The 56,714-nt window shown below is 71.1% G+C and carries 53 protein-coding genes and 1 tRNA gene (2 of these 54 running past the window's edge); 26 read left to right on the top strand and 28 right to left on the bottom strand.

All coding sequences use genetic code 11. From position 1 onward, the window contains the following. Positions 1-464: the start of an SUKH-4 family immunity protein gene (locus IF28_RS37605; protein ID WP_078620961.1), read on the bottom strand. Its footprint begins 2,026 nt before the window's first position; only the first 464 of its 2,490 coding nucleotides appear in the window; its start codon is at positions 462-464; its stop codon lies off the left edge, out of view. Positions 465-473: 9 nt separating this feature from the next. Beyond that, positions 474-1,457 carry an SMI1/KNR4 family protein gene (locus IF28_RS0108770; RefSeq protein WP_030216277.1) on the bottom strand — a complete coding sequence of 328 codons (984 nt, stop codon included), beginning with the start codon at positions 1,455-1,457 and terminating at the stop codon, positions 474-476. Between the two features lie 343 nt (positions 1,458-1,800). Between IF28_RS0108770 and IF28_RS0108765 the strand changes: the two genes are divergently transcribed. Then, on the top strand, positions 1,801-2,325 hold the full coding sequence (locus IF28_RS0108765) for a YwqJ-related putative deaminase (protein ID WP_030216276.1): 525 nt from the start codon (positions 1,801-1,803) through the stop codon (positions 2,323-2,325). Positions 2,326-2,367: 42 nt separating this feature from the next. Continuing rightward, positions 2,368-2,862, top strand: a complete 495-nt coding sequence (locus IF28_RS0108760; RefSeq protein ID WP_030216275.1) for an SUKH-3 domain-containing protein — start codon at positions 2,368-2,370, stop codon at positions 2,860-2,862. A gap of 16 nt (positions 2,863-2,878) precedes the next feature. On the opposite strand, the gene IF28_RS0108755 is transcribed toward IF28_RS0108760, so the two are convergent. Continuing rightward, positions 2,879-4,183, bottom strand: a complete 1,305-nt coding sequence (locus IF28_RS0108755) for a sensor histidine kinase (RefSeq protein ID WP_030216274.1) — start codon at positions 4,181-4,183, stop codon at positions 2,879-2,881. Positions 4,184-4,344: 161 nt separating this feature from the next. Between IF28_RS0108755 and IF28_RS39410 the strand changes: the two genes are divergently transcribed. The 7 genes from IF28_RS39410 (at position 4,345) to IF28_RS0108720 (ending at position 10,041) form a co-directional block, all read left to right on the top strand. Then, complete coding sequence (locus IF28_RS39410; RefSeq protein ID WP_030216273.1) at positions 4,345-5,223, top strand: hypothetical protein; 879 nt, start codon at positions 4,345-4,347, stop codon at positions 5,221-5,223. Positions 5,224-5,234: 11 nt separating this feature from the next. After that, positions 5,235-5,305 (top strand) — tRNA-Gln (locus IF28_RS0108745). Between the two features lie 133 nt (positions 5,306-5,438). Continuing rightward, the gene (gene glmU / locus IF28_RS0108740) at positions 5,439-6,884 is read left to right on the top strand and encodes a bifunctional UDP-N-acetylglucosamine diphosphorylase/glucosamine-1-phosphate N-acetyltransferase GlmU (protein WP_078620959.1); all 1,446 of its coding nucleotides are present in this window, start codon (positions 5,439-5,441) and stop codon (positions 6,882-6,884) included. A gap of 88 nt (positions 6,885-6,972) precedes the next feature. After that, a complete protein-coding gene (locus IF28_RS0108735) occupies positions 6,973-7,953 on the top strand; it encodes a ribose-phosphate diphosphokinase (RefSeq protein WP_030216271.1) in 981 nt (326 codons plus the stop codon). A gap of 223 nt (positions 7,954-8,176) precedes the next feature. Beyond that, positions 8,177-8,761 (top strand): 50S ribosomal protein L25/general stress protein Ctc, encoded by a 585-nt coding sequence (locus tag IF28_RS0108730; RefSeq protein WP_030216270.1) that lies wholly within the window; start codon positions 8,177-8,179, stop codon positions 8,759-8,761. Positions 8,762-8,861: 100 nt separating this feature from the next. Then, positions 8,862-9,476 (top strand): aminoacyl-tRNA hydrolase, encoded by a 615-nt coding sequence (gene pth, locus IF28_RS0108725; RefSeq protein ID WP_030216269.1) that lies wholly within the window; start codon positions 8,862-8,864, stop codon positions 9,474-9,476. Between the two features lie 79 nt (positions 9,477-9,555). Next, on the top strand, positions 9,556-10,041 hold the full coding sequence (locus tag IF28_RS0108720) for a hypothetical protein (protein ID WP_030216268.1): 486 nt from the start codon (positions 9,556-9,558) through the stop codon (positions 10,039-10,041). Positions 10,042-10,115: 74 nt separating this feature from the next. Here the strand turns inward: IF28_RS0108720 and ppc are convergent, their stop codons facing one another. Beyond that, positions 10,116-12,857, bottom strand: a complete 2,742-nt coding sequence (gene ppc, locus IF28_RS0108715) for a phosphoenolpyruvate carboxylase (protein WP_030216266.1) — start codon at positions 12,855-12,857, stop codon at positions 10,116-10,118. 291 nt (positions 12,858-13,148) lie between these two features. Between ppc and IF28_RS0108710 the strand changes: the two genes are divergently transcribed. Together IF28_RS0108710 and IF28_RS0108705 are read left to right on the top strand one after the other, a co-directional pair. Beyond that, complete coding sequence (locus tag IF28_RS0108710) at positions 13,149-14,162, top strand: acyl-CoA desaturase (protein ID WP_030216265.1); 1,014 nt, start codon at positions 13,149-13,151, stop codon at positions 14,160-14,162. Continuing rightward, a complete protein-coding gene (locus tag IF28_RS0108705) occupies positions 14,159-14,836 on the top strand; it encodes a TetR/AcrR family transcriptional regulator (RefSeq protein WP_030216263.1) in 678 nt (225 codons plus the stop codon). The genes IF28_RS0108710 and IF28_RS0108705 overlap by 4 nt, the downstream gene beginning before the upstream one ends. Here the strand turns inward: IF28_RS0108705 and IF28_RS0108700 are convergent. After that, positions 14,833-15,192 (bottom strand): VOC family protein, encoded by a 360-nt coding sequence (locus IF28_RS0108700; protein WP_030216261.1) that lies wholly within the window; start codon positions 15,190-15,192, stop codon positions 14,833-14,835. The genes IF28_RS0108705 and IF28_RS0108700 overlap by 4 nt on opposite strands. Beyond that, positions 15,192-15,995 (bottom strand): trans-aconitate 2-methyltransferase, encoded by an 804-nt coding sequence (locus tag IF28_RS0108695; RefSeq protein ID WP_030216260.1) that lies wholly within the window; start codon positions 15,993-15,995, stop codon positions 15,192-15,194. Before IF28_RS0108695 ends, IF28_RS0108700 begins: the two co-directional genes overlap by 1 nt. 117 nt (positions 15,996-16,112) lie before the next feature. On the opposite strand from IF28_RS0108695, the gene tamR reads away from it, so the two are divergent. Beyond that, entirely contained in the window at positions 16,113-16,610 is a 498-nt protein-coding gene (tamR, locus tag IF28_RS0108690) for a MarR family transcriptional regulator TamR (RefSeq protein ID WP_030216259.1), read from the top strand. Here tamR and IF28_RS0108685 read toward each other — a convergent pair. Then, a complete protein-coding gene (locus IF28_RS0108685; RefSeq protein ID WP_030216258.1) occupies positions 16,569-17,336 on the bottom strand; it encodes a response regulator transcription factor in 768 nt (255 codons plus the stop codon). The genes tamR and IF28_RS0108685 overlap by 42 nt on opposite strands. 277 nt (positions 17,337-17,613) lie before the next feature. On the opposite strand from IF28_RS0108685, the gene IF28_RS0108680 reads away from it, so the two are divergent. Continuing rightward, positions 17,614-18,069, top strand: coding sequence for a GNAT family N-acetyltransferase (locus IF28_RS0108680; RefSeq protein WP_030216255.1), 456 nt, complete (start codon positions 17,614-17,616; stop codon positions 18,067-18,069). Positions 18,070-18,072: 3 nt separating this feature from the next. Here the strand turns inward: IF28_RS0108680 and galK are convergent, their stop codons facing one another. Genes galK through galT form a run of 3 tightly spaced genes read right to left on the bottom strand, consistent with a single transcriptional unit; the run spans position 18,073 to position 21,291 of the window. Next, positions 18,073-19,233: a galactokinase gene (galK, locus tag IF28_RS0108675; RefSeq protein WP_030216254.1), complete on the bottom strand. Its 1,161-nt coding sequence runs from the start codon at positions 19,231-19,233 to the stop codon at positions 18,073-18,075. Between the two features lie 28 nt (positions 19,234-19,261). Continuing rightward, positions 19,262-20,233, bottom strand: a complete 972-nt coding sequence (gene galE / locus IF28_RS0108670) for a UDP-glucose 4-epimerase GalE (protein WP_030216253.1) — start codon at positions 20,231-20,233, stop codon at positions 19,262-19,264. Then, a complete protein-coding gene (galT, locus tag IF28_RS0108665; protein WP_030216252.1) occupies positions 20,230-21,291 on the bottom strand; it encodes a galactose-1-phosphate uridylyltransferase in 1,062 nt (353 codons plus the stop codon). The genes galE and galT overlap by 4 nt, the downstream gene beginning before the upstream one ends. A 177-nt stretch (positions 21,292-21,468) precedes the next feature. Here galT and IF28_RS0108660 point away from each other — a divergent pair, with 177 nt between their 5' ends. Beyond that, positions 21,469-23,148: a sodium:solute symporter family protein gene (locus IF28_RS0108660; RefSeq protein ID WP_030216250.1), complete on the top strand. Its 1,680-nt coding sequence runs from the start codon at positions 21,469-21,471 to the stop codon at positions 23,146-23,148. A 21-nt stretch (positions 23,149-23,169) separates the two neighbouring features. After that, positions 23,170-23,481, top strand: a complete 312-nt coding sequence (locus tag IF28_RS0108655; protein WP_030216249.1) for a hypothetical protein — start codon at positions 23,170-23,172, stop codon at positions 23,479-23,481. A 210-nt stretch (positions 23,482-23,691) separates the two neighbouring features. Here IF28_RS0108655 and IF28_RS0108650 read toward each other — a convergent pair whose 3' ends face one another. The 4 genes from IF28_RS0108650 to IF28_RS0108635 form a co-directional block, all read right to left on the bottom strand. After that, positions 23,692-24,369, bottom strand: coding sequence for a helix-turn-helix transcriptional regulator (locus tag IF28_RS0108650; RefSeq protein WP_030216248.1), 678 nt, complete (start codon positions 24,367-24,369; stop codon positions 23,692-23,694). A gap of 206 nt (positions 24,370-24,575) precedes the next feature. Then, positions 24,576-26,429 carry a PQQ-binding-like beta-propeller repeat protein gene (locus IF28_RS0108645; protein ID WP_078620957.1) on the bottom strand — a complete coding sequence of 618 codons (1,854 nt, stop codon included), beginning with the start codon at positions 26,427-26,429 and terminating at the stop codon, positions 24,576-24,578. Between the two features lie 81 nt (positions 26,430-26,510). Then, positions 26,511-28,229, bottom strand: a complete 1,719-nt coding sequence (locus tag IF28_RS0108640) for a PQQ-binding-like beta-propeller repeat protein (protein ID WP_030216246.1) — start codon at positions 28,227-28,229, stop codon at positions 26,511-26,513. A gap of 233 nt (positions 28,230-28,462) precedes the next feature. Next, a complete protein-coding gene (locus IF28_RS0108635) occupies positions 28,463-30,277 on the bottom strand; it encodes an ABC-F family ATP-binding cassette domain-containing protein (RefSeq protein ID WP_030216245.1) in 1,815 nt (604 codons plus the stop codon). A 144-nt stretch (positions 30,278-30,421) separates the two neighbouring features. Here IF28_RS0108635 and IF28_RS0108630 point away from each other — a divergent pair, with 144 nt between their 5' ends. After that, positions 30,422-31,027, top strand: a complete 606-nt coding sequence (locus tag IF28_RS0108630) for a Uma2 family endonuclease (RefSeq protein ID WP_030216244.1) — start codon at positions 30,422-30,424, stop codon at positions 31,025-31,027. 11 nt (positions 31,028-31,038) lie between these two features. On the opposite strand, the gene IF28_RS0108625 is transcribed toward IF28_RS0108630, so the two are convergent. The 5 genes from IF28_RS0108625 to rsmI form a co-directional block, all read right to left on the bottom strand. Next, positions 31,039-31,932, bottom strand: a complete 894-nt coding sequence (locus tag IF28_RS0108625) for a 4-(cytidine 5'-diphospho)-2-C-methyl-D-erythritol kinase (RefSeq protein WP_030216243.1) — start codon at positions 31,930-31,932, stop codon at positions 31,039-31,041. After that, positions 31,929-32,810: a 16S rRNA (adenine(1518)-N(6)/adenine(1519)-N(6))-dimethyltransferase RsmA gene (gene rsmA / locus IF28_RS0108620; protein WP_030216242.1), complete on the bottom strand. Its 882-nt coding sequence runs from the start codon at positions 32,808-32,810 to the stop codon at positions 31,929-31,931. Before rsmA ends, IF28_RS0108625 begins: the two co-directional genes overlap by 4 nt. Positions 32,811-32,844: 34 nt before the next feature. Then, positions 32,845-33,735 carry a TatD family hydrolase gene (locus IF28_RS0108615; protein WP_030216240.1) on the bottom strand — a complete coding sequence of 297 codons (891 nt, stop codon included), beginning with the start codon at positions 33,733-33,735 and terminating at the stop codon, positions 32,845-32,847. Positions 33,736-33,745: 10 nt separating this feature from the next. Beyond that, a complete protein-coding gene (locus IF28_RS0108610; RefSeq protein WP_030216238.1) occupies positions 33,746-34,099 on the bottom strand; it encodes a hypothetical protein in 354 nt (117 codons plus the stop codon). Between the two features lie 251 nt (positions 34,100-34,350). Continuing rightward, positions 34,351-35,211: a 16S rRNA (cytidine(1402)-2'-O)-methyltransferase gene (rsmI, locus tag IF28_RS0108605; RefSeq protein WP_030216236.1), complete on the bottom strand. Its 861-nt coding sequence runs from the start codon at positions 35,209-35,211 to the stop codon at positions 34,351-34,353. 85 nt (positions 35,212-35,296) lie between these two features. On the opposite strand from rsmI, the gene IF28_RS0108600 reads away from it, so the two are divergent. From IF28_RS0108600 to IF28_RS0108590, 3 genes are all read left to right on the top strand, one after another. Beyond that, positions 35,297-37,063, top strand: a complete 1,767-nt coding sequence (locus IF28_RS0108600; RefSeq protein ID WP_030216234.1) for a dolichyl-phosphate-mannose--protein mannosyltransferase — start codon at positions 35,297-35,299, stop codon at positions 37,061-37,063. A gap of 149 nt (positions 37,064-37,212) precedes the next feature. Continuing rightward, positions 37,213-38,850, top strand: coding sequence for a penicillin-binding transpeptidase domain-containing protein (locus IF28_RS0108595; RefSeq protein WP_030216232.1), 1,638 nt, complete (start codon positions 37,213-37,215; stop codon positions 38,848-38,850). Positions 38,851-38,951: 101 nt separating this feature from the next. Then, entirely contained in the window at positions 38,952-40,613 is a 1,662-nt protein-coding gene (locus IF28_RS0108590; RefSeq protein WP_030216230.1) for a penicillin-binding transpeptidase domain-containing protein, read from the top strand. Between the two features lie 4 nt (positions 40,614-40,617). Here the strand turns inward: IF28_RS0108590 and IF28_RS0108585 are convergent, their stop codons facing one another. Beyond that, positions 40,618-40,971, bottom strand: a complete 354-nt coding sequence (locus tag IF28_RS0108585) for an SsgA family sporulation/cell division regulator (RefSeq protein WP_030216229.1) — start codon at positions 40,969-40,971, stop codon at positions 40,618-40,620. A 189-nt stretch (positions 40,972-41,160) separates the two neighbouring features. Between IF28_RS0108585 and IF28_RS0108580 the strand changes: the two genes are divergently transcribed. The 4 genes from IF28_RS0108580 (at position 41,161) to IF28_RS0108565 (ending at position 45,090) form a co-directional block, all read left to right on the top strand. Beyond that, positions 41,161-42,228, top strand: coding sequence for an energy-coupling factor ABC transporter permease (locus IF28_RS0108580; RefSeq protein ID WP_030216227.1), 1,068 nt, complete (start codon positions 41,161-41,163; stop codon positions 42,226-42,228). A gap of 1 nt (position 42,229) precedes the next feature. Then, positions 42,230-42,991, top strand: coding sequence for a cobalt ECF transporter T component CbiQ (gene cbiQ, locus IF28_RS0108575; RefSeq protein WP_030216226.1), 762 nt, complete (start codon positions 42,230-42,232; stop codon positions 42,989-42,991). After that, the gene (locus IF28_RS0108570) at positions 42,979-43,740 is read left to right on the top strand and encodes an energy-coupling factor ABC transporter ATP-binding protein (protein WP_037892849.1); all 762 of its coding nucleotides are present in this window, start codon (positions 42,979-42,981) and stop codon (positions 43,738-43,740) included. Before cbiQ ends, IF28_RS0108570 begins: the two co-directional genes overlap by 13 nt. Before the next feature lie 120 nt (positions 43,741-43,860). After that, the gene (locus IF28_RS0108565) at positions 43,861-45,090 is read left to right on the top strand and encodes a serine hydrolase domain-containing protein (RefSeq protein WP_051713680.1); all 1,230 of its coding nucleotides are present in this window, start codon (positions 43,861-43,863) and stop codon (positions 45,088-45,090) included. Positions 45,091-45,105: 15 nt separating this feature from the next. Here IF28_RS0108565 and IF28_RS0108560 read toward each other — a convergent pair whose 3' ends face one another. Further along, the gene (locus IF28_RS0108560) at positions 45,106-45,381 is read right to left on the bottom strand and encodes a DUF1876 domain-containing protein (protein ID WP_030216222.1); all 276 of its coding nucleotides are present in this window, start codon (positions 45,379-45,381) and stop codon (positions 45,106-45,108) included. Between the two features lie 81 nt (positions 45,382-45,462). Continuing rightward, positions 45,463-46,308 carry a DMT family transporter gene (locus tag IF28_RS0108555; protein WP_030216220.1) on the bottom strand — a complete coding sequence of 282 codons (846 nt, stop codon included), beginning with the start codon at positions 46,306-46,308 and terminating at the stop codon, positions 45,463-45,465. Between the two features lie 84 nt (positions 46,309-46,392). On the opposite strand from IF28_RS0108555, the gene IF28_RS0108550 reads away from it, so the two are divergent. Then, positions 46,393-46,659, top strand: coding sequence for a type II toxin-antitoxin system Phd/YefM family antitoxin (locus tag IF28_RS0108550; RefSeq protein ID WP_030216216.1), 267 nt, complete (start codon positions 46,393-46,395; stop codon positions 46,657-46,659). Then, a complete protein-coding gene (locus IF28_RS0108545) occupies positions 46,652-46,918 on the top strand; it encodes a type II toxin-antitoxin system RelE family toxin (RefSeq protein ID WP_030216215.1) in 267 nt (88 codons plus the stop codon). The genes IF28_RS0108550 and IF28_RS0108545 overlap by 8 nt, the downstream gene beginning before the upstream one ends. A gap of 86 nt (positions 46,919-47,004) precedes the next feature. Here IF28_RS0108545 and IF28_RS0108540 read toward each other — a convergent pair whose 3' ends face one another. Together IF28_RS0108540 and IF28_RS0108535 are read right to left on the bottom strand one after the other, a co-directional pair. Then, positions 47,005-49,212 carry an MMPL family transporter gene (locus IF28_RS0108540; RefSeq protein ID WP_030216214.1) on the bottom strand — a complete coding sequence of 736 codons (2,208 nt, stop codon included), beginning with the start codon at positions 49,210-49,212 and terminating at the stop codon, positions 47,005-47,007. Between the two features lie 114 nt (positions 49,213-49,326). After that, entirely contained in the window at positions 49,327-49,926 is a 600-nt protein-coding gene (locus tag IF28_RS0108535) for a TetR/AcrR family transcriptional regulator (protein WP_030216212.1), read from the bottom strand. A gap of 171 nt (positions 49,927-50,097) precedes the next feature. Here IF28_RS0108535 and IF28_RS0108530 point away from each other — a divergent pair, with 171 nt between their 5' ends. Continuing rightward, positions 50,098-53,352: a S41 family peptidase gene (locus IF28_RS0108530; protein ID WP_030216211.1), complete on the top strand. Its 3,255-nt coding sequence runs from the start codon at positions 50,098-50,100 to the stop codon at positions 53,350-53,352. Between the two features lie 79 nt (positions 53,353-53,431). Here the strand turns inward: IF28_RS0108530 and IF28_RS39405 are convergent, their stop codons facing one another. The 4 genes from IF28_RS39405 to IF28_RS0108510 all read right to left on the bottom strand — a co-directional run. After that, the gene (locus IF28_RS39405) at positions 53,432-53,608 is read right to left on the bottom strand and encodes a hypothetical protein (protein WP_199808968.1); all 177 of its coding nucleotides are present in this window, start codon (positions 53,606-53,608) and stop codon (positions 53,432-53,434) included. 78 nt (positions 53,609-53,686) lie between these two features. Beyond that, a complete protein-coding gene (locus tag IF28_RS0108520; protein WP_030216209.1) occupies positions 53,687-54,571 on the bottom strand; it encodes an SDR family oxidoreductase in 885 nt (294 codons plus the stop codon). After that, positions 54,568-55,497 (bottom strand): alpha/beta fold hydrolase, encoded by a 930-nt coding sequence (locus IF28_RS0108515; RefSeq protein WP_030216207.1) that lies wholly within the window; start codon positions 55,495-55,497, stop codon positions 54,568-54,570. The genes IF28_RS0108520 and IF28_RS0108515 overlap by 4 nt, the downstream gene beginning before the upstream one ends. Beyond that, positions 55,494-56,714: the 3' portion of a flavin-containing monooxygenase gene (locus IF28_RS0108510; RefSeq protein ID WP_030216205.1), read on the bottom strand. 336 nt of this gene lie beyond the right edge of the window; 1,221 of the gene's 1,557 nt are visible here — the last part of the coding sequence; its start codon lies off the right edge, out of view; it ends in the stop codon at positions 55,494-55,496. Before IF28_RS0108510 ends, IF28_RS0108515 begins: the two co-directional genes overlap by 4 nt.

The following is a 56,714-nucleotide window of genomic DNA, read 5'->3' as shown; positions in this document are numbered from 1 at the left end:
GCGGGCGGGGCCGAAGCCGCACCGTCCGCGCCCGGACCGGAGGTCTCGGACGGCACACCCGCCCCCGACGTCTCACCCCGCCGATCCGGGATCCCCAGCCGGTCCGCGGCCTCCTGCAGCCACTCCGGCGGGCTCAACAGGAACGACGTCTGATTCAGATCCACCCGCGCCGCGGGCGCCGCCGCCGGCTCGGGCGCCGTGTCGGCACGGCCGTACTCCTCCTCGTACCGGCGGATCACCTCACCCACCGGCAGCCCCGGCCACAGCGTCGCCTCACCACTGTCGCGGGCGATCACCAGCCGCTGCGCGCCACCGTCCGAACGCGGACCGTCCGCACGGTCCTCCGCCCACACCACGAACCCGAGGCCGAACTCCCGTACCCGCACCTCACGGTGCTGGTACGACGGAACGTCCCCGTTGACCCACTCCTCAGCGCGCTCCTGCGCCTGTGCGAACGTCACCATCGCCGAAGCTCACTCCCCGGAAGAAACCGGAACGGCACGCGCGAACCCACCGTCCACCATCAGATTCGCCACCGTCTCCAGCTCCGGCGGAGACCCCGCCAGCCGGGACAGGAACACATCGAAGTCGTCGCCGCACGACAGCAGCAGCCGCTCCACCCGCTCGGCCGGCGGCCACGACGGATCCACGTCCCGCGCGTCGTCGTACCCGCAGAACCACACCGAACCCTGCCGCTCGCCGCGCACCTTCACCGCCAGCAGACCGCCCTGCACGAACGACACGCACAGATAGTCCTTGGTCAGATGGTCCCGCAGGCACTTGTTGACGTACACGAGGTCATTGACCGCCGCCTCGTCCCGCACCGTGAAGAACGGCTGGTCCACCAGCAGACCCAGCTCCGCGTCCAGCGCCGTCCCCACCGGGGCGCAGCCGCCCGCGGCCTTCAGGAACGAGCGGTACGCGCCGGGCAGCCGGTAGCCGAGATCCTCCTCGACACCCAGCACCTGCGCCTCCGTCACCGCCGCGCCCGACTTCGGCAGCCCGAAATGCGCCGGCCGCGTCTCCTGCAACGGCCGCGTGCCCCGCTTGTCGTGGTCCACCACCGAGGTCGCCACACCGCCGTGATGCCGCAGCAGCGCCTTCACCTCGACCGGCACCAGTTCCAGCCGCCGCGACCCCACCACGTGGTGCCACGTCCAGCCGTGCGGCGTCGCCACCGCCGGCACCGTGTCCCACAGTTCGTGGCCACTGGCCGACAGCGCCGCGTTCGCCGACACATAGTCCGTCAGCCGCAGCTCGTCGACACCGAAACCCTCCGGCGGCTCCGCGACCTCGGCCGCCGCACGCGCGTAGGGCGAGAAATCGGGATAGCCGCGCTCGTCCACCCGTACCCCTCTCGGGTGACGGGCCGCCCGCACCGGATCCGGGAAGTGCACGACCTGCCCGGCGTAGGCCGCGTTCGGCGGCGCGGCTTGCCCGAGCCGACCTGTCGTCATGGCGGTTGCCCCCTGCGGCACTCTGTACGTCCCCCACCGCCCGCCTTCGGACGGTTACGGAACGTGTTCGACTGTCACGTCTGTCTCGACTTCTTGACGCCCCGGCCCCCGCGGCGCCCGCGCGCACAGGCACGCGGATCACCGCACGGATCGCGGTGCCGACAGCCTATGCGGTACGACCCCACCGGTCACCGGCACCGGTCATCCACCCCTCCGGTTCCGTGACCAGCCGTCACCCTCCCGTGACAGCCCGCCCAAACCCGGGCGTGTCGCCCCGCCCCAGCTACCACATCAGCCGCGCGATTTGGCACTCTGTGACCTCCGGGGGGATGCTCGGGAGGGGATGACGATCATGAACGCGACGCAGACAGGGCCGCACAACGGCCCCTCAGGCGACCCCCGCGTCGGCTGGAGCGCCACCGACGCCGAGGGCCACGCCCCCGCCCTCCACCACCGCCGCGACGGCATCCTCCCCACCATCGCCGCCGCCCTCTCCGTCCGCGGCGCCACCCTCACCTGCACCGCCGCCCGCGGCGACACACCCCCCGCCCTCCACCCGCTCGTCCAGGACTTCCTCGACACCCTGACCAGCGACCAGCGCGACCGCTTCACCGGCCGCTGCGCCGAAACGATCCTCATCTCCCGGCACCTCACCACCGCCGACGAGGCCCGCAGCAAACGCGCCGCCCGCAAGCCCATGACCAACGGCGAAGCACGCAAAGCCCTCAAGCAGGCCAAACTCACCACCCGCCGCATCCGCGAGGACGGCGACCCCCTCCACGGCGCCTACGCCGCCCCCTGCCGCGCCTGCACCGCCCTCACCGCCCACTTCGGCGTCCGTACGGTCGACCCCGCCACCGACGGCTGACCCCCGGCCCCGCCCCCCACGACCTCGACGAACGAAGAGCAGATGCACACCGACCGCACCTCCTCCACCCGCTTCGCCGTCCCCGTGGACGCCGCCCTGCGCACCGCCGGCTGGCAACCAGGACGCTGGGACATCAAGCAGGCGGAGATCTGGGCCGACACCCTGCGCGACCACACCTCACCCGCAGGCCACCGCCACTCGGTCTTCCCCGCCGCCGTCGAAGCCTGGGCCGAGTTCGGCGGACTCCGCATCCACCCGAAGGGCCCCGGACGGCAGATCGCCCCCGCCACCCTCGACCTCGACCCCCTCCACGGCCTCCACATGGCCCGCACCCTCGCCGACCTCGGCCGCGCCCTCGACACCGACGTCTGCCCCCTCGGCGCCGAAACCGACACCCGCGCACTCCTCGCCATCGACGCCCAGGGCCGCGCCTACGCCCTCGACCACACCGGCGACTGGTACCTCGGCCCCGACATCGACCACGCCCTCGCCACCCTCGTCTCCGGCATCCGGCCCGCACGCCTCACCGCCGGCTGACCGCGCGAACAGCGGGCTACGACGCCGGAATCACCGCCGACACGCGAAAGCCCCCGGCGTCCGTCGGCCCCGACACGAACACCCCGCCCAGCGCCGACACCCGCTCCTTCATCCCCACCAGCCCGTTCCCCCCGGACGGCAGCCCCGCCGACGACCCCGCCTCCGGCGCCGGCTCGTTCTCCACCTGCATCGCGATCTCCGACACCCGATGCGCCAGACGCACATACGTCTTCGCACCCGCCGCGTGCTTGTGCACGTTCGTCAGCGCCTCCTGCACCACCCGGAACGCCGTCGACTCCACCACCCGCGCATACGACCGCGACTCCCCCTCCACCGACAGATCGACGACCATCCCCGCGGCCGCCGACTGCCCCACCAGCTCCTCGATCTCCGCCAGAGACGGCCCCTCCGCCTCCTCCACCGCCCGCGACGCCGCTGCCGCCGCCGCGGCCCCCACCGCCGCCAGCGGCACCGACGCCCGCTCCCGCCGCACCGCCCCGTCCCCACCGGAACGCAGCACCCCGAGCATCTCCCGCAGCTCCGTCAACGCCTGCCGCCCCATGTCCCCCACCAGAGCGGCGTTCTTCACGGCCTTCTCGGGGTCCTTCCGCGCCACCGCCTGCAACGCCGCCGCGTGCACCACCATCAGACTCACCCGGTGCGCCACCACGTCGTGCATCTCACGCGCGATCCGCGTCCGCTCCTCGCCCCGCGCCCACTCCGCACGCTCCTCGGCCCGCTCCGCGAGCAGCTGAAGCTCCCGCTCCAGACTGTCCGCACGCTCCCGCAGACTCTCCATCAACCGCCGCCGCGCCCCCACGTACAGGCCCAGCAGCAACGGCGGCGCCGTCACCCCGATCGCCATCGTGATCGACGCGAACGGCACGATCCAGTCCCCGACGTCCAGTTCCCCGCGCGCCAGGTTCTGCCGCATCCGCACGAACATCACGATCAGCACACCCACCGACTGCATGCCGGCCAGCGACGCGATGATCCGCCGCGGCACCTCGGACGCCGCCAGCGAATACAGCCCGACGATCCCCATCAGGAAACCCATCGCCGCCGGCGTGACCGCGATCGCGACCAGCACCACCGCGATCGGCCACTGCCGCCGCACCAGCAGCACGGACCCGGCCAGCACCCCGAAGACGACGCCGACAGCCTCCGGGACTCCCGCCTCCCGCGCGAACTCGACCCCCTCGAACCCGCACTCCAGCGCGGACACCACCGCCAGCCCCGCATCGAACACGGCGCTGCGCCGCCGCTCCCACCACCACGGCCCTCCCCGGGCCGCCACCAGCTCTTCCCCCGTCGCGGTCATGCGTCCAGCCTACGGGCGCACGCCACCCCTTATCCGGCAACTTCGCACGACCGCACCACACCACACAGCACAACCGTTCAACAGCGATACCCCCCAAAATCCCTCGAACTACTGAATCGGTCACCGTTCGAGTGTGGAACATGCCATTCCGCCCGGACGGTATGCAGGTGACACACGCACCAGGCAAGTACGCCGACTTCGAAGGCCTGCGGGATCAGGCGGTCGCCCTGCGACGAGCGGGCTACAGCCTTCGGGCGATCCGCGACGAACTGAAGATCTACAACAACGACATCCTCAACCAGTTGGTGAAGGGAGAGCCACCGCCGGCCTGGACGAAGCGCCCGCGAGCCAAGGACGACCTCAAGGCCAAGGCCCGGGAACTACGCCTCCAGGGGTGGACCTACGACCAGATCGAGGCCGAACTGGGCTGCTCCCGGAGCTCGGTGTCTCTGTGGGTGCGGGATCTACCGAAGCCGGAGCGCAAGCGCACTCCCGAGGAAGCCGCAGCCATCGCCCGCCGGGGCTGGGAAGCGAAGCTGCGCGTCCGAGAGGAAGAGCGGCAGCGCACCAAGGAAGAGGCCAAGCAGGCCATCGGAAACCTGTCGGCCCGCGAGCTCTTCCTGGTGGGCGTGGGCTTGTACTGGGCGGAAGGCAGCAAGGACAAGCCGTACGACCGCCGCGAGAACGTCACCTTCGTCAACAGTGACCCAGACATGATCCGGGTTTACCTGGCCTGGCTCGACCTGCTCGGGGTGGAGCGGAAGCGCCTCCGCTTCACCGTCATGATCCACGAAAGCGCGGACGTGGCGGGCGCCGAGCGCTACTGGGCCGAACTCGTCGAGGCAGATCAATCCGCCTTCAACAAAACGGCCCTGAAGACGCACAACCCCAAGACAGTCCGAAAGAATGTTGGCGCGTCCTACCGGGGCTGCCTGGTCATCAAAGTCCTGAAGAGTGCCGAGTTGTACCGTCGCATCGAAGGCTCGTGGTACGGCATAGTGGAGGCATCGCGCGAAGCCGATCAAGCAAATCGGACATAGTGCGTACATATTCCCGGATCGTCTAAGGGTAGGACAAACGGTTTTGGTCCGTTGAATGAGGGTTCGAATCCTTCTCCGGGAGCTCACAGCACACATCACGTGCGTTCGGGTCCTGACCGGTCACCACGGTCAGGACCCGGTCTCATATCCGCCCTGAACCGCCCCGGTATCCTGCGGATGTCACCCCCACCCCCATCACAGCCGAAGGGCATCCCGTGAGCACCAGCCGCCCGGCAGCCGTCGTCGTTCTCGCAGCGGGTGAGGGCACCCGTATGAAGTCGGCCACACCGAAGGTCCTGCACGACATCTGTGGCCGTTCCCTGGTGGGTCATGTGCTCGCCGCGGCCGGTGAGCTCCAGCCGGAGCGGCTGGTCGTCGTCGTGGGGCACGCGCGCGAGAAAGTGACCGAGCATCTCGCGGGGGTCGCCCCCGAGGTGCGGACCGCCGTGCAGGCGGAGCAGAACGGCACGGGGCATGCCGTACGGATGGGCCTGGAGGAGCTGGGCGGCCGCGTCGAGGGGACCGTCGTCGTCGTGTGCGGTGACACCCCGCTGCTGACGGGCGAGACGCTGCGGCGGCTGTCGGCCACGCACTCCGCCGACGGCAACGCGGTGACGGTGCTGACGGCCGAGGTGCCGGACGCGACCGGGTACGGGCGGATCGTGCGGGACGACAGCGGTGCGGTCACGGCGATCGTGGAGCACAAGGACGCGTCCGAGACGCAGCGGGCGATCCGGGAGATCAACTCGGGTGTGTTCGCGTTCGACGGGGCGTTGCTGGCGGACGCGCTCAAGAAGGTGCGGACGGACAACAGTCAGGGCGAGGAGTATCTGACGGACGTGCTCGGGATCCTGCGTGAGGCGGGGCACCGGGTGGGTGCGTCGGTGGCGGGGGATCACCGTGAGATCGCGGGGATCAACAACCGGGTGCAGCTCTCCGAGGCGCGGCGGATCCTGAACGACCGGCTGCTGACGGCGGCCATGCTGTCCGGGGTGACCGTGATCGACCCGGCGACCACGTGGGTCGACGTCACCGTGACGTTCGAGCAGGACGCCGTCGTTCATCCGGGGACGCAGCTGCACGGGGCGACGCATCTCGGTGAGGGGTGCGAGGTCGGGCCCAACTCGCGGCTGACGGACACCCTGGTGGGTGCGGGGGCGCGGGTGGACAACACGGTCGCGGTGGGTTCCGAGGTGGGCCCCGAGGCGAGTGTGGGGCCGTACGCGTATCTGCGTCCGGGTTCGCGGCTGGCGCGCAAGGCGAAGATCGGGACGTACGTCGAGACGAAGAACGCGTCGATCGGTGAGGGGACGAAGGTTCCGCATCTGTCGTATGTGGGGGACGCGACGATCGGCGAGTTCTCGAACATCGGTGCGGCGAGCGTGTTCGTCAATTACGACGGGCAGGACAAACATCACACGACGGTCGGGTCGCACTGCAAGACGGGTTCGGACAACATGTTTGTGGCGCCTGTCACCATCGGGGACGGTGCCTACACGGCCGCCGGATCGGTGATCACGAAGGACGTGCCGGCGGGATCGCTGGCCGTGGCCCGCGGCCAGCAGCGGAATATCGAGGGCTGGGTGGCGCGCAAGCGTCCGGGGAGTGCCGCCGCGAAGGCGGCGGAGGCGGCGGCCCGGGAGCCGGCCGGCGAAGGCTGACCGGATTCCGCCCTCTCGAACAGGGCGTACCGTGATAAGTGCACTTCCGCACCGCCATCAGTTGCGACACCTCCGAGGAGATTGTGCTGTGACCGGGATCAAGACGACCGGCGAGAAGAAGATGATGTTCTTCTCCGGCCGCGCCCACCCAGAGCTTGCCGAGGAGGTCGCCCAACAGCTGGATGTGGGGGTCGTCCCGACGAAGGCCTTCGATTTCGCCAACGGTGAGATCTATGTGCGGTATCAGGAGTCGGCCCGTGGGGCCGACTGTTTCCTGATCCAGAGCCACACCGCTCCGATCAACAAGTGGATCATGGAGCAACTGATCATGATCGACGCGCTGAAGCGCGCGTCGGCCCGGTCGATCACGGTCATCGTGCCGTTCTACGGTTACGCGCGGCAGGACAAGAAGCACCGGGGGCGTGAACCGATCTCGGCGCGTCTGATCGCGGACCTGATGAAGACGGCCGGCGCCGACCGGCTGCTGGCGGTGGATCTGCACACGGACCAGATCCAGGGCTTCTTCGACGGGCCCGTCGACCACCTCTTCGCGCTGCCGCTGCTCGCGGACTACGTGGGCGCGAAGGTGGACCGTTCGAAGCTGACGGTGGTGTCCCCGGACGCGGGCCGTGTGCGGGTGGCGGACCGCTGGTGCGACCGGCTGGGCGCGCCGCTGGCGATCGTGCACAAGCGGCGCGACAAGGACGTGGCGAACCAGGTCACGGTGCACGAGGTCGTCGGTGATGTGAAGGGCCGTATCTGCGTCCTGGTCGACGACATGATCGACACGGGTGGCACGATCTGCGCCGCCGCGGACGCGCTGTTCGCGCACGGTGCGGAGGACGTCATCGTGACGGCGACGCACGGTGTGCTGTCGGGTCCGGCGGCGGACCGGCTGAAGAACTCGCGGGTGAGTGAGTTCGTGTTCACGAACACGCTGCCGACGCCGAGTGAGCTGAGCGAGTCCCTGGACAAGATCAAGGTGCTGTCGATCGCGCCGACGATCGCGCGTGCCGCGCGTGAGGTGTTCCGGGACGGCTCGGTGACGAGCCTCTTCGACGAGCAGTAGGCGACGGGCGGCGGGCCTCGTGCAGTAAGGGTTCTGCACCGGGTCCGACGGTGATCGTTTTGGGTACGGCCTCCTGGTCCGGGTAAACTGACGCAGTTGCTCGGCGAGGGAGGCCGTTCCGCTTTCACGAAGGCGGATACGGCGGTCCGTTATCGACGCGCTCTTCGTAGCAGGCCGTTCGTGGCCGGGTGACCACGTCCGTTTCTGACTTCGAGGAGTGAGTATGTCCGAGGTGAAGATCTCCGCCGCGACGCGCACCGAGTTCGGCAAGGGTGCCGCGCGCCGTATCCGTCGTGACAGCAACGTTCCCGGTGTGGTGTACGAGCACGGTCTCGAGCCGCTGCACGTGACGCTGCCGGGCCACGAGCTGCTGATGGCGCTGCGTACGCCGAACGTGCTGATCGAGCTGCTCATCGACGGCAAGGAGACCCAGCTGGCGATCCCGAAGGCCGTCCAGCGCGACCCGCTGAAGGGCTTCCTGGAGCACGTGGACCTGCTGAAGGTCAAGCGCGGCGAGACCGTCCAGGTCGAGATCCCGGTGCAGACCGAGGGCGAGCTGGCCCCGGGCGGTTACCTGCTGGAGCACGTGCTGTCCGCGCTGCCGGTCGAGGCCGAGGCCACGAACATCCCGGAGGGCGTGACCGTCTCCGTCGCGGGTCTGGAGGCCGGTGCCGCCATCCTCGCGAAGGACATCACGCTGCCGAAGGGCACCAAGCTGGCCGTCGAGGACGACGCGGTCGTCATCCAGGTGCTGTCCGCGCAGGCGGAGGAGGCCCCCGAGGGTGAGGACGAGGCCGCCGAGGCCTGATCCTCGTTCCGAGGCGTCCTTCGTGTCGGCCGCTGTTCCCGTACGGGGCAGCGGCCGACGTGTATGAAGGCGCGTACACAGGCGCGCGGGAAAAGGAGACATGGACGTGACGACGGATGCGGCGGCCGGTGCGGCGGGTCCCTGGCTGATCGTGGGGCTGGGGAATCCGGGGCCGGAGTACGCGATGAACCGCCACAACGTGGGGTTCATGGTGGCGGATCTGCTGGCGGAGCGGATCGGGGGCCGGTTCAAGCGGGCGGGCCGGGCGCAGGCGCAGGTCGTGGAGGGGCGGATCGGTCCGCCGGGGCCGGCCAATCGGCGGGTGATCCTGGCGAAGCCGATGTCGTACATGAATCTGTCGGGTGGTCCGGTGAACGCGCTGCGGGAGTTCTACAAGGTGCCTGCGGCGAACGTGGTGGCGGTCCATGACGAGCTGGACATCGACTACGGGACGCTGCGGCTGAAGCTGGGCGGCGGGGACAACGGTCACAACGGGCTGAAGTCGCTGACGCAGGCGTTCGGGCGGGAGTACCACCGGGCGCGGTTCGGGATCGGGCGGCCGCCGGGGCGGATGCAGGTGGCGGACTTCGTGCTGAAGGACTTCTCGTCGGCGGAGCGCAAGGAACTGGACTACCTCGTGGACCGGGCGGCGGACGCGGTGGAGTGTCTGGTGATCGAGGGGCTGGAGCGGGCGCAGGGGACGTACAACTCGTGACGGGGTGACGGGCGGGCTTGTCCGGTGTCGCGCCCACCGGAGTTGACCGACCGCGAGGTCATGGCCAAGGATCTCGGCCATGTCTCGCGCTGCCCGCTCCTCCCGTGGCTCCTCCGCCCTGCGGTTCGGCAGGTTCGCGTCGATGGGCACGGTCGCCGTGCTGATCCTGATCGCGGGTGTGTGGGCGTCGTGGGGTACGGCGCAGCACGCGATGCTGACGAAGGGGCGCGAGCGCGGCACGGTGGCGGTGACGGCGTGCGGCGCGACGACGTGCACGGGGCCGTACACACCGCTGTCGCCTGGGTCGCAGCCGCGTCCGGAGGTCGAGCTGGAGAACTCGGTGGCCGTGGAGAAGGGCGGCACCTACACGGTGGTGCTGAAGCCGGGCGGTACGGACGCGGTCCGTTCGGGTCCCGCCGGAATTCTGTACGCGTGGGTTCCGCTGGGCGGCGCGCTGCTGCTGGCGTCGGTCGTGGTGGCCGGGGGGCTGCTGCGGACCCGGATGGCGTGGGTGATGGCGGTGGCGGGTGCGGCGCTGCTGACGGCGGCTTTCGTGGCCGCATGAGCGGCCGTACGAGATGACGAAGGGTGCCCCCGGCCGTACGAGGCCGGGGGCACCCTTCGTCGTCGGCGGCGGCGTCAGCCGGTGTTCCGCAGACCGGCCGCGACTCCGTTGACGGTGAGCAGCAGGGCGCGGGCGAGCAGCGGGTCGGGCTGCTCCTCGGCCTCGGCGGCGTCGCGCTGGCGCTTGAGGAGGGCCACCTGGAGGTAGGAGATCGGGTCCAGGTAGGCGTCACGGATGGTGAACGTCTGCTTCAGCACCGGGTCGGCGTCGAGGAGTTCACTCTCGCCGGTGACGCGCAGCACCTCGGCGACGGTGAGCTCGTGCTCGGCCTTGATGGCGTCGAAGACGTGCTTGAGGTGGTCGGGGACGAGGGTGTCGACGTAGTGCTGGGCGATGCGCAGGTCCGTCTTGGCGAGGGTCATCTCGACGTTGGAGACGAAGTTGCGGAAGAAGTGCCACTGCTGGTGCATCTCGTCGAGCACGGTGTCGAGGCCGGCCTCGCGCAGCGCCTTGAGGCCGGAGCCGACGCCGTACCAGCCGGGGACGATCTGCCGGGACTGGGTCCAGCCGAACACCCACGGGATGGCGCGCAGTCCGTCGAGCGAGACGCCGGAGCCGGGGCGGCGGGAGGGCCGCGAGCCCAGGTGCAGGTCGGCGAGCTGGTCGACGGGGGTGGAGGCCAGGAAGTACGTCGGCAGGTCCGGGTCCTCGACGAGCTTCCGGTAGGCCGTGTGGGCGGCGTCGGAGACGACGTCCATGGCGGCGTCCCAGCGGGCGAGGGCCTCGACGGACTGGCGGGGCGCCGTGTGCAGGGCGGACGCCTGGAGGGTAGCGGCGACGGACAGTTCGAGGTTCTCGCGGGCGAGCGCCGGGATGAGGTACTTGTCGGAGATGACCTCGCCCTGCTCGGTGACCTTGATCTCGCCTTCGAGGGTGCCCCAGGGCTGGGCCAGGATGGCGTCGTGGGTGGGGCCGCCGCCGCGGCCGACGGTGCCGCCGCGGCCGTGGAAGAGCCGCAGCCGTACGCCGTAGCGGTGGGCGACGTCGCGCAGCCGCCGCTGGGCGCGGTGGATCTCCCACTGGCTGGTGGTGATGCCGCCGAACTTGGAGGAGTCGGAGTAGCCGAGCATGACCTCCTGGACGTCGCCGCGCAGGGCGACGAGGCGCCGGTAGGAGGGGTCGGCGAGCATGTCCTCGAGGATGGTGTCGGCGGCCTTGAGCTCGTCCGTCGTCTCCAGGAGGGGCACGATGCCGATCTTCGCCCAGCCTGCGTGCAGATCGACGAGTCCGGCCTCACGGGCGAGGACGGTGGCGGCGAAGACGTCGTCGGCGCCCTGGCACATGGAGATGATGTACGACTCGATCACCTCGGGTCCGAAGACCTCCAGGGCCCGCTTGACGGTCTGGAACACACCGAGGGTCTTCTCCCCGGCGGCGTCCACGGGCGCCGGGGTGGGGGCGAGCGGACGGCGTGACCTGAGCTCCTTGGCGAGCAGCTTGGCCCGGTACTCGCGCGGCATGTCCGCGTAGCGCCAGGACTCCTCGCCGAGCCGGTCGAACAGCTGGCCGAGGGCGTGGTGGTGGGCGTCGGCGTGTTCGCGTACGTCCATGGTGGCGAGCTGGAGGCCGAAGGCGGCGAGCGTGCGGATCGTACGGGCGAGGCGGCCGTCGGCGAAGAGGCCGCCGCGGTGTTCGCGCAGGGAGGCCTGGACGATCCGCAGGTCGTCGAGGAGCTGGGCGGTGCCGAGGTAGTCGCGGCCGCTCTCGTGGGCGGTGCCCTTGGCGAGGCGGAGCTTGGTGTTCTCCAGCTTCTGCCGGATGCAGGTGGCCTTGAGCCGGTAGGGCTCCTCGGCGTTGAGGCGCTTGTAGCGGGGGCTGATCTCGGGGAGGGCCTCGATGTCGGCCCGCAGGGAGGTGAGCAGTTCGTCGGTGGCGCCCGCGTAGCGGATGGAGTTGGAGAGGAAGCCGCGCAGTTCGTCGATCATCTCCAGGGCGTCGTTGATGCCGTGCTCGTGCTGGAGGATGAGGACGTCCCAGGTCACCTGGGGTGTGACGTTGGGGTTGCCGTCGCGGTCGCCGCCGATCCAGGTGCCGAAGGTGAGGGGGCGGGTGTCGTCGGGGAGGTGGACGCCGACGCGCTCCAGTTCCGCGGTGAGGTCCTCCAGTACGTCGCCGACGGCGCCGGCGTGGAGTTCGTCGAGGTAGTAGATGGCGTTGCGGGCCTCGTCGGCGGGCTCGGGGCGGACCACGCGCAGTTCGTCGGTCTGCCAGACGAGGTCGATGTTCTCGGCGAGCCGGGTGTCGAGGCGGCGCCGGTCGGAGGCGATGACCGGGGTGTCGAGGAGGGCTGCGATCCGGCGGAGCTTGTTGAGGACGGAGCGGCGGGCGGCCTCGGTGGGGTGCGCGGTGAACACGGGCCGGATGTTGAGGTTCCGGACGGTCTCGCGCAGATGCTCGGGGTCGGCGTCCTTGAGGCGGTCGGCGGTGCGGGAGAGCAGTCCGCCCTCGGCTGCGCGGCGGGCGCCCAGCTCACGGCCGCGGTGCACCTGCTCGGTGACGTTGGCGAGGTGGAAGTAGGTGGAGAAGGCGCGGACCAGCTTGGCCGCGGTCTCCAGTTCGGTGCCCCGCAGCAGCTCGGCGGCGGCCTCGCCGTCCTCTCGGGTGAGTCGGCGGACCTTCTCGACGAGGTCGAGCAGTTCCGGGCCCTCCTGCCGTACCAGGGTCTCGCCCAGGAGGTCACCCAGTCGGCGGATGTCGGCACGCAGCTCGCTGCTCGTGGTCGCCGTGGATACGGCCTGGTCGTCGGCACTGCTCACAGGTGCGGCTCCTTGCGGTGTTGAAGCTCGTCTGGGAGGGAACCCGGACGGCTGTCCGCGCGGCGTGCGCCGCTTACGGGCCGGACGTCCGGGAAGAAATCAGAGCGGACCGCGCTGTCCGACCGACTTCAAGGATAGGTGTCGACCCGGACGCGCTGGCTCACGGGCTCTTGCCGCCGGGCGACGCACTGTCATACTTACGTTGCCGTAGGTTACGGAAGCGTAGGTATACAGTGCGTTTCCGGCGGCCCGGCACCCACCCTCATTCCACATACCCCACAGGGGACACGCATGACCTCACGCTCCGATGTGCTCGATGAAGCCCCGAAGCAGCCCCGGTCCGACGACACCGCGTCCTCCGCCACGCTGGGCGGCGAGCGCAAGCGCTCCATCGAGCAGATCACGCTGCTCCTCTTCATCATCGTCCCGTTCCTGGCGCTGGTGGCGGCGGTGCCACTGGTCTGGGGGTGGGGGGTGAGCTGGCTGGACCTGGGGCTGCTGGTGTTCTTCTACTACCTCGGCTGCCACGGCATCACGATCGGCTTCCACCGCCACTTCACGCACGGCTCGTTCAAGGCGAAGCGGCCGCTGAAGATCGCGCTGGCGGTCGCCGGGTCGATGGCGGTCGAGGGGCCGCTGGTGCGGTGGGTGGCGGACCACCGCAAGCACCACAAGTTCTCCGACGCGGACGGCGACCCGCATTCGCCGTGGCGGTACGGGGAGACGGTCCCGGCGCTCATGAAGGGCCTGTGGTGGGCGCACATCGGCTGGATGTTCGACGAGGAGCAGACCTCACAGGAGAAGTACGCGCCGGATCTGATCAAGGACGGGGCGCTGCGGGCGATCTCCCGGCAGTTCGTCCTGTGGACGGCGCTGTCGCTGGCGCTGCCCGCGCTGATCGGCGGTCTGGTGACCCTGTCCTGGTGGGGCGCGTTCACCGGGTTCTTCTGGGGGTCCCTCGTCCGGGTGGCGCTGCTGCACCATGTGACGTGGTCGATCAACTCGATCTGTCACGCGGTCGGCAAGCGTCCGTTCAAGTCGCGGGACCGTTCGGGCAATGTGTGGTGGCTGGCGGTCCTGTCGTGCGGTGAGTCCTGGCACAACCTGCACCACGCCGACCCGACGTCCGCGCGGCACGGTGTGGAGCGCTGGCAGCTGGACTCCTCGGCCCGGCTGATCCGCTGGTTCGAGCAGCTGGGCTGGGCGTACGACGTGCGGTGGCCGTCACGCTCGCGTATCGATTCGCGCCGTAACACCTCGGAAGGCGGCGCCCGGCGCGGGAAGGAACGCGTCGAGGCGGCATGATGGTTGCCGTGGCGACCGACTCCAGCAGCACCCCGAGCAACGAGAAACCGCGGCGCACCCGCCGTACCCGGATGACCGGTGCGGAGCGCCGGCAGCAGTTGCTGGAGATCGGCCGCACGCTGTTCGCGGCGAAGGGTTTCGAGGCCACGTCGGTGGAGGAGATCGCGGCGAAGGCGGGGGTCTCCAAGCCGGTGGTGTACGAGCACTTCGGCGGCAAGGAGGGCCTGTACGCGGTGGTGGTGGACCGTGAGATGCGGCGCCTCCTGGACATGGTGACGAGTTCGCTGACGGCCGGTCACCCGCGTGAGCTGTGCGAGCAGGCGGCGTTCGCGCTGCTCGACTACATCGAGGAGTACACGGACGGTTTCCGCATCCTGGTCCGTGACTCCCCGATCCCCCAGTCGACGGGCTCCTTCGCGTCGCTGATCTCGGACATCGCCACCCAGGTGGAGGACATCCTGGGCCGCGAGTTCAAGTCCCGCGGCTTCGACCCGAAGCTGGCCCCGCTGTACGCGCAGGCCCTCGTCGGCATGGTGGCCCTGACGGGTCAGTGGTGGCTGGACGTCCGCCGCCCGAAGAAGGCGGAGGTGGCCGCCCACCTGGTCAACCTGGCCTGGCACGGCCTGGACGGCCTGGAACCGAAGCCGCGGCTGATAGGCCACCGCAAGTCCTAGCGGGGCTCCAGGAACTCCAGTCGGTTGCCCGCCGGGTCCTCTGAGTAGAAGCGTTTGCGATCCGGGAGGGCCGTGTCCCAGGCGACCGGGGCGCCCAGAGCGGTCAGGCGGGCCGCGTAGGCCTCGATGCCGGTGACCAGCAGGCCCGGATGGGCCTTTCCCGCGGGGCGGAAGTCCGCCTCGATGCCGAGGTGGAGGCGGACGGTCCCGGCCTCGAACCAGCAGCCGCCGCGTGCCGCGAGGGCCGGGGGCTTCGGCACCTCGGCCATGCCGAGGACGTCCACGTAGTACGCGCGCAGCCGCTCCTCGGAGCCGGGTGGCGCGGCGAGCTGCACATGGTCGACGGCGGTGAGCATCACTGCTCCCGGACGGCGACGGCGAAGACGCGGCGGAAGGGGAACGGGGTGCCGTGGGGGCCGGTCGGATAGGCCGCTCGCAGGGCGGACCGGTACCCGTCGACGAACGCGTCGCGGGCCTCGGGATCGTCCGCCAGGGCCGTCAGGACGGGGCGCAGGCCGGTGCCCTTGACCCAGTCGAGGACCGGGTCCACCCCCGTGAGCAGGTGGACGTACGTCGTCTCCCACGCGTCGACCGTGCAGCCGAGGGCGGTCAAGCGCTCCAGATAGGCCTCCGGCCGGAGCACGGCGTCGTCGTGGCGCAGGACCCCGTCCAGCCGGGACCGCCAGCGCGGGGAGCCGGCGAGTTCGCGCATCAGTACGTGACTGGGGGCGCCGAAGTTCCCGGGCACCTGGAAGGCGAACGTACCGCCGGGCGCGAGCCCGTCCACCCAGTCACGGAACCGCTCCACGTGCCCCGGTACCCATTGCAGCGTGGCGTTGCTGACGATCAGGCCGTACGCCCCGTCCGGCGCCCAGGTGCGGACGTCGGCGTGGGCGAAGTCGAGCCCGCCGCCCCCGTGGTCGGCGCGGGCCCGGTCGAGCATCTCGGGCGAGTTGTCGTAGCCGGTGACGCGGGCGGCGGGCCAGCGCTCGGCGAGCAGGGCCGTGACGTTGCCGGCGCCGCAGCCGAGGTCGGCGATCCGGGGCGGGTCCCCCGGGAGGTCCGGTACGCGGGCGAGCAGGTCGGTGAAGGGCCGGGTGCGGTGCCCGGCGTGACGCAGGTACTGGGCGGGATCCCACGCGGGGGTCGCGGTGGACATGGGGCCTCCCCGATGGCGGACGGTGGACGGGTACCCACCCTCACCTCCATTCATCTCGACGTCAAGAGACTCGACATCAAGAGACTTCACATCGACACAACCACTACACTGATCGTCATGGAGGACGAGGTCGATCGGCTGGTCGCAGCATGGCGCCGGGAGCGCCCGGACCTCGACGTGGAACCGCTCGAGGTGCTCAGCCGGGTGAGCAGACTGGCCCGGCACCTGGACCGCGCACGCCGGCTCGCCTTCGCGGAGCACGGCCTGGAGTCCTGGGAGTTCGACGTCCTGACCGCGCTGCGCCGCGCGGGCACCCCGTACCAGCTCTCGCCGGGGCAGCTGCTCACGCAGACGCTGGTCACCTCGGGCACGATGACCAACCGCATCGACCGCCTCACCAAGAAGGGCCTCGTGGAGCGGCTGCCCGACCCCAGTGACCGGCGCGGTGTGCTGGTCCGGCTCACGGACGAGGGCCGCGACCGCGCCGACCAGGCACTGGCCGGGCTGCTGGCGCAGGAGCGGGCGATCCTCGCGGAACTCACCCGCGCCCAGCGTGGCGAACTGGCCGGACTGCTACGCCAGTTGACCGCCCCGTTCGACAACATCCCCGGTTAGGTCGACGGGTCCGACACCCGCCCGCCGGGCGAGGGCCACCGCGGCGAGCGTGGAGTGCACGCCCAGCTTCCCGAGAACGTTCTGCATATGGGTCCGCACGGTGTGCGGGGACAGATACAGGCGCTCGGCGACCGCCTTGCGCCCCAGTCCCGCGACCATGCACCGCAGCACCTCCCGCTCGCGCGGGGTCAGCGACTCCACGAGCCGCTCGCTCTCGGTGCGGTGCCGCCGGGCGGCGGTCAGCTCCCGCAGCACACCCGTCAGCAGCGCGGGCGGCAGATGCGTCTCGTCCCGCAGCACTCCCCGGATGACGGTGAGCAGCCGGCTCAGCGAGCAGTCCTTGGCCACCCACCCGGAGGCACCGGCCCCCAGGGCGAGCGCGGCCCGGCCGGGGTCGTCCTTCTCGGCGAGCACCACGATCCGTACCTGCGGCTGTACCGAACGGACGCCGGTGACCAGCGATATCCCGTCGACGAGCCCGTCCTCGTCACCGGCCTGCACGGGCACGGCCGGACGGCCGCCCGGCACCTTGCCGCCCAGGTCGGCGTCGACGAGCAGCACGTCGAAGCGGCGTCCCTCGACGGCCGCCCGCTCCAGACAGCGCAGCGCGGCCGGGCCGCTGCCCGCCGCGGACACGTCGACGTCGGGCTCCGCCGCCAGGGCCGCGGCCAGCGACTCGGCGAAGATGCGATGGTCGTCGACGACCAGGACTCGAATGCGAACCACGAAACCCCCTTCCCCAAGCTCCTCACAGAGCAGGGGATTACCCCATCGTCACAAGACGACACCGGCGCGGGTACGACGCCGAGGCCCCCGGTCACTTCTGTGACCGGATGTGGGACGGGCCGTCGCCGCCGCGCGACCACCGCCACCCCACCTCGGACGTCGTACCCGACTGACTCGCCCCCTGAACGGCGCCGGCCCCCACCGGCGCTGTCCAACAGGTTACGGGCGGGGGCGGGCAGCGGAAGGTTATTTGCAGAACTTGCGGCCTTCCGCGTTTATGGTGTGCCGCATGTTTCGTCTTGAGACAGAAGTCGACAACGCCCGACGTGATCTGCTCCGCAGGCGGCTGAGGGACACGAACACGGCGGCCTCGCCGGTCCTGCGCGCGCTGCGCGGAACACCGCCGGCGCGCGAATCGCCTTTGCACGTGTGGGTGTCGGATGCGAACGGCGAACTGGCCGGCGGCCTGGTCGGCCACACCTGGACCACCTGGCTGCACGTCACCTATCTCTGGGTCGACGACCGCCACCGGGGCGCGGGCCTCGGCTCCCGCCTCCTCGCGAAGGCGGAGCACCTGGCCGCCACCGAACGCGCCTGCGCGGCCTCCCGCGTGGAGACATGGGACTTCCAGGCCCCGGACTTCTACCGCCGCCGGGGCTACGAGGTGGTGTGCGTGATCCCCGACTACCCGCCGGGGATCACGGAGTACACCCTGGTCAAGCGGCTGGGCTGAGTCTCAGCGCACCCGGCGGGCCCCCGCGGAGGGCACCGCCCCGAAGACGCGGGGAGCGGTCAGCCCGGCCGCCGCGAAGGCCTCTTCGACGGCCTTGGTGACGGCGGGGACGTCCGCCTCCTCCGTCAGGACGATGGCCGAGCCGCCGAAGCCGCCGCCGGTCATCCGGGCACCGAGGGCGCCGGCGGCGACGGCGGTCTCCACCACGAGGTCGAGTTCGGGGCAGGAGACCCGGAAGTCGTCGCGCAGCGAGGCATGCCCCTCCACCAGCACCGGCCCGATGGCACGGGTGTCGCCGGACTCCAGCAGGGAGACGACCCGTTCGACGCGCTGGTCCTCCGTGACCACGTGCCGGACCAGACGGCGGATCTCCTCCTCGTCGCCCAGCCGCTCCAGCGCCGCGTCGAGTCCGTCGTACGGGACGTCCCGCAGCGCGTCCACGCCCAGCAGGGACGCGCCCTTCTCGCAGCCCGCGCGGCGCTTGCCGTACTCGCCCTCGCTGTGGCTGTGCTTGACCTGGGTGTCGACGACGAGCAGACGCATGCCCTCGGCGGCCAGGTCGAAGGGGATCTGGCGCTGGGAGAGGTCGCGGGTGTCGAGGAACAGGGCGTGGCCGGCCTCGCAGCAGGCGGACGCCGTCTGGTCCATGATGCCGACGGGGGCGCCGACGTAGACGTTCTCCGCGCGCTGGCACAGCCGGGCCAGCTGCCAGCCGCGCAGTCCGAGGCCGAACAGGTCGTTCAGGGCGAGCGCGACCACGACCTCCAGGGCGGCCGACGAGGACAGGCCCGCGCCCGCCGGTACGGAGGAGGCGAGATGGATGTCGGCGCCGGTCACCGCGTGCCCGGCCTCGCGCAGCGCCCACACCACACCGGCCGGGTAGGCGGTCCACCGCTTGTCGGACTCGGGGGTCAGGGCGTCCACGGCCAGTTCCACGACCGGGCCCTCCACGTCGGCGGAGTGCAGCCGCAGAACGCCGTCGTCGCGCCGGGTGAGAGCCGCGACGGCGGTGTGCGGCAGCGCGAACGGCATGACGAAGCCGTCGTTGTAGTCGGTGTGCTCACCGATGAGGTTGACCCGGCCCGGTGCCGCCCACACCCCGTCCGGCGCGGCCCCGTACAACTCCTCGAACCGCTCGGCGACGGCCTCGCTGGACTCGCTCATCCCCTGACCCCTGACCCTTCCTGACGTTCTAGTTGGCCTGCTCGGCGCGCTGCTGCGCGAACTCCCACGCGTCCGCGACGATCCCCGCGAGGTCGGCGCGCGACGGGTTCCAGCCCAGCTTCTCGCGGGCGGCGGCGGCCGACGCCACCAGGACCGCCGGATCGCCGCCCCGGCGGGGGGCGACGACCTCGGGGATCGGGTGGCCGGTGACCCGGCGGACCGTCTCGACGACCTCGCGGACGGAGAAGCCCTCGCCGTTGCCGAGGTTGCAGATCAGGTGCTCGCCGGGCACGGCGGCCTTCAGCGCGAGCAGATGGGCGTCGGCCAGGTCGGCGACGTGGATGTAGTCGCGTACGCAGGTGCCGTCGGGCGTCGGGTAGTCGTCGCCGTAGACGGAGATCGCCTCGCGCCGCCCCTGGGCGACCTGGAGGACGAGGGGGATGAGGTGCGACTCGGGGTCGTGACGCTCGCCGTGGTGCCCGTAGGCGCCGGCCACGTTGAAGTAGCGCAGGGAGACCGCGCCGAGGCCGTGGGCGGTCGCCTCGCCGGTGATCATGTGGTCGACGGCGAGCTTGGAGGCGCCGTACGGGCTGGTGGGCCGGGTGGGCGCGGTCTCCATGATCGGGACCTGCTCGGGTTCGCCGTACGTCGCCGCCGTGGAGGAGAACACGAGGCGGCGCACTCCGGCCTCGCGCATCGCTCCGAGCAGCGCCATGGTGCCGCCGACGTTGTTGTCCCAGTACTTCTCGGGCCTCGTCACCGACTCGCCGACCTGCGAGAAGGCGGCGAAGTGGAGCACGCCGTCGTAGGAGGCGTCCAGCCACTTGGCGGCGTCGCGGATGTCGCCCTCGATGAACCGCGCGTCCGCGGGCACGCCCGCGCGGAAGCCGGTGGAGAGGTTGTCGAGGACGACGACCTCGTGGCCGGCCTCGATCAGGTGCTGGGCGACGACACTGCCGACATATCCCGCACCCCCGGTGACCAGGTACTTCCCGCTCATGAACTCGCTACCTCCCGCAGTCGCCCGGCCGCGCGCTCCGGCGGCACGTCGTTGATGAACACGTTCATACCGGACTCGGAGCCCGCGAGGAACTTCAGCTTGCCGGGCGTACGGCGGATGGTGAAAAGCTCCAGATGGAGCGCGAAGTCGTCACGCGTGACGCCGTCGAACTCCTCCAGCGTGCCGAACGGGGCCTGGTGCCAGGCCGCGATGTACGGCGTCGCGGGCTCACCCTCCCCGAAGATCCGGTCGAAGCGCCTCAAGAGTTCCAGATACATCCGGGGAAACTCCGTGCGCGCCGCCTCGTCCAGCCCGAGCAGGTCGGGCACCCGGCGCCTCGGGTACAGGTGGACCTCGTACGGCCAGTGCGCCGCGTACGGCACGAAGGCCACCCAGTGTTCACCCTCAAGGACGATCCGCTCGTCGGCCAGTTCCCGCTCCAGCACGGCGTCGAACAGGTTCTCCCCGCCCGTCGCCTCCTTGTGTGCGGCCACTTGGCGCAGCATCAGGGCGGTGCGGGGGGTGGTGAAGGGGTAGGCGTAGATCTGCCCGTGCGGGTGCTGGAGGGTGACGCCGATCTCGGCCCCCCGGTTCTCGAAGCAGAAGACCTGTTCGACGGAGGGCAGATGCGACAGCTCGGAGGTGCGGTCGGTCCAGGCGTCGAGCACCAGTCGTGCCTGGCGCTCGGTCAGGCCGGCGAAGGAGGAGCGGTGGTCGGAGGTGAAGCAGACGACCTCGCAGCGGCCCGAGTCCCCCGCGAGCGACGGGAACCGGTTCTCGAAGACGACCACGTCGTACGACGAGTCGGGGATCTCGCTGAGCCGCTCGCCCTCGGACGGGCAGAGCGGGCACTCGTCGGCCGGCGGATGGTACGTACGCCCCTGCCGGTGGGAGGCGATCGCGACGGAGTCACCGAGCAGCACGTCGTGGCGGACCTCGGACGTGGTGACCGTGGCGTCCAGCGGACGGCGGTCGACGGCGTCGCGGACGGTGTCGTCGGCGAGGTCGTAGTAGATGAGCTCGCGACCGTCGGCCAGTCGGGTCGACGTCTTCTTCACTGCCGCTCTCCTCTGCACCCACCAATCACTCAACACAATCGAACATAACACATCACAACCCACCAGCACCCCCACCCTGATCACGATCAAACAAAGAACATCACCAGATGTGTTCACTTACTGAACACGGAGGAATGGGTTCCGCACCGGATCAGTTCGCTACCGAAGCGAGTGTGTATGCAAACCCCCACATATCTGGCGGCGGAGCTTCGACTCCCCACCAACTGGCTGGACTACACGATCCTCGGGATCTACTTCGTCGTCGTGCTGGGCATCGGCCTCGCCGCCCGCCGCTCGGTGAAGACGAGCCTCGACTTCTTCCTCTCCGGCCGCTCCCTGCCCGCCTGGGTCACCGGCCTCGCCTTCATCGCGGCCAACCTCGGTGCCACCGAGATCCTCGGCATGGCGGCCAACAGCGCGCAGTACGGCGTCTACACGACCCACTGGTACTGGATCGGCGCCATCCCCGCGATGGTCTTCCTGGGCCTGGTGATGATGCCGTTCTACTACGGCAGCAAGGTCCGCTCGGTCCCCGAGTTCCTGCTGCTGCGCTTCGACAGGGCGGCCCATCTGCTCAGCTCGATCCTCTTCGCGGCCGCCGCGATCCTCATCGCCGGCGTCAACCTGTACGCCCTCGCGATCGTCGTCGAGGCGCTTCTGGGCTGGCCGCAGTGGGTGGCGATCGTCGTCGCCGGCGCCTTCGTCCTGGCGTACATCACGCTCGGCGGCCTGTCCTCGGCGATCTACAACGAGGTGCTGCAGTTCTTCGTCATCCTCGCCGCGCTCATCCCCATCACCGTGATCGGCCTGAAGAGCGTCGGCGGCTGGGACGGGCTGTCCGACACCCTCTCCCAGTCGCACGGCGACGACTTCATGACCGCCTGGGGCGGCACCGGCATCGGCAGCGACAACCCGCTCGGCGCCAACTGGCTGACCATCGTCCTCGGCCTCGGCTTCGTCCTCTCCTTCGGCTACTGGACGACGAACTTCGCCGAGGTGCAGCGCGCCCTGTCCGCCAAGAACCTCTCGGCAGCCCAGCGCACCCCGCTCATCGCCGCGTTCCCGAAGATCTTCATCGTGTTCCTGGTGATGATCCCGGGCCTGGTCGCCGCCGTGCTGGTGCCCGCGATCGGCACGGCCGACTCCGACCTCCAGTACAACGACGCGATCCCGTACCTGATGCAGCAGTTCCTGCCCAACGGTGTGCTCGGCATCGCCGTGACCGGACTGCTGGCCGCGTTCATGGCGGGCATGGCGGCCAACGTGTCGTCCTTCAACACCGTCTTCACCACCGACATCTGGGCGAAGTACGTGGTCAGGCACCGCGAGGACGAGTACTACATCCGCTTCGGCCGGCTGATCACCGCGATCGGTGTCCTCGCCTCCATCGGTACGGCGTTCCTGGCCAGCTCCTTCTCCAACATCATGAGCTACCTCCAGACGCTGTTCTCCTTCTTCAACGTGCCGATGTTCGTGGTCTTCATCATCGGCATGTTCTGGAAGCGGGCGTCCATGAAGTCCGGCTTCTGGGGCCTGATCGCCGGCACCACCGCCGCGATGATCAACTACTTCGTCATCTACAAGCAGGGCATCATCGGCATCCCCTCCGACCAGGGCGCCAACTTCGTCTCCGCGATCGCGGGCTTCGTCGCCGGTGGGGTGGTCATGGTCGCGGTGTCCCTGTTCACCGCGCCCAAGCCCGCGCGGGAACTCCAGGGCCTGGTCTACGGGACGCGCTCCCCCGGTATGGCGGAGCCGCCCGCGAAGGGCGACGACGCGTGGTACCGGAAGCCGGCACTGCTGGGCTGGGGTGCGGTGATCCTGGCTGCCGCCTGCTACATCCCGTTCTCGTTCTGAACGCGGGAGGATTGAGGGACCATGTCCGAGCACTTTTCCGAGCGTGATCTTCAGCAGGAGGTCTCCGAGCTGGAGACCAGGTCAGCGACGGCCGCGCGGCTGTTCGACATCCGGCGGATCATCGGCGGGCTGTTCGTTCTGTACGGCGTGATCGTCACGATCGCCGGTGTCGTCGCGTCCGACGCGGACATCGACAAGGCGGAGGGGGTCAACATCAACCTCTGGACGGGGCTGGGGATGCTGATCCTGGGCCTGCTGTTCCTCCTCTGGCTGAAGCTCCGCCCGACGGCTCCGCCGCCGCCGGCTGCGGTTCCGGGGGACCGGGAGGAGTAGCCGGGGTGCCGGGTCGACGCGGGCCTGCGGCCCGGCCCCTGCGGGGCGCCCGTGCCGCTGTGGACCGGGGGGTGTTCGCGCGGCCCGGCGCTCACGGGGTGCCGTCGCGCCCACCCGTGCCGCCCCAGCGGCACGACTGCCCGCGGAGGACGGAGGGTGGAGGGGGTGGAGGGGGCGGCGCGGGTGGGCGTGCCGCGGGCGCCGTAGGCGTTACGTGCCGTGCAGGGGGCCCGCCCGGTCCAGCAGGCCCGTCCGGGCGGCCAGGGCCGCCGCTTCCAGACGGGAGCCGACGCCCAGTTTCATCAGGACCCGTTGCACATGCGTCCGCGCCGTCGACGGCGCGATGCCCATGCCCGCCGCGATCAGCCGCGTGTCCTCCCCCTCGGCCACCCGCACCAGCACCTCCACCTCCCGGGGCGTCAGCATCCGCAACAACCGCGCGCCCTCGTCATCCGGCTGCGCCGTAGGATGCAGCAGCTCCCCGAACGCCCCCTGCAGCAACCCCGGCGCGACGGCCGCCTCCCCCGCCCGCGCCTTCATGATCGCCCGCTCGACCCCCTCGATGCGCTCGTCGTGCCGCACGTACCCCGACGCCCCCGCCGCGAACGCCGCCGCGATCCCGCGGGGCGACGGCACGGGCCCCAGCACCACGACCGCCACCTGCGGCCGCTCCCGCTTGATCTTCACCACGGGATCGAACACCCCCGCCTCCGCCGGCGCCGCCGTCCCCAGCAGACACACCTCCGGCGCCCGGCTGATCACCAGATCCGCCGCCCCGGACGCCGGCGCCGCGGCCGCCAGCACCCGGTGCCCCCGCAGCTTCAACGCCGAGGCCAGCGCCTCGGCGAGCAGTCGGTGGTCGTCGACCACCATCAGCCGCACACCCATCGAACAACCAACCCCCCATAACAACGCACCCCCGGATGCCCCCGGAAGCTACACGCTTGTTCGACATCGCGCTCCCCCTACCGGCGAGAATCGCCCCGGAACCCCGAAATTCTCGCATTCGGCGGCGATGGGCCGAACACCGGCGAAAAGCCCGCGGCCCCGTCCCTGACCAGGGACGGGGCCGCGAATGGAAGCAATCCGAACGATCAACTCGTACCGAAAGCGATCACCAGGTACTCCTTGTCGTCCGAAGCCGACGTGAAGTCACTGGCATACACGTCGGACATGTACAGACCGCCGCCGGAGAAAAGGATCTCCGCGTATTCGGGGGACATCCGCGCCTCCACATCCCGCACGGTCTCCGTCGCCGGGTTCTCCAGCAGCGTCGTCTGCTTGAACGTCTTGCCGTCGATGCTGACGATCTGCCCGCCCTTGTCGTACGGCGGACGCTTGTACGCGATCACGTTGTCGCCGTCCATCCGCAGCGGGACGATCGTGTAGTCCTCGCCCGCGTCGGCACGCTGGCCGGTCTGCTTGCCGGTCGCGAGGTCGAAGGCGACGACCTCGTTGGTCTCGCTCAGCGCGCCCCCGGCGCCCTCGTGCTCCTCGGTCGCGATGTACAGCCTGTCGTTGCCGACGGTGAGCCCGGTGCACTTCTCCAGCTTGTAGATGGCGTCGCAGCGGGCCGCGAAGTCGTCGCCCGGCGCGGAGATGCGCGTACGCAGCTTGCCGGTCTTGTTGTCGATGGAGAAGAAGTCCGAGATGCCGCTGCCGTCACCGGCGGTGTCACCGACGTCGGCGGCGACGACCAGCGGGTCGCTGGAGACGACGGCCGCGTACTCGATGCCCTCGTCCATCTTGTACTCGGTGATCACCTTCCCGGTCTTCGGGTCGATGTTCTGGATGTGCAGCTGCCGCTGCTCGTACGAGCCGCACTTGCGCACCGCGACGAGCTTCTCGCCGCCGCCGTACCCGGAGTCGTAGCAGGAGTCGGACGTCTTGGGCGCCCACAGCTGCTTGCCGGTGGCGACCTCCCAGGCGGCGCCGCCGCTGGTGCTGCCGGCCGCGACGGTCCCGCCGCCGATCGTCACGTTGCTGAAGCTGATCGGCATGGTGCCGGTCTTGGCCGTCTTGGTCCACACCTCCTGGCCCGCCGCGAGGTCGATCAGCGCGACCTGGGTGCAGGACTGCGGGTTCTCCTTGGTCGGCATGGCCGGCTTGAAGGTGATCGCCGTCTTGTTGTCCTCGGTGACGTGGTTGGTGGCCTCGCACACCGGTCCGGGGAGGTCGATCGTCCACTTCTCGGTGCCCTTGGCACGGTCGTAGCCGACGATCTCGGCGATCCCGCTCTTGGCGTACACCGTGTCGGTCAGCCAGGAACCGGAGGTGGAGATGCTCGTCGTGTCCTTGGGGACCTTGGGCGCGGGCACCTGGAACAGCACCTTGGAGGCGGTGTCGGCCGGCGCCTTCTCCTTGGCCCCGGCGGAGCCGCCGCCGGTTCCTCCGCCGTCGCCGCCGTTCGTCTTGTTCTTGCCGTCGCCGCCGTCCGCGGTGTTCTTCTTTCCGTCGTCCTTGCCGGACGAGGACGCGTACCAGACACCGCCGCCGACGATCAGCGCGATGGCCACGACCGCCGAGACGATGATGGCGAGCTGGGCGTTGAACTTCTTCCCGCCACCCCCCGGCTGCGGCTGCATCGGCATGGTCGGCGGCTGCGGATACCCGTACCCGGGCTGTCCGTACGGCCCCGGCTGCTGCGGCGGGGCCGGGTACCCGTACCCGGCGGCCGGCGGCTGTCCCGGATATCCGTACCCGGCGGCCGGCGGCTGCTGCGGATACCCGTACCCGGGCCCCTGCGGAGCGACCGGCGGCTGCGGGGCGGCCGGAGTGGCCGGAGTCGCCGGGGCGGACGGAGCCTGCGGATACCCGTACCCGGGCTCCGGGGCCTTGTTGAGATCAGGCCCGCCGGGCGCGGCCGGCGGCTGCGCCGGCGGCTCCTGCGGAGGCCCGAACCCGGGCTGCTGCGGGGGCTGGTTGGGCGGCGGGGGAGGCTGAGTCATGACGTGAGTACCTCAAGAGGGGAAACGACGGGCAACGGACGGCGGAGAACGGAAGGTGGAGGAACGAAGCGAAACCGCCCCTCACTTGCCGTAGGCGAGCATCAACTTCTCCTTCGAGTCGTCGTTCCCGTTCAGCCGTGTCGTCGAGATGTAGAAGCGCCCGTCGGCCCAGTCGACCGACCTGCTGAAGAAGCCGCTCTCGATGTCCGCGACACCCTGCGGGTTCTGCATCAGCGTGACGGGCTTGTGGTCGCCACCGGCGAGGGGGACGGCCACGATCCGCCCGCCCGCGTCGTACGCCGGCTCGACGTAGGCGATGAGGTTGCCGCCCTCGGTCTTCAGCGGCTGCATGGCCTCCGCGACGGGGGACTTGACCCGCCACCGCTCCTTGCCGTTGTCGAGGCTGATGGCGACGATCTCGTTGGCGCCGGTCTTCGCGTCGGTGGGCAGGTAGAGGGTGTTCCGGTCCACGACGACGCCCTCGCAGCCCTGGAGGTCGCGGGCCATGATGGCCCAGCCGCAGCCGGGGGCGAAGTCCTCGTCGACGGTGACCTGGGAGCGCATCTCGCCGGTGGCGGTGTAGGCGGAGATGTTCCAGGTCTTCTTGTCCTCGTTGGTGCTGTAGACCACCACGGGGTCGACGGAGTAGGCGCGCTCGATGCGCCACCCCTTGTCGAACTTCCGGGTCCACTTCACCTTGCCGGTCCTCGGGTCGAGTTCCCGGAGCTCGTCGTGCTCGTTGTTGCCGCCGGCGCCGCAGGACGCGACCTGGAGCAGCCGCGCACCGCCGGCGAAGGCGGCGGGGAAGCAGGAGGTGTCGCCGTACTTCTTGGCGTCGAACAGCTTCTTGCCGCTGGTCACGTCGTACGCCGTGCCGGACTGCGAGCGGCCCACCATCAGGGTGTTGCCGGTGAGGGACATCTCGATGGAGAGCACGGAGTCGAACAGCGCGCCCTCGGCGACCTCCTGCGTCCAGCCCTTCTCGCCGGTGTTGAGATCGACGAGCTGGAGCTGGTTGCACTTGGCGCGGTCGCTGCTGCCGCTCATGTGGGCGACGACGATCTTGTCGTCGGCCGTCTTGTCCTGGGTGACCGCGCAGATCTTCTGCGGGAACTCGACGGTGTCCCAGGTGGGCTTGCCGTCGCCGACGTTGAAGGCGAGGAGCTGCTTGTAGGCGGCCTTCACGGCCGTCTTGTCGGTGACCCACATGCCGGGGGCCTCGGCGCCGGAACCGGGGGCGTCGGGCGCCTCCTTGTACCAGAGCACCTTGGACTCACCGGCCTTGCGGCCCTCGTTGAGGTCGTCCGGGTCCTCGCCGCCGTCACCGCTGCCGTCGCCCGGGTTGACCGGGGCGCCGCCGGAGGACTTGCCCGGCTTCGGGTCGTCGGTCTGCCGGGCGACGGGCTTCTTGTCGTCCTTGCCGTCGTCACCGGAGACGGCGTACACGGTGCCGCCGATCACCAGCAGCGCGGCCACGGCGGCACCGATGACCATGGCGGGCCTGCCCTTGAAGGGGTTGCGGGAGCCGGATCCGCCGGGCGGCGGTGTGCCGGGCGCCCCGGGGAACTGCGGCTGCGGGTATCCGTACCCCGGCTGCTGTCCGTACGGCCCCGGCTGCTGCGGCTGGCCGTAGGGTCCGGAGGCGTACGGTCCCGGCTGCTGCGGATAGCCGTATCCGGGCTGCGGCGACCCCGACGGGGGTGTGGGAGGCATCTGCGGCGCCCCGAAACCACCCCCCGGCGGTGGATCCTGCGGCGCTCCGAAACCACCCTGCGGCGGCTGGTTGGGCGGCTGAGTCATCAGCGCGTTCCCCCTTACTCACTGATTTTTAGCCACGCCCTGAGGTATGCGATGAACCCAGAGTCGTATTCAGACGTTTCTCAGACTGGGGCCCTTTCTATCACCCGGTCCTGACATGCCACGGGGCCGAGTCCTCCCCTGTTCCCAAGGGAGAACCGGCCCGTGATGCGCCTGTTACGCGCCTTCACGCCCCCTTCACGCCACGCGCGCTCCGTACGCGCGGGGCGGGACGGTCAGGCGTCCTCCGCCAGTTCCAGCCAGCGCAGTTCCAGTTCGTCGCGCTGTCCGGCCAATTCCCGCAGTTCGGCGTCGAGTTCGGCGACTTTCGCGAAGTCGGTGGCCTGCTCGGCGATGGCGGCGTGCAGCTTGGTCTCCTTCTCGGAGACCTTGTCGAGCTGCCGCTCGATCTTCTGGAGTTCCTTCTTGGCGGCGCGCTGGTCGGCGGCGCTCCTCTCGGGTGCCGCGGTCTGCGCCGAGGCGGCCGGCACGGAGGCCGCGGCGGCCGCGGTCTCCTCCATCCGCTTGCGCCGCTCCAGGTACTCGTCGATGCCGCGCGGCAGCATCCGCAGGGTGCCGTCGCCGAGCAGGGCGAACACCCGGTCGGTGGTGCGCTCGACGAAGAAGCGGTCGTGGGAGATGACGATCATCGAGCCGGGCCAGCCGTCGAGGACGTCCTCGAGCTGGGTGAGGGTCTCGATGTCGAGGTCGTTGGTGGGCTCGTCGAGGAAGAGGACGTTGGGCTCGTCCATCAGCAGCCGCAGCAGCTGGAGCCGCCGCCGCTCACCGCCGGACAGATCGCCGACCGGCGTCCACTGCTTGTCCTTGTTGAACCCGAAGGTCTCGCACAGCTGCCCGGCGGTCATCTCCCGCCCCTTGCCGAGGTCGACGCGCTCCCGCACCGCCTGCACGGCCTGCAGCACCCGCCAGGTGGGGTCGAGTTCGGCGACCTCCTGGGAGAGATAGGCGAGCTTGACCGTCTTGCCCACGCGGACGCTGCCGGCCGCGGGCTGCACCTCGCCGTCGCTGCGGGCCGCCTCCGCCAGCGCCCGCAGCAGGGACGTCTTCCCGGCCCCGTTGACACCGACCAGGCCGATGCGGTCGCCGGGCCCGAGCTGCCAGGTGATGTGCTGGAGCAGCACCTTGGGCCCGGCCTGGACGGTGACGTCCTCCAGGTCGAACACGGTCTTGCCCAGCCGTGAAGAGGCGAACTTCATCAGCTCGCTGCTGTCGCGCGGCGGCGGTACGTCCTTGATCAGCTCGTTGGCGGCCTCCACGCGGAAGCGCGGCTTCGACGTCCGCGCGGGGGCGCCGCGCCGCAGCCAGGCCAGCTCCTTGCGGACCAGGTTCTGCCGCTTGACCTCCTCGGTCGCGGCGATCCGCTCACGCTCCGCGCGGGCGAAGACGTAGTCGGAGTAGCCACCCTCGTACTCGTACACGTCACCGCGCTGCACGTCCCACATACGGGTGCAGACCTGGTCGAGGAACCAGCGGTCGTGGGTGACGCAGACGAGCGCGGACCGGCGGCTGCGCAGATGCTCGGCGAGCCAGGAGATGCCCTCGACGTCGAGGTGGTTCGTGGGCTCGTCGAGGACGATCAGGTCCTGCTCCTCGATGAGCAGCTTGGCGAGCGCGATCCTGCGCCGCTCGCCGCCGGACAGCGGGCCGATGACGGTGTCGAGCCCTTTGGGGAACCCGGGCAGGTCGAGGCCGCCGAACAGCCCGGTCAGTACGTCCCGGACCTTGGCGTTCCCGGCCCACTCGTGGTCGGCCAGGTCACCGATGACCTCGTGCCGGACGGTGGCGGCGGGGTCGAGGGAGTCGTGCTGGGTGAGCACCCCGATCCGCAGCCCGCCGGAGTGCGTCACCCGCCCGGTGTCGGCCTCCTCCAGCCGCGCCAGCATCCGGATGAGGGTGGTCTTCCCGTCCCCGTTGCGCCCCACGACCCCGATCCGGTCCCCCTCGGAGACGCCGAGGGAAATCCCGTCGAGCAACGCACGCGTGCCGTACACCTTGCTGACGTTCTCGACATTGACCAGATTGACGGCCATTTTTCTCCTGCCAGGTGGATCGATCAGTTTTCAAGCGTAGGGCCTGCCGGGGGGCGGCCGACGCGCGAGGCGGTAGTCACTCTTTGTGATGACGTGATCGGGAACGGGCGGCTACCGTGGAGGGCAGGCAGCAGGATCCCGTCCATGGGAGGAACCATGACCGCCGAGTCCGTAGAGCACCGCGTCCAGTGGCTGGTGCCGCCGCTGGACGGCTACACCGTGGACGACCTGTTCACACTGCCTGATCTCCCGCCGCACACCGAGCTGATCGACGGGAGCCTCGTCATCGTGAGTCCGCAGCGCAATTTCCACGCAGATGTGATCGACCTGCTGGTCAGTGGCCTGCGGCAGAGCGTGCCGAAGAAATACCGGGTGAAACGGGAGATGACCATCGTGCTGGACCGGCACAACGGGCCGGAGCCCGATGTGAGTGTGGTCTTCGCCGACGCGGTCCTCAGCCCGGACCAGACGAGCTACCAGGTCAAGGACGTACTGCTGGCCGTCGAGGTCGTCTCGCCGGAGTCGGAGTCCCGCGACCGTACGACCAAGCCGCACAAGTACGCCAACGCCGGCATCCCCCATTTCTGGCGCGTCGAGCGTGACGGAGCCGGTCACAGTCCGGTGATCCACGTGTACGAGCTGGACACGGTCAACCACGTGTACATGCATGTGGGTCTGCATCGTGACCGGATCAAGGTCGAGAGCCCCTACACGATCGACATCGACCTCACCGCCGTCACCGAACTCTGAACCCGAAGTCCTCAGATCACCGTCGCCCCCGGCACCGGACCCGACGCCGTGCGTACGGCGCGGCAGGTGCCCGAGGCCCGCAGCGCATCCGCGACGGCCTCCGCCCCCTCCGCGTCCCGCGCCAGGAACGCCGTGGTCGGCCCCGACCCCGACACCAGCGTGGCCGGCGCTCCCGCCGCGCGCCCGGCCGCCAGAGTGTCCGCGAGTTCGGGGAACAGGGACAGGGCCGCCGGCTGAAGGTCGTTGGAGACGGTGGCGGCGAGGGCGTCGGCGTCGCCCTTCGCGAGCGCGTCGATCAGTTCCCGCGAGGCCACCGGCTCCGGAATGTCCCGCCCCTCCCCCAGCCGGTCGAACTCCCGGAACACCGCCGGGGTCGACAGCCCCCGCGAGGCCATCGCGAACACCCAGTGGAAGGTTCCCCCGACCTCCAGTTCCGTCAGCTGCTCGCCCCGCCCGGTGCCGAGCGCCGCCCCGCCGACCAGGCTGAACGGCACGTCGCTGCCCAGCTCGGCGCAGATGTCGAGGAGTTCCTCGCGCGAGGCACCCGTCCCCCACAGCGCGTCGCACGCCAGCAGCGCGCCCGCGCCGTCCGCGCTGCCGCCCGCCATGCCCCCGGCGACGGGGATGTCCTTGGCGATGTGGAGGTGGACGTCCGCCTCCCGGCCGTACCGCTCGGCGAGCGCCAGGGCGGCGCGGGCGGCGAGGTTCGTACGGTCGAGGGGGACCTGACCCGCGTCGGGTCCGGTGCAGGTGATCCGGAGTTCGTCGGCCGCCGTGACGGTGACCTCGTCGTACAGACCCACCGCGAGGAAGACGTTGGCCAGGTCGTGGAAGCCGTCGGGGCGGGCCGCGCCGACCGCGAGCTGGACGTTGACCTTGGCGGGGACGCGGACGGTGACGCTCACTGCTGACCCGACTCCTTGTTCCCGGCGTGCTCGGCGATGCGCGCGAACTCCTCGACGGTGAGGGACTCCCCGCGCGCCTGCGGCGAGACACCCGCCGCGACCAGGGCGGCCTCGGCGGCGGCGGCCGACCCGGCCCAGCCGGCGAGCGCGGCCCGCAGGGTCTTGCGGCGCTGGGCGAAGGCCGCGTCGACGACGGCGAACACCTCGCGCCGGGAGGCGCTGGTCTTCAGCGGCTCGCTGCGGCGGACCAACGACACCAGCCCGCTGTCCACGTTCGGCGCCGGCCAGAAGACGTTCCGCCCGATCGCGCCGGCCCGCTTGACCTCCGCGTACCAGTTGGCCTTCACCGAGGGCACGCCGTACACCTTCGAGCCGGGTGCGGCGGCGAGCCGGTCGGCGACCTCTGCCTGCACCATGACGAGGGTGCGCTCGATGCTGGGGAAGCTCTCCAGCATGTGCAGCAGCACCGGCACGGCCACGTTGTACGGCAGGTTCGCGACCAGGGCGGTCGGGGCGGGTCCGGGCAGCTCGGTGACCCGCATCGCGTCGGAGTGGACCAGCGCGAACCGCTCCGCGCGCCCGGGCATACGGGCGGCGACGGTCGCGGGCAGCGCCGCCGCGAGGACGTCGTCGATCTCGACGGCGGTCACCCGGTCGGCGGCCTCGAGCAGCGCCAGCGTGAGCGAGCCGAGCCCCGGCCCGACCTCGACGACCACGTCGTCGGACCGGACCCCGGCGGTGCGCACGATACGGCGGACCGTGTTGGCGTCGATGACGAAGTTCTGGCCGCGCTGCTTGGTGGGCCGTACGCCGAGGGCGGCCGCCAGTTCACGGATGTCGGCGGGGCCCAGGAGGGCGTCAGGGGTGGGGCTGGTCACGGGACAAGGGTACGGGGCACCCGGACCGCGCAGGTCACGCCTGTGGATAACCGAAGGCGCGGGCCGTGTTCGCGCCGAGCGCGGCGGCCAGGGTGTCCTCGTCGACGCCCCGTACGGCCGCCATGGCACGCACGGTCACCGGCACCAGGTACGGGGCGTTCGGCCGCCCCCGGTACGGCACCGGCGTCAGGAACGGCGCGTCGGTCTCCACCAGGACCAGTTCCGGCGGGGCCACGGCGAGCGCGTCCCGCAGGTTCTGGGCGTTCTTGAAGGTGACGTTCCCGGCGAACGACATGTAGTACCCGGCACCCGCGCAGATCTCCGCCATCTCGGCGTCCCCGGAGTAGCAGTGGAAGACGGTGCGCTCGGGGGCGCCCTCCTCCTTGAGCACGCGCAGGACGTCGGCGTGGGCGTCGCGGTCGTGGATGACGAGGGTTTTGCCGTGGCGCTTGGCGATCTCGATGTGGGCGCGGAAGGACCGCTCCTGCGCCTCCTTGCCCTCCGGGCCGGTGCGGAAGTGGTCGAGTCCCGTCTCGCCGACGCCCTTGACGTGGGGCAGCGCGGCCAGCCGGTCGATCTCGGCGAGCGCCTCGTCGAGCGCCGCGTCGCCGCCGGGCCCCCGCGCGCCCTGCCGGGACCAGCCGTCGGGGTCCCCGTGCACGATCCGCGGGGCCTCGTTCGGGTGCAGGGCGACCGTCGCGTGGACGGCGTCGTACGCCGCCGCGGTCTCCGCCGCCCACCGGGACCCCTTGAGGTCGCAGCCGACCTGCACCACGGTCGTCACACCCACCGACGCGGCCTTCGCGAGGGCCTCCTCCACGGTGCCGGACTGCATGTCGAGGTGGGTGTGCGAGTCCGCGACCGGTATCCGCAGGGGGTCCGGGAGCGGCGGGGCGGCGTTCTTGCCGGGGTCGTTCGAAGGCATGCCCCCGATCCTACGGAAGCGGCGCCCGCCCCTCGGGGTCCCACGGGGCCTCGACCGGCCCGGCGGCCGGCACACGGCGGTCGCGGTGCGCGGCGTCGCGGGCGGAGGCGACCCGGCCGGGGCGCAGGATCCGTACGACGTGGCCGTCGCAGTTCTGGCACGTCGGCCGGTTCAGCGGGGAGGGCACGACCCGGCCGTCCGCCACGTACATCACGAACTCGTGGCCGTCCCCGTCGGTGTGGTGCTCTATCTCGTACGACTGCTCCCAGCCGTACCCGCAGCGCATGCAGGCGAAGGAGTACGACTCGTTGACCACGGCGGTGGCACCCGCCCTCAGCCCGCTGCGCCCCGAGATCTCAGTCATGCCGGCTCCCGTCGATCCGCTGGCGGAACGGAATCGGATCCGTCCCCTCGCTCCAGTGGACTCCTCCACGGCCGACAGCGCAGGTGGGGCAGCCGAGTATTGGCCCCGATTTGGCGGTTCCTTACCGAAACGCCCCGAGCCCTTTACCGCCCCCTGGGTGATGCGCCCCGACGGGGCGCGAGGCCCCATCGACACGCGGCTCCCGCGCGTGGGCGCGACCGGCCCGCGACGCGACCGCACCCCTCGCGGCGTTACCGGGACCCCTCACCCGCCTCGCGCTTCGCGCGCACGACCGCGTCGAACACCTGCCTCTTGGGAAGCCCCGCTTCCACGGCAACCGCCGCGATGGCCTCCTTGCGCCGCTCCCCCGCCTCCTCCCGCACCCGCACCCGCCGCACCAGCTCGGCGTCGTCGATCTCCTCGGCCCCCTTCTCCGGCGCCCCCTCGACCACCACCGTGATCTCCCCGCGCACCCCCTCCGCGGCCCACGCGGCCAGCTCGGCCAGCGGGCCCCGCTTGACCTCCTCGTACGTCTTGGTCAGCTCGCGGCAGACGGCGGCCCGCCGCTCCCCGCCGAAGACCTCGGCCATCGCGGCGAGGGTGTCGTCGAGGCGGTGCGGGGCCTCGAAGTAGACCAGGGTGCGCCGCTCCTGGGCGACCTCCCGCAGCCGCCCCAGCCGTTCGCCGGCCTTGCGGGGCAGGAACCCCTCGAAGCAGAAGCGGTCCACGGGGAGCCCGGACAGGGCGAGCGCGGTGAGTACGGCGGACGGGCCGGGCACGGCGGTGACCTTGACGTCCCGCTCGACGGCCGCCGCGACCAGCCGGTACCCGGGGTCGGACACGGACGGCATCCCGGCGTCCGTCACCAGCAGCACGCGCGCGCCGCCCGCCAGCTCCTCGACGAGTTCGGGCGTACGGGCGGTCTCGTTGCCCTCGAAGTAGGAGACCACCCGGCCCTTGGGGGTGACGCCGAGCGCCTGGGTCAGCCGGCGCAGCCGCCGTGTGTCCTCGGCGGCGACGACGTCGGCGCCCGCGAGTTCCTCGGCGAGCCGGGGCGGGGCGTCGGAGATGTCGCCGATGGGGGTGCCTGCGAGTACGAGGATTCCGGTCACTCCCCCATCCTCCCAGTACGCGAAGGAGGCGGGGCATACCGGTCATGCGCGGGACTCACACAGCCCTGTTCCCTACGATGGCGCGGTGACCAGTACCGCGTCCTCCTCCACGGACATCCGGCAGGACCGGCCGCCGCACGAAGAGCGGCCGTCGTGGCAGCAGCGGCTGCACCGCTTCGGCTACCCGGCGCCGGGCCGGTCCAGAAGCGCTGTCCACGAGGGCGATGTCCGCGACCGCCTGGTGCCGCCGTACACGCGGCCGTCGGGACGGCTGTGGGACACGCTCGGCGTCCCGCCGGTGCTCGCGGAACGTCTCACCCGCTGGTCGGGGTGGGGCGGACCGCTGCTGGTGACGCTGCTGGCGGGAGTGCTCCGGTTCTGGAACCTGGGCAGCCCGAAGGCGGTGATATTCGACGAGACGTACTACGCCAAGGACGCGTGGGCGCTGGTCCACCGCGGCTTCGAGGTCAACTGGGACAAGAACGCCAACGATCTGATCCTGAACTCGGGCGGGAGCGTCCCGATCCCGACGGACGCGGCGTACGTGGTCCATCCGCCGGTCGGCAAGTACGTGATCGGGCTCGGCGAGCTGATGTTCGGCTTCGACCCGGTCGGCTGGCGGTTCATGACGGCGCTGCTCGGCACGCTCTCCGTGCTGATGCTGTGCCGGATCGGGCGGCGGCTGTTCCGCTCGACGTTCCTCGGCTGTCTCGCGGGTGCGCTGATGGCGGTGGACGGGCTGCACTTCGTGATGAGCCGGACGTCGCTGCTCGACGGTGTGCTGATGTTCTTCGTGCTCGCGGCGTTCGGCTGTCTGGTGGTCGACCGGGACCGGGCGCGCGAGCGGCTCGCCGCCGCACTGCCGGTGGACGCGGACGGCCGGGCCCGCGCGGACGCGGACATCGCCGAGAACACCCGGCTGGGCCTGCGCCCGTGGCGGCTGGCGGCGGGCGTGATGCTGGGTCTGGCCATCGGCACCAAGTGGAACGGCCTGTACATCATGGCCGCGTTCTGTGTGATGGCGGTGCTGTGGGACGTCGGCTCGCGCCGGGTCGCCGGCGCGTACCGGCCCCGTATCGCCGTCCTGAAGCGCGATCTGGGCTGGGCGTTCCTGTCGACGGTGCCGGTGGCGGTGGTCACCTACTTCGCGTCGTGGATCGGCTGGTTCCGCTCGGCGACCGACGGAAGCGGCGGCTACTACCGCGACTGGGCGGTGAAGGACGGCCGGGACAGCGACTGGTCGTGGCTCTTCCCCGACTGGTGGCGCAGCCTGTGGCACTACGAGAACCAGGTCTACGACTTCCATGTCGGCCTGCACTCCCCGCACACCTACGAGTCCAACCCGTGGAGCTGGATCGTCACCGGCCGCCCGGTCTCCTACTTCTACGAGTCCCCGGCACCGGGCGTGGACGGCTGTCCGGCCGACGCGGGCGAGAAGTGCGCGCAGGAGGTGCTGGCGCTCGGCACGCCGCTGCTGTGGTGGACGGCCTGTTTCGCCCTGCTGTACGTCCTGTGGCGCTGGCTGCTGCGCCGCGACTGGCGGGCGGGCGCCATCGCCTGCGGCATCGCGGCCGGCTACGCCCCCTGGTTCCTCTACCAGGAACGCACGATCTTCTTCTTCTACGCCGTCGTCTTCCTCCCCTTCCTCTGTCTCGCGGTGGCGATGCTGCTGGGCGCCCTGATCGGCCCACCCCGCTCCTCCGACACCCGCCGCGTGGCGGGCGCGACGGCGGCGGGCGTCCTGACCCTCCTGATCGCATGGAACTTCATCTACTTCTGGCCCATCTACACCGGCACCCCCATCCCCATCGAGGACTGGCGGGCGCGGATGTGGCTGGACACGTGGGTTTGAGGCCTTCTGCGCGGTGGGTGGGTCTCTCTTCGGACAACAAACGGACACGGGCGGCCCGTTGGTCACTCTCGGCGCATAGAGTGCTCACTCACCGGGCTTTTTGAACGCGTTCAGGAGACGTGGGGGTCCGGGCGGAGGGGGAACGTCCGATGGCCAAGGGGGTCAAGGCCGCCGTGATCGGCGGGGTGTTCGCGGTGATGCTGGGCGGAGCGGGGTACGGCGCCTACAACATCGTGTCGGCCGTGAGCGGTGACGGGCCGGGCGGCGCGACGACGAAGAAGTCCGGGCCGCCGGACGCGGGGGAGATCGAGGAGACCAGCGAGAACTTCTTCGCGGCCTGGGAGAAGGGGGAGGCCGCGCAGGCGGCGTCGTACACGAACAACGCCGAGGAGGCCGGGGCGCTGCTGACGGCGTACGGCGACGACGCCTTCATCGGTGATGTCGAGATCACGCCGGGGAAGGCCTCCGGTGCCACCGTGCCGTTCTCGGTGAAGGCGACCGTCACCTTCGACGGGAAGTCCGAGCCGCTGGGCTACGAGAGCGTGCTGTCCGTGGTGCGCGGGCAGACCACCGGGCGGCCGCTGGTCGACTGGCAGCCGTCGGTCGTCCATCCGGAGCTGAAGGAGGGCGACACGCTCGTCACCGCGGAGTCCGCGCAGCCGCCCATCGAGGCGGTGGGCCGCGACGGCTCGGTGCTGACGCAGGAGAAGTACCCCTCGCTCGGGCCGGTCCTGGACACCCTGCGCCAGAAGTACGGCGAGCAGGCGGGCGGCACCCCCGGTGTCGAACTCGTGATCAGGCACTCCGGGGCGGCCACCGGCGAGGAGGCGGCCGACACCCCGCTGCTGACCCTCACGAAGGGCAAGGCGGGCAAGCTGCCCACGACCCTCAGCGCCGGGGTGCAGGCGGCGGCGGAGAAGGCGGTGCGGCGGTACCCGGAGTCCTCGGTGGTGGCGGTCGAACCCAGCACGGGTGAGGTGCTGGCGGTGGCCAACCACCGCGAGGACGGGTTCAACGCGGCCTTCCAGGGGCAGGTCGCCCCCGGCTCCACCATGAAGATCATCACCGCCGCGATGCTCATCGACAACGGCGTGACCTCGATGAACGGCCCGGCGCCCTGCCCGGACAGCGCGGTCATGCGCAGCCAGACCTTCAAGAACATCACCGACATGCCGCCGAACGAGGGCGCCAGCCTCGCCAACAGCTTCCTGCGGTCCTGCAACACGGCCTTCATCAAGCTCATCGACGAGGATCCGCTCACCGACTCCTCGCTCACCCAGGAGGCGCAGGAGCGGTTCGGGCTCGGGCGGGACGACTGGAAGACCGGTATCTCCTCCTTCGACGGCAGTGTCCCCGCCGTCGACGGCCCGGACCGCGCGGCGAACGCCATCGGGCAGGGGCAGGTGCAGATGAACCCGCTGAACATGGCCTCCGTGACGGCGACCGCGATCACCGGCACGTTCCGTCAGCCGTATCTGGTCTCGCCCGACCTCGACGGACGTCAGCTGGCGCAGGCGAAGGGCCTCCCCGCGGGCACCGCGTCCCAGCTGAAGCAGATGATGCGGCTCACCGCCACCCAGGGCACCGGCCGGCCGGCCATGTCCGGGCTCGGCGGTGACATCGGGGCGAAGACGGGCTCCGCCGAGGTCGACGGAAAGGCCACCTCCGACAGCTGGTTCACCGGTTTCCGCGACGACGTCGCCGCGGCGGCCATGGTCCAGCAGGGCGGCCACGGCGGCGACGCGGCCGGCCCGATTGTCGCAGCCGTGCTACGAGCGGGCGGCTGACCGCACCGCGTGAACGGCGGGACTCTAATGTGGGTCGTTGGCACGGGCGAGCCATGAGGGCCGGGGGAGCCCGCGGCGGACAGCGGAGGAACAGGAAAGCAGTGGGGAACAGAAGGAACGCCGCCGAGCGGCGCAGGACGAGACCCGCGGTGCTCGGCACGGTGGTCGCCGTGGTCGTCGGCGGTGCCGGGTTCGGCGCCTACGCGCTGTTCGGGGGCGGTGCCGAGGACGGCACGCGGACGGCCTCCACGGCCGAGGACGTCAAGACGGGCCCGCTGTCCGCCGAAGAGGTCACCGGCACGGCCGAGCGCTTCCTCACCGCCTGGCAGTCCGGAAAGGTGAGCGAGGCCGCCGCCCTCACCGACGCCCCCGAGGCCGCGACCGCCCTGCTCACCGCATACGCCGAGGACGCCCGCGTCAAGGACGTCACCCTCACCCCCGGCACCCGCACCGGCGGCAAGGTCCCCTTCGCCGTCAAGGGCACGGTGTCGTACGAGGAGATCAGCAAGCCGCTGGCCTACGACGGCGAGCTGACCGTCGTACGCGGGGCCGGGGACGGCCAACCCGTGGTGGCCTGGCAGCCGTCCGTCGTGCATCCCGAGCTGAAGGACGGCGACAAGCTGGTCACCGGCGAGGCCGGCACCCCGCCGGTCAAGGCGCTGGACCGGGACGGCGGCGAGCTGACCACGGACACGTACGCGTCCCTGGGGACGGTGCTGGACGGGCTGCGCGAGAAGTACGGGGAGAAGGCGGGCGGCGAGGCCGGCGTCGAGCTGCGGATCGTGCGCGGCGAGGAGTCGGAGAAGGCGAAGCTGTCCGACCGGACCGTGCTGGAGCTGAGCGAGGGCACCCCGGGCACGGTGGAGACCACGCTGAGCCCCTCCCTGCAGGCCGCCGCCGAGGCGCAGGTGGCGAAGAAGGAGCGGGCGTCGGTGGTGGTGCTGCGCCCGTCGACCGGCGAGATACTCGCCGTGGCCAACTCCTCGCACGGCTTCAACACCGCGTTCCAGGGTTCGCTCGCGCCGGGCTCCACCATGAAGGTGATCACCTCCTCGATGCTGATCGAGAAGGACCTCGCCGGCATGGACGAGAAGCATCCGTGCCCGAAGTACTTCAGCTACGGCGGCTGGAAGTTCCAGAACGACGACAAGTTCGAGATCAAGGACGGCACGTTCAAGGCGAGCTTCGCCCGCTCCTGCAACACGGCCTTCATCAGCCAGGCGCCCGAGCTGAAGGACGACGATCTCACCAAGCAGGCCCAGCAGGTGTTCGGGCTGGGGATGAACGACTGGCAGATAGGTGTGCCGACCTTCGACGGCTCGGTGCCGGTGCAGTCGGCGGCCCCGATGGCGGCGTCCCTGATCGGCCAGGGCGGGGTGCGGATGAACCCGCTGAACATGGCGTCGGTGTCGGCGACGGTCCAGTCCGGCGTCTTCCGCCAGCCGTATCTGGTCTCCCCTGAGGTCGACGGGCGGAAGCTGGCGACGGCGTCGCGCACCCTGTCGGCGGACACGCTCGCGCAGCTGCGGGAGATGATGTCGTACACCGCGTCCTACGGTACGGCGGCGGAGGCGATGGCCTCGGTGAGCGGTCAGAAGGGCGCGAAGACCGGGTCGGCGGAGGTCGACGGGCAGAAGAAGCCCAACGGCTGGTTCACCGCGTACCGCGGCGACCTGGCGGCGGCCGGTGTCGTCCAGAAGGCCGGCCACGGCGGCTCGACGGCCGGCCCGATCGTGGCGGAGCTGCTGAAGAGCGGCGGCTGAGGGGTCAGTGCGGGACGGGTTCCGCGGCGGCGCGGGCCCGCCGCAGGAACCGGGCCAGGGTCTTTGTCTCGAACTGCACCACCGACACGCCCTGCGCGGTGTGGAACTCGATCACGGCCTGCACACGGCCGCACGGCCACACCCGTATCTCGCCCCGGCCCGTGGGGGAGAGCAGGCCCCGCTCGAGGAGTTCCCGGTCGACGATCCACTCGCGGGGCGCGGCGCCCGGCAGGGCCACGCGGACGCAGAGGGGGTCTTCGTCGGGGTCGTAGCGCAGGACGACGGGTACCGCTCCCCGGTCCTCCTCGGTCTCGTCGGTGACGATGTGGGCTCGCGCGTACTGCTCGACTACGGACATCGGTGGCCCCTTACGCTGCGTGAATCTGCATCCAAGGCGTGCAACCCGTATACCCACCCCCCGTTCAATCGTGCCTCCGATCCGGAATTTGCGCGTCCGAGCGGCGCATATCACAGACGAGGTCTGCGTGAGGTAAAACAAATCGCTCGCTCTTGCGCAGCGTTCGCAACAGGCCACATCATCGAGTCCGTGCACGCACCTGACGGATTCATCGACGCCCCAGTGTCCGCGGCGGTCGGCCTTGTCGCCGCCGGCGCCGTCGCCGTGAGCCTGCGCGGCGCCCGCCGCGAGCTCGACGAGCGCACCGCTCCGCTGGCCGGGCTGGTGGCGGCGTTCATCTTCGCCGTGCAGATGCTGAACTTCCCCGTCGCGGCGGGGACCAGCGGCCATCTGCTCGGCGGCGCCCTCGCCGCGATCCTCGTCGGCCCGTACACCGGCGTCCTGTGTGTCTCCGTCGTCCTGCTGATGCAGGCCGTCCTCTTCGCCGACGGCGGGCTGACGGCGCTCGGTGTGAACATCACCGACATGGCGATCGTCACCACGGTCGTCGCCTACGCGCTCTTCCGGGGCCTGGTGAAGGTGCTGCCGCGCACCCGCCGCTCGGTGACCGCCGCGTCCTTCGTCGCCGCGCTGGTCTCCGTCCCGGCCTCCGCGGTCGTCTTCACGCTGCTCTACGCGATCGGCGGCACCACCGACGTCTCGATCGGCAAGGTCGCCACCGCCATGGTGGGCGTGCACGTCCTCATCGGCATCGGCGAGGCCGTGATCACCGCCCTGACGGTCGGCGCGGTCGTCGCCGTACGCCCGGACCTGGTCTACGGGGCGCGCGGGCTTCAGCGGAAGCTCAGGCTGCGGGTGAACGGCGAACTGGTCGACGCCCCCGACTCCCCCGGCGCCCCCGAGCCGGTGCCCGCCGCCGCGCGCTCGCACCGCAAGGTGTGGATCAGCGGTCTGGCCGCCTCGCTGGTCCTCGCCGGGTTCGTCAGCTTCTACGCCTCCGCGAACCCGGACGGCCTGGAGAAGGTCGCCACGGACCAGGGCATGGACGAGAAGGCCGAGGAGCACGCGATCTCCGACTCGCCGCTCGCCGACTACGGCGTCAAGGACGTCGACGACGCCCGTCTGTCGGGCGGTCTGGCCGGTGTGATCGGCGTGGGTGTGACGGTCGTCGCGGGCACGGGCGTGTTCTGGGCGGTCCGCAGGCGCCGCAGCGAGGACACCGACGACGCCACCTCCCCGAGCGGCACGAGCGTCTGACGTGGGAGCGGGCCACGCGCACCGGCTGTACCGGCACGGGCACTCCTCCGTGCACGCGCTGCCGCCGCACACCAAGCTCGCGGCCGTCTTCGCCTTCGTGGTGGTCGTGGTGTCCACCCCGCGCGAGGCGATGTGGGCGTTCGCGGTGTACGCCGGACTGCTCGCCCTCGTCGCGTACGCCGCCCGCGTCCCGGCCGGCTTCCTGCTGAAGCGCCTGCTGATCGAGGTGCCGTTCGTCGCCTTCGCCGTCCTGCTGCCGTTCGTGGCGGAGGGCGAGCGGGTGGACGTCCTCGGGCTGTCGCTGAGCGTGAACGGGCTGTGGGGCGCGTGGAACGTGCTGGCCAAGGGCACCCTCGGTGTGGCCGCCTCGGTCCTCCTCGCCTCCACCACCGAGCTGCGCGAACTCCTCCTCGGCCTCCAGCGGCTGAGGCTGCCGCCGCTGCTGGTGCAGATCGCGTCCTTCATGGTCCGCTACGGCGATGTCATCACGGACGAGATGCGGCGCATGCGGATCGCCCGCGAGTCCCGCGGCTTCGAGGCGCGCGGGATGCGCCACTGGGGTGTGCTGGCCAAGTCGGCGGGCGCGCTGTTCATCCGCTCCTACGAACGCGGCGAGCGGGTCCATCTGGCCATGGTGAGCCGCGGTTACGCCGGCTCGATGCCGGTGATCGACGAGTCGACCGCGTCCCGGGCGCAGTGGTCGTACGCCCTCGCCCTCCCCTCGGCCGCCCTCGTCGTATGTCTGCTGGGATGGACCCTGTGAGTACCGCATCGCTGGAGGTCTCCGGCCTCGCCTTCGCCTATCCCGACGGCCATCAGGCCCTGTTCGGCGTCGACTTCTCGATCGCGCGCGGTGAGCGGGTGGCGCTGCTGGGCCCGAACGGGGCCGGCAAGACGACCCTCGTCCTGCATCTCAACGGCATCCTGACCGGCGGCACGGGCACGGTGACGGTGGCCGGGCTGCCCGTCGGCGGCCGGCACATGGCCGAGATCCGTCGCCGGGTCGGCATCGTCTTCCAGGACCCGGACGACCAGCTCTTCATGCCGACGGTGCGCGAGGACGTGGCGTTCGGACCGGCGGCGGCCGGGCTCCGGGGGCCCGAGCTGGAGGAGCGGGTGGACCGGGCGCTGGGCCTGGTCGGCATGACGGAGTTCAAGGACCGCCCGCCCCACCACCTCTCCTTCGGGCAGCGGCGCCGGGTGGCCGTGGCGACCGTACTCGCCATGGAGCCGGAGATCCTGGTCCTGGACGAGCCGTCCTCCAACCTGGACCCGGCCTCGCGCCGCGAACTCGCCGACATCCTGCGCTCCCTGGACGTCACCGTCCTGATGGTCACGCACGACCTGCCGTACGCCCTCGAGCTGTGCCCGCGCTCGCTGATCCTCAGCGACGGGGTGATCGCGGCGGACGGCGGCACGGCGGAGCTGCTCGCCGACGACGCGCTGATGCGGGCGCACCGGCTCGAGCTGCCGTACGGCTTCGATCCGCGGTCGGTGCCGGCCGCTCCGTAACGATCGCGGACCGGCAGGAATCACGGGCGCGGCGGCGCTGTTGGACGCGGTGTCGCAGACGGGTGTCTCAGGCGAGTGTCTCAGGCGAGTGTCTCAGGCGAGTGGGAAGGACCGAGGAACGTGGACGTGCACGGCACGGTGGCCGGGGGATTCGAGCCGGTCCGGGAGGCGTTCGCGCGGAACTTCGAGACGCTCGGGGAGCGGGGCGCGGCCGTCGCCGTGTACCGGGACGGACGCAAGGTCGTCGATCTGTGGGCCGGGGTGAAGGACGTCGACGGCGCGGAGCCGTGGGAGCGGGACACCGCGCAGGTGGTGCGCTCGGCGACCAAGGGCGTCGCCGCCGCCGTACTCCTGCTGCTGCACCAGCGCGGCGAACTGGACCTGGACGCGCCGGTCGGCCACTACTGGCCGCGGTTCAAGGCCCACGGCAAGGAACGGCTGCTGGTGCGGCACGTACTGAACCACCGCGCGGGCCTTCCCGTCCTGGACCGCCCCCTCACCCTGGACGAGGCCGCCGATCCCGTGCGGTCGGCCGAGGCGGTCGCCGCGCAGGCCCCCGTGTGGGAGCCGGGCACCGACCACGGCTATCACGCGCTGACCTACGGCTGGCTGGTCGACGAGCTGGTACGACGGCTGACGGGCCGGGGTTCCGGGGAGTGGATCGCGTCGGAGTTCGCCGCCCCGCTGGGCCTGGACCTGTGGGTGGGGCTGCCCGACGCGCAGGCCCACCGTGTCGGCACGGTCGGCCGGATCGAGGGGCCGGAGCCGTCCGGGACACTCCGCGCCCGGCCCAAGCGCTCGGTCACCGACGCCTACGCCGACCCGGCCTCGCTCACCCGCCGCGCCTTCGGGGCGATCACCCCGTTCCCCGACCAGAACGCCCCGGCGTTCCACACGGCGGCCCTGCCCGCCGCCAACGGGATCGCGACGGCGGACGGGCTGGCCCGCTTCTACGCCGCACTGACCGGCCCGCTCGACGGCGTCCGCCTCCTCGACCCGGCCACCGTCGACCTCGCCCGCGCCGAGGAGTCGGCCGGCCCCGACCGGGTGCTGGTGGTCAACACCCGTTTCGGGCTCGGCTACATGCTGCACGGCGGCGCCTCCCCCTTCCTGGCCCCGGGCTCGTTCGGCCACCCGGGCCGCGGCGGCTCCCTCGGCTTCGCCGACCCGGAGTCGGCCATCGGCTTCGGCTACGTCACCAACGGCTTCCGCCAAACGGTGACGGCGGACCCCAGGGCCCAGTCCCTGATCCGAGCGGTACGACAGTCGCTCGCCGACGGGAACCGAGGGGCGACGGTGCCCCCGGCCGCGTTGTCGTCGGTCGCCGCCTCCCCGGCGCCTGGGGCCTGATCCGCCGCACAGGTCCTAGACGTGGATCGGATGGGAGATCCGGCCCGACGCGTCGTCGATCTCGCCGTGTGCCTTGGTCAGCATCTGCATGGCGAGTTCGTTCAGCGCCCGTGCGCCGGCGATCTCCTCCCCGACCCGTGGCTGATTGGAGTCGGTGTGGTGCCGGTTCGCGTGGCCGCGGGCCCGCACCTCGCTCCCGTCGGGCAGCCGGACCATCGCGACGGCGCGTGTCTGCTGTTCGTCCTCCATGAACTCCATCTCGATGTGCCAGCCCACTGTGGTGTGCATCATGAGGTTCACCTCCGGAATACCTAGTTCCAGAGTGCCCCTCGCACGGCACCCACGCACCCGCCCGTACGGCCCGGGACCGCGCTATCCCGTGCGCAGCATCAGCCCGATCCCGACGACCAGCAGCCCGGCCGCGGCGATCCGCGAAGCACCGAACCGTTCGTTGAAGAACAGCGCCCCGATGGCCGCCCCGACGATGATCGACGACTCCCGCAGCGCCGCGATGGGGGCGAGTGCCGCGCGGGTCTGGGCCCACAGGACGAGGGCGTAAGCGGCGACGGACAGGGCCGCGCCGAGCAGCCCGAGCGTGGCGTGCGGGCGGAGCCGGGCTCCCGTCCCGCGCCGCCAGCGCCAGAGGGCGTACGCCGGGATCACCGTGCCTTGGACCGCCATCAGCCAGGCGATGTAGCCGAACGACGAACCGGCGGCGCGGACGCCGAGCCCGTCGACGACGGTGTAGACGGCGATGGTCAGACCGGTCGCCAGGGCGGCCCCGATCGCCGCCCAGTCGGGCCGGCGCCCGCGCAGTCCCCACAGGGCGACGCCGGTCAGGCCCGCACAGGACAGGGCGATCCCGGCGGCGGCCCAGCCGTCGGGCACCTCGTGCGCGAACACGGCGGCCAGGACGGTGACGGCCAGCGGCGCGCTCCCGCGGGCGATCGGGTACGCCAGGCCGAAGTCGCCCAGCCGGAAGGACTTCATCAGCAGCGCGTAGTACGCGATGTGGATCGCGGCCGAGCAGAACAGATACGGCCACGCCCCGGCTGCCGGCAGCGGCACGAACGGCACCGTCGCCAGCCCGATCAGCAGCCCGCCGCCGGAGATCAGCGTGAACCCGACGAGCTTGTCGGTGATCCGGTGCGCGATGGCGTTCCAGCTGGCGTGGGTGACGGCGGCGAGCAGCACGGCCGCGGTGACCAGCGGGGTCACGGGGTGTGCTCGCGCGGGTCACGCCGGGAGTGCCCGCAGCGAGAAGCACATGTGTACACATGGAACACCGTGTACCTTTGGTGCATGACGCAGATGCCCATAGAGTCCATCCGTGATGTGCGCGCGCACCTGGCCGAGGTGGTCGAGCGGGCCGACCGGGACGACACGCCGACGGTCATCACGCGGCGCGGCAGGCAGGTGGCGGCGGTCGTGTCGATAGAGGTGCTGCGCAGATACCAGGAGTGGGAAGAGCGCGAGATCAACCGGATCATCGACGAGCGCATGGCGAGCCCGTCCGCCGGCGTCCCGATCGAGGACGTCATGAGGGAGACGCTGGAGCGTGGTGAGTAACCGCTACCGCACCGTCTTCCGGCCGGAGGCGCAGGCGGAACTCCGCAAGGTCCCCCGGGGCATGGCGCTCCGGATCCTGGTGAAGCTGACGGAACTGGAGACCGACCCGCTGGGTTTCCACACCACCGCGCTCGTCTCCCGGCCCGACCGGCGTCGTCTTCGCGTCGGCGGCTACCGCGTCGTCTGCACGATCGACGACGGGGAGCTGACCGTATGGGTCGTTCACGTCGGGCATCGCTCCACCGTATACGGCGCCTGACACACCGTAGGAAGCAGGAAGCCGGTGAGGGCGCCCCGTCCCCACGGAGCCCTCACCGGCTGGTCCCTGCGTACTCGCTCAGGCGGTCAGGCCCGTACGAGTTCCCTGTCCTCGTCCTTCCTGTCGTCCTCCGTGCGCAGGCCCTCGCCCTCGACGTCGACGTTGGGCAGGATCCGGTCCAGCCACTTCGGCAGCCACCAGGCGCGCTTGCCGAGCAGGGCCAGTACCGCCGGGACGATCGCCATGCGGACCACGAACGCGTCGAAGAGGACGGCGATCGCGAGGCCGAAGCCGATCATCTTGACCATCGCCTCGCTGGAGCCGATGAAGCCGGAGAACACGGCGATCATGATGACCGCGGCCGCGGTCACCACCCGGGCGCTGTACTTGAAGCCGGTCACGACGGCCTGCCCCGGCTTCTCGCCGTGGACGTAGGCCTCCCGGATCCGGGTCACGAGGAACACCTCGTAGTCCATGGCCAGTCCGAAGACCACGCCGACCATGAAGATCGGCATCATCGACATGATCGGGCCGGTCTCCTCGACGCCCATCAGCGAGGACAGCCAGCCCCACTGGTAGACGGCGACGACCGCGCCGAGGGCCGCGAGGACGGAGAGGAGGAAGCCGAGGGCGGCCTTCAGCGGGACGAGGATCGAGCGGAACACGACGATCAGCAGCAGGAAGGCCAGTCCGACCACCAGGACCAGATACGGCACCAGCGCGTCGTTGAGCTTCTGCGAGACGTCGATGTTCATGGCCGTGGCCCCGGTGACGAGGACGTCCGCGTCGGTGTCGGCCTTGATGTCCGCACCGGCGGCGCGGATGTCGTGCACCAGGTCCTCGGTGGTCACCGAGGAGGGCTTGGAGTCCGGGACGACGGTGATCGTCGCGGTGTCACCGGCCTTGTTGGGGGCGGCCGGGGCGACGTTCACGACGTTGTCGAGCCCCTTGATGTCGTCGCCGGCCTGCTTGAAGACGGCGTCCGGGTCGTCGCTGTCCTTGGCGTCGACCACGACCACCAGCGGTCCGTTGAAACCGGGACCGAAGCCCTCGGAGAGCAGGTCGTAGGCGCGGCGCTGGGTGGTGGACGTCGACTGCGAGCCGTCGTCGGGCAGGCCCAGTTCCAGCGAGGCCGCCGGGACGGCCGCGGCACCGAGGCCGACGACACCGAGGAGCAGCACGGCGAGCGGACGGCGTACGACGAAACTCGCCCAGCGGGTGCCCATGTTCGGGCGCCCCGGCTTCTTCGCGGCACGGCCGCCGCCGAACAGCTTGCTCTTCTCGCCGGCGGGGCGGACCCGGCGGCCGGCGTAGCCGAGCAGGGCGGGGATCAGGGTGAGGGCGATCAGGACCGCGATGGCGACGGTGCCGGCGGCGGCGATGCCCATCTTCGTCAGCATCGGGATGTTGACGACCGACAGACCCACCAGGGCGATCACGACGGTGAGGCCGGCGAAGACGACGGCGGAGCCGGCCGTGCCGACGGCGCGTCCGGCCGCCTCCTCGCGCTCGCGGCCCTCGGCGAGTTCACCGCGGTAGCGGGAGACGACGAAGAGCGCGTAGTCGATGCCGACGGCGAGGCCGATCATCGAGGCCAGGATGGAGGTGGTGGAGCCGAGGTCCAGGGTGCTGGCGAGGGCGGTGATGCTGGAGACGCCGATGCCGACCCCGACGATCGCGGTGAGCAGCGGCAGCCCGGCGGCGAGCAGGGAGCCGAAGGTGATCACGAGGACCACCGCGGCGACACCGATGCCGATGATCTCGGCGGACCCGGTGTGCGGGACGGCCTGGAGGGCGTCACCGCCGATCTCCACGGTCAGCCCGGCGTCGCGGGCGTCCTCGGCGGCCCCTTCCAGGGCGTCGCGGGAGGAGTCCTCCAGCTCCATGCCGGAGACCTTGTAGCTCACGGAGGCGTAGGCGATGGTGCCGTCCTGGCTGACGCCGCCGCCCTCGTACGGGTCGGTGACGCGGGCGACCTCGGAGCCGTCGGAGAGCTCCCCGACGGTCTTCTCGACGGCCGCCTTGTGGCCGGCGTCGGTCATCTTCTCGCCGGCCGGCGCCTTGAAGACCACGCGTGCGGTCGCCCCGTCGGCACTGGAGCCGGGGAAACGTTCTTCCAGCAGGTCGAAGGCCTTCTGGGCCTCGGTGCCGGGGATCGAGAAGGACGAGTTGCCGGCCGCGGGGGCGCCGGCCGCGCCGACGCCCGCGAGCGCCAGCAGCGCCACCCAGAAGAGGGCTACGAAATGCCGTCGCCGGAAGGCGAACCGGCCGAGTCGATAGAGGAAAGTGGCCACGAGGGCGTACTCCCGGTCAGGTCGTGGTTGCTTCAGGGCAGGGTTGATCAGCCCGACGACGTGAGCGGTGACGTCAGGTGGTGGCTGACTGGTGGTTGCTGACCCGGGGGACGGTCAGGGGGTGGGCACACCGAGGGCGGGGAGCACCACGGCGTCGATGTAGGAGGCGAGGAACTCCTGCGTGGGGGGCAGGTCGTCGATCAGCGTCCGTGTGGCGAACGCGCCGACGAGCATGTGCACCATGAACTCCAGCGCGGGGTTGTCCGGGCGGATCTCGCCCCGGTCCACCGCGCGCCGCACGATCCGCCGGAACTCTTCCATCTCCGGTTCGACCAGGAGTTCCTTGAACGCCTGGCGGAGATCGTCGTTCATGTGCACGGCCATGGCGAGCGCCCGCATCAGTGCGGCGTTCTGCTCCATGACGCAGTCGTCCTCGCGCCCGACGATGGCGTGCAGATCGCCGCGCAGGGTCCCGGTGTCGATGTCGGCGATGCCGCCGGGCTTCTGGCTGCGCATCGCTCTCACCACCAGCTCGGCCTTGCCGCCCCACTGGCGGTAGAGGGTGGCCTTGCTGGACCGGGTGCGGGCGGCCACGGCGTCCATCGTGACGGCGTCGTAGCCGACCTCCCGGAGCAGGTCGAGCACGGCGCCGTAGAGCTCGGCCTCGCGCTCGGGGGTGATCCGGCTGCGTCGTACGGTCGCCGTCTCGCTCATCCCGCTCACCCTTCCGCTCCGGTGTCCACCGCATCGAACGACACGGTTTCGTACACCACGAGAGTACTCCACCCCTCTAGCGAAACGAAACGGTTTCGTTCGTGGTCTGCGTCACGGATGTCGGTTTCTTATAAGTTGCCGGGCCCGGGGCCCCGGCAAAGCATGGGGAAGGTGACCTATCTGCGTCTGCCGCACCTCACGGACGACCTGCTGTGCTTCGTGGCCGAGGACGACCTCTGGCTCGCCCCGCTCGACGCACCGGGCCGCGCCTGGCGGCTCACCGCCGACCGCACCAAGCTCGGCCACCCCCGCTTCTCCCCCGACGGCCGCCACATCGCGTACACGAGCTGGCGCAGCCTCGATCCCGAGGTGCACCTCGTCCCGGTGGACGGCGGACCCGCCCGGCGCCTCACCTACTGGGGCAACTCCGACACCCGGGTCTGCGGCTGGGCACCCCCCGACGACGACGGCCACGCCGAGATCCTCGCCGTCGCCTCCCACGGCGAGCCCTTCTCCTACTTCACCTGGGCCTACAAACTCGCCTGCGACGGCAGTCCGGGCCGCAAACTGCCCTGGGGCCCGGTCTCCGACATCCAGGCCGCCGAGATCGCCGGCGAGCGCAAGTCGCTGCTGCTCACCGGCACCCCGCCGCACGAACCGGCCTCCTGGAAGCGCTACCGGGGCGGCGCCATGGGCAGGCTCTGGCTGCACGGGCACCGGCTGCTGGACGGGCTCGACGGCCATCTGCACTCCCCGATGTTCGTCGCCGGCCGGATCGCCTTCCTCTCCGACCACGAGGGTGTCGGCAACCTCTACTCCTGCGCGTACGACGGCTCCGGCCTGCGCCGGCACACCGACCACGACGCCTTCTACGCCCGGCACGCGTCCAGTGACGGCACCCGGGTCGTCTACCAGTGCGCGGGTGACCTGTGGCTGGTGGACGACCTCTCCCCCGGCGCGGCCCCGCACCGCCTCGACGTGACCCTGAGCGGCCCCCGCTCCGGCCGGCGCGCCTACCAGGTGCCGGCCGCCCGGCACCTCGACGGCATCTCGGTCGACGAGACCGGCCGGGCGAGCGCCGTCGTCGTACGCGGCAGCCTGTACTGGCTCACCCACCGCGACGGCCCCGCCCGTACGCTCACCGACACCCCGGGCGTACGGGTCCGGCTCCCGGAGATGCTCGGCGCCGGCGACCAGGTCGCGTATGTGACGGACGCGGAGGGCGAGGACGCCGTCGAGATCGCCTCCCTGCCCCGGGCCTCCGGCCAGCGCCCTCCCCGCAGGCTGGCCCAGGGCCGGCTGGGCCGGGTGCTGGAGATGGCGGCCGACCCGGAGGGGCAGCGGCTGGCCGTGGCCGCCCACGACGGCAGGCTGCTCCTGATCGGCACCGACGAGGAGAGCCAGGGGGAGGTGACCGAGCTGATCCGCTCCCCCAACGGACCGGTGCGCGACCTCGCCTTCTCCCCCGACGGCGCCTGGCTGGCCTGGTCCCACCCCGGGATCGGGCGGTCGCTGCGGCAGATCAAACTCGCCCGGATCCAGGACCGTACGGTCATCGACGTCACCAACGGCCGCTTCGAGGACGAGAATCCGGTCTTCACCCGGGACGGCCGCTACCTCGCCTTCCTGTCGTGGCGCGGCTTCGACCCGGTGTACGACGTGCACACCGGCGACCTGTCCTTCCCGCTGGGCTGCCGCCCCTACCTCGTACCGCTGTCGTCGGCGACGCCGTCCCCGTTCGCGCTGAACCCCGAGGGACGGCCGGCCGCCGGGGGGCTCGACCCGGTCGAGGTCGAGGACGCGGAGGAGAGCGGGGAGTCCGGTGCGGTGACCGTCGAGGCGGAGGGCCTGGAGAGCAGGGTCGCCCCGTTCCCGGTCGCCGCGTCCAAGTACTCGGGGCTGTACCCGGTCGCGGGCTGCGGGCTGGTGTGGCTGCGCTGGCCGATCTCCGGGGCGCTCGGCGAGACCTTCGCCAACCCCAGCGACCTCAGCGGCCGGCCCACCCTGGAGCACTTCAGCGTCGGCAAGGCCAAGAAGTCCGAACTCGTCGACCACCTCGACTTCTTCGCGGTCAGCGGCGACGGCACCCGGCTGGTCGTCGTCGACGAGGACGAACTGCGCGCCGTCCCCGCCACCGAGCCCGGCGACGGCGACTCCACGGTGTGGATCGACGCCCGCCGCATCCTGCACGAGGCCGACCCGGCCGCCGAGTGGCGTCAGGCGTACGCGGAGGCCGGGCGGCTGATCCGCGCCTACTTCTGGGAACCCGGCATGGGCGGTATCGACTGGGACACGGTCCTGGAGCAGTACCGGCCGCTGGTCGAACGGGTGGCCTCACCCGACGAGTTCACCGATCTGCTGCGCGAGGTCCTCGGCGAACTCGGCACCTCCCACGCCTACGTCACCGCCGCCCGCCGCAACGAGGGCCCTCCGCACTACCAGCGCCGCCAGGGTCTCCTGGGGGCCAACCTGGCACCCCGCGAGGGCGGCTGGACACTGCGGCGCATCCTGCCCGGTGACTCCTCCGACTCCCGCGCCCGCTCCCCGCTGGCCGGCACCGGCATCCGCGAGGGCGCGGTCCTCACCCATGTCGACGGCCGCCCGGTCGACCCGGTCACCGGCCCCGCTCCGCTGCTCGCCGGAGCGGGCGGTACGACGGTGGAGCTCACGTTCGTCCCGGCGGAGGGCGGGGGCCCGCCCCGCCGGGTCGCCGTCGTCCCCCTCGTCGACGAGACGCCGCTGCGCTACCAGGACTGGGTGGCCAAACGCCGCGAGGTGGTACGGGAGTTGAGCGGCGGGCAGTGCGGCTATCTGCACATCCCCGACATGGGCGGCTCGGGCTGGGCGCAGTTCAACCGCGATGTGCGCATGGAGATGTCCCGCCCCGCGCTGATCGTGGACGTGCGCGGCAACGCGGGCGGCCACATCAGCGAACTCGTCGTGGAGAAGCTGACCCGCACCATCATCGGCTGGGACCTCACCCGCGACGCCCAGCCGGTGTCGTACGCCTCCAACGCCCCGCGTGGGCCGCTCGTCGCGCTCGCGGACGAGGCGACCAGTTCCGACGGCGACATGATCACCGCCGCGTTCAGACTGCTCGGTCTGGGCCCGGTGGTGGGGCAGCGCACCTGGGGCGGTGTGGTCGGCATGACCGGCCGGCACAGTCTCGGCGACGGCACGGTGATCACGGTGCCGATGAACGCGGCCTGGTTCGAGGCCTACGGCTGGTCCGTGGAGAACAAGGGCGTCGAACCCGACCTGGAGGCGCTGCGCACCCCGCTCGACTGGGCGGAGGGACGGTACGCGGTGCTCGACGACGCGGTGCGGCTCGCGCTGGAGCTGCTGGAGAGCAACCCGCCCGCCACTCCCCCGGACTACCGCGACGTCCCCGACCGCTCCCGGCCGAAGCTGCCGCCGCGGACGTGAGGAAGGGGTGCCCCCTTCGCCATGGGGCACCCCTTCCACGTCAGCGCATGACGCGTTCAGGCGTTCTCAGCGCACCACGTCAGGCGTCGTGGTCCTGGTCGAAGCGGTCCTCCGACTCCCGCTGCTGACGCTGCGGGTCCTCCTCGTCCCGGCGGCGGCCACGGCCCTGCATCTGCTCCCGGCCCTGCTGGGCGCGCTGCTTGGCCTGCTGCTGGAACTGCTCGGACTTCTCCTGGAACTGATCCTTCATACCCATGTGGGTTCACTCCCGTTGTGGGGTGGAGGGGAACTTGCCCGATCAGATTCACACGGGCCCTCACCCTGCGCATGTCGATCAGTCACGCACCGTGTTCCGGTGCTGCTCATCGGCGTTGCCGCCCGCTCCGACCAACCCGGTGCGGACACCGGTGAGCCGGTCTCCGAACCGTCGCATCTCCCGCTGTCCCACGGTCCCGACGACCGCCGGGAGATACCCGCGTACGCCCTGCATCCCGCGCAGCCACCACTGCCCGTACACATGGCTCGCGCGCCGCCCGATCCCGTCCACCAGCCGGTCCACGGCGGGGCCCAGCGGGTACGTCTTGTTGGCCGGCCACGGCAGCCGCTGCCGCAACTCCCGCATCACGTCGTCCTGGTCGGCCCCGCGCACCATGTCGGTGTCGGTCCACGACAGATACCCGACGCCCACCTTCACGCCCCGGTGCCCGACCTCGCCCCGCAGTGCGTGCGCGTATGCCTCCACACCGGACTTGGAGGCGCAGTACGCCGTCATCATCGGCGCGGGGGTGATCGCCGCGAGGGACGCGATCTGCAGCAGATAGCCGCGGCTCTCGGTGAGCAGCGGCAGGAACGCCCTTGCGGTGACGGCCGATCCGATCAGATTGACCTCGATCACCCGCCGCCAGGACTCCGGATCGGACTCGGCGAACGGACCGCCCGTCGCCACACCGGCGTTGGCGACCACGATGTCGACCCGCCCGAACCGCTCCCGGACCTCACCGGCGACCCGGGCCATCGCCTCGTGGTCGGTGACGTCGGCGTACCAGTGGTCGCTGTCACTGTGCAGCCGCGCGGAGACGTCCTTCAGCGCGTCCGGTTCCAGTCCGACCAGCGCCACCTTCACGCCGCGTGCGGAGAGCTTGCGCGCCAGCAACTCGCCCACTCCGCGCGCCGCACCGGTGACGACGGCGACCTTTCCCTCGAGTCCGGTCCTGCTCATGCGCTCTCCTCGACGGCGGGTACGGAGTGGATGTGGGCGGCGGCCAGGGCCCGGATCTTTCCGGTGACGAGGCCGGGTGCCTCGACGGGTGTCATGTGGCCGATGCCGGGCAGTTCGGTGACGCCGAGACAGTCGGGCAGCGCGGCGGCGAGCGCGCGGGCGTGCACGGGCGGGGTGAGCCGGTCCGCGGTGCCGGCGACGATCTCGACCGGTACCCGCAACTCGGCCAGTTGGTGGTCGAGTTCGAGTCCGTCGAGCACATGGGACCAGGCGTGGCGCACCGCGCGCGGGCAGGCGTGCACGATGTGTGCGCACGCGTCGACCATGTGCGGGGCGGAAGCGGGGCCCATCGTCGCGTACCTGAGGATGCGGCGGGCGAGCGGCGTGACCGGTCCGAGCGGGGCCCGGGAGCCGAGGACCATCCCGGTCAGCCGGGTGCGCGTCCGGCCCGGCCGGATCGGCAGCACCGTCGACTCCGCGACCAGCCGCGAACTGCCCGTGCTGCACAGCAGTACGGCGGCCGTGTGCGCGCGGAAGGCGGGCCGGGCGGCGGCCGCCATCACCGTCATTGCGCCCATGGAGTGCCCGGCGATCACGGCCTGTTCGCCGGGCGCGAGGGTGGCGGTGAGGACGGCTTCGAGGTCGTCGGCGAGCGCGTCGGTGCTGCAGGCGGGGCTGGCGGGCGTCCGTCCGTGGCCGCGCTGGTCGTAGGCGACGACTCGATGGTCGAGGGCGAGTTCGCGTATCTGCGCCGCCCAGAAGGCGGTGGAGCAGGTCCAGCCGTGGGCCAGGACGACCGCCGGGGCGTCGTCGGGGCCGTGCACCTCGACGTGCAGCGGGGCGCCGTCGGCGGAGCGGACGGTCAGCTCACGGGCGGCGGCGGGCGGGGCGTACGGGCCGGAGGTGACGTGGGTGAGGCGGCTCATGCGGTCACCCCGGCGTTCTCCGGGGTGCCCCCGGCGTTCTCCCGGCCGTCCCGCGCGGTGGCCGGGACCGCGCGGACGACGGCGTACTCGGCGAGGTCCACGCGCCGTGTCGCGCGCCGGAACTCGCTCGTCGTACCGGGCCAGATGGTGGTGTTGCGTCCGCTCGCGTCGAGGTACCAGCTGGTGCAGCCGCCGGTGTTCCACACCGTGCGCTTCATGCGCTCCTGCACCCGGTGGTTCCAGGCCCGTACGGCACTGGGGCGGGCGTCGAGGGCGACCCGGCCGCCCAGGACGTCGAGTTGGCGGAGGTAGTCGGCCAGGTAGTTCAGCTGGGACTCGATCATCAGGATCATGGAGGAGTTCCCCAGGCCGGTGTTGGGCCCGATGACCGTCATCCAGTTGGGGAACCCGGCGGCGGCCGCACCGCGCAGCGCCTGCATCCCGCCCGCCCATGCCTCGGCGAGCGTCCTGCCCTCGGCCCCGACGACCCGCTCGGCGATGGGCATGTCGGTGACATGGAACCCGGTGCCGAACACGATCGCGTCGACCTCGGCCTCGGTCCCGTCGGCGCCGACGACGGTCGACCCGCGCACCTCGCTCAGCCCGCTCGCGACGACGTCGACATTGGGCCGAGCGAGCGCCGGGTAGTAGGTGCTCGACAGCAGGATCCGCTTGCAGCCGATGCGGTAGTCGGGGGTGAGCCTGGCGCGCAGGGCCGGGTCCTTGATCGCGCGGCCCATGTTCCGCTTGGCGAGCTGCTCGACGAAGCCGAGTTCGCCCGGGTGCTTGGTGAACGCCTGGACCTGCAACTCCCGGATGCCCCACAGCAGTCCGCGGCGCAGTGTGGTGGTGAGGGGCAGCGCGCGGTGCAGGGCGCGTTCGGCGCCGCTGATGGGCCGGTCGACGCGGGGCAGCACCCAGGCGGGGGTGCGCTGGAAGAGGGTCAGCCGGGAGACGAGGGGCTGGACTGCCGGCACGATCTGGATCGCGGAGGCGCCGGTGCCGACCATGGCGACCCGCTTGCCCCGCAGGTCGTAGTCGTGGTCCCAGCGGGCGGAGTGGAACACCTTGCCGGGGAAGGTGTCCAGGCCGGGGATGTCCGGCAGTCTGGGCTCGGAGAGCGGGCCGGTGGCGGAGACGACGACGTCCGCGCTGAGGTTCCCGCTGCTGGTCTCGATGTCCCAGCGCAGCCGCTCGGTGTCCCACACCATCCGCTT

It is taken from the genome of Streptomyces sp. NRRL WC-3626, assembly GCF_000718785.1.
In the GTDB taxonomy this organism is placed as follows: domain Bacteria; phylum Actinomycetota; class Actinomycetes; order Streptomycetales; family Streptomycetaceae; genus Streptomyces; species Streptomyces edwardsiae.
The sequence above is the reverse complement of the archived record's forward strand: the minus strand, read 5'-3'. Positions and strand labels throughout refer to the sequence as shown.

Bases quoted from the DNA above. Each gene is read 5' to 3' on its own strand.
- IF28_RS0108770 (WP_030216277.1), bottom strand. From the start codon at position 1,457: ATGACGACAGGTCGGCTCGGGCAAGCCGCGCCGCCGAACGCGGCCTAC.
- IF28_RS0108765 (WP_030216276.1), top strand. From the start codon at position 1,801: ATGACGATCATGAACGCGACGCAGACAGGGCCGCACAACGGCCCCTCA.
- IF28_RS0108760 (WP_030216275.1), top strand. From the start codon at position 2,368: ATGCACACCGACCGCACCTCCTCCACCCGCTTCGCCGTCCCCGTGGAC.
- IF28_RS0108755 (WP_030216274.1), bottom strand. From the start codon at position 4,183: ATGACCGCGACGGGGGAAGAGCTGGTGGCGGCCCGGGGAGGGCCGTGG.
- IF28_RS39410 (WP_030216273.1), top strand. From the start codon at position 4,345: ATGCAGGTGACACACGCACCAGGCAAGTACGCCGACTTCGAAGGCCTG.
- IF28_RS0108730 (WP_030216270.1), top strand. From the start codon at position 8,177: ATGTCCGAGGTGAAGATCTCCGCCGCGACGCGCACCGAGTTCGGCAAG.
- pth (WP_030216269.1), top strand. From the start codon at position 8,862: ATGGACGTGACGACGGATGCGGCGGCCGGTGCGGCGGGTCCCTGGCTG.
- IF28_RS0108720 (WP_030216268.1), top strand. From the start codon at position 9,556: ATGTCTCGCGCTGCCCGCTCCTCCCGTGGCTCCTCCGCCCTGCGGTTC.
- IF28_RS0108710 (WP_030216265.1), top strand. From the start codon at position 13,149: ATGACCTCACGCTCCGATGTGCTCGATGAAGCCCCGAAGCAGCCCCGG.
- IF28_RS0108705 (WP_030216263.1), top strand. From the start codon at position 14,159: ATGATGGTTGCCGTGGCGACCGACTCCAGCAGCACCCCGAGCAACGAG.
- IF28_RS0108700 (WP_030216261.1), bottom strand. From the start codon at position 15,192: ATGCTCACCGCCGTCGACCATGTGCAGCTCGCCGCGCCACCCGGCTCC.
- IF28_RS0108695 (WP_030216260.1), bottom strand. From the start codon at position 15,995: ATGTCCACCGCGACCCCCGCGTGGGATCCCGCCCAGTACCTGCGTCAC.
- tamR (WP_030216259.1), top strand. From the start codon at position 16,113: ATGGAGGACGAGGTCGATCGGCTGGTCGCAGCATGGCGCCGGGAGCGC.
- IF28_RS0108680 (WP_030216255.1), top strand. From the start codon at position 17,614: ATGGTGTGCCGCATGTTTCGTCTTGAGACAGAAGTCGACAACGCCCGA.
- galK (WP_030216254.1), bottom strand. From the start codon at position 19,233: ATGAGCGAGTCCAGCGAGGCCGTCGCCGAGCGGTTCGAGGAGTTGTAC.
- galE (WP_030216253.1), bottom strand. From the start codon at position 20,233: ATGAGCGGGAAGTACCTGGTCACCGGGGGTGCGGGATATGTCGGCAGT.
- IF28_RS0108660 (WP_030216250.1), top strand. From the start codon at position 21,469: ATGCAAACCCCCACATATCTGGCGGCGGAGCTTCGACTCCCCACCAAC.
- IF28_RS0108655 (WP_030216249.1), top strand. From the start codon at position 23,170: ATGTCCGAGCACTTTTCCGAGCGTGATCTTCAGCAGGAGGTCTCCGAG.
- IF28_RS0108650 (WP_030216248.1), bottom strand. From the start codon at position 24,369: ATGGGTGTGCGGCTGATGGTGGTCGACGACCACCGACTGCTCGCCGAG.
- IF28_RS0108645 (WP_078620957.1), bottom strand. From the start codon at position 26,429: ATGACTCAGCCTCCCCCGCCGCCCAACCAGCCCCCGCAGCAGCCCGGG.
- IF28_RS0108640 (WP_030216246.1), bottom strand. From the start codon at position 28,229: ATGACTCAGCCGCCCAACCAGCCGCCGCAGGGTGGTTTCGGAGCGCCG.
- IF28_RS0108635 (WP_030216245.1), bottom strand. From the start codon at position 30,277: ATGGCCGTCAATCTGGTCAATGTCGAGAACGTCAGCAAGGTGTACGGC.
- IF28_RS0108630 (WP_030216244.1), top strand. From the start codon at position 30,422: ATGGGAGGAACCATGACCGCCGAGTCCGTAGAGCACCGCGTCCAGTGG.
- IF28_RS0108615 (WP_030216240.1), bottom strand. From the start codon at position 33,735: ATGCCTTCGAACGACCCCGGCAAGAACGCCGCCCCGCCGCTCCCGGAC.
- IF28_RS0108610 (WP_030216238.1), bottom strand. From the start codon at position 34,099: ATGACTGAGATCTCGGGGCGCAGCGGGCTGAGGGCGGGTGCCACCGCC.
- IF28_RS0108595 (WP_030216232.1), top strand. From the start codon at position 37,213: ATGGCCAAGGGGGTCAAGGCCGCCGTGATCGGCGGGGTGTTCGCGGTG.
- IF28_RS0108585 (WP_030216229.1), bottom strand. From the start codon at position 40,971: ATGTCCGTAGTCGAGCAGTACGCGCGAGCCCACATCGTCACCGACGAG.
- IF28_RS0108570 (WP_037892849.1), top strand. From the start codon at position 42,979: ATGGACCCTGTGAGTACCGCATCGCTGGAGGTCTCCGGCCTCGCCTTC.
- IF28_RS0108560 (WP_030216222.1), bottom strand. From the start codon at position 45,381: ATGATGCACACCACAGTGGGCTGGCACATCGAGATGGAGTTCATGGAG.
- IF28_RS0108550 (WP_030216216.1), top strand. From the start codon at position 46,393: ATGACGCAGATGCCCATAGAGTCCATCCGTGATGTGCGCGCGCACCTG.
- IF28_RS0108535 (WP_030216212.1), bottom strand. From the start codon at position 49,926: ATGAGCGAGACGGCGACCGTACGACGCAGCCGGATCACCCCCGAGCGC.
- IF28_RS39405 (WP_199808968.1), bottom strand. From the start codon at position 53,608: ATGGGTATGAAGGATCAGTTCCAGGAGAAGTCCGAGCAGTTCCAGCAG.
- IF28_RS0108520 (WP_030216209.1), bottom strand. From the start codon at position 54,571: ATGAGCAGGACCGGACTCGAGGGAAAGGTCGCCGTCGTCACCGGTGCG.
- IF28_RS0108515 (WP_030216207.1), bottom strand. From the start codon at position 55,497: ATGAGCCGCCTCACCCACGTCACCTCCGGCCCGTACGCCCCGCCCGCC.